The 57,671-nt window shown below is 42.0% G+C and carries 51 protein-coding genes (2 of these 51 only partly in view); 43 read left to right on the plus strand and 8 right to left on the minus strand.

What is annotated here, in order from left to right:
- The 3 genes from arcC to O3602_RS03620 form a co-directional block, all read left to right on the plus strand.
- Positions 1-401: the final stretch of a carbamate kinase gene (gene arcC, locus O3602_RS03610; protein WP_003011576.1), read on the plus strand. It extends 544 nt beyond the left edge of the window; the window shows 401 of its 945 coding nt (coding positions 545-945); its start codon lies off the left edge, out of view; its stop codon occupies positions 399-401.
- Between the two features lie 124 nt (positions 402-525).
- A complete protein-coding gene (locus O3602_RS03615) occupies positions 526-2,037 on the plus strand; it encodes a YfcC family protein (protein WP_003012149.1) in 1,512 nt (503 codons plus the stop codon).
- A 17-nt stretch (positions 2,038-2,054) separates the two neighbouring features.
- Positions 2,055-3,389 carry a dipeptidase gene (locus O3602_RS03620; RefSeq protein WP_151378887.1) on the plus strand — a complete coding sequence of 445 codons (1,335 nt, stop codon included), beginning with the start codon at positions 2,055-2,057 and terminating at the stop codon, positions 3,387-3,389.
- Positions 3,390-3,418: 29 nt separating this feature from the next.
- On the opposite strand, the gene O3602_RS03625 is transcribed toward O3602_RS03620, so the two are convergent.
- Both O3602_RS03625 and queA read right to left on the minus strand, forming a co-directional pair.
- The gene (locus O3602_RS03625; protein ID WP_003006364.1) at positions 3,419-3,889 is read right to left on the minus strand and encodes an arginine repressor; all 471 of its coding nucleotides are present in this window, start codon (positions 3,887-3,889) and stop codon (positions 3,419-3,421) included.
- A gap of 11 nt (positions 3,890-3,900) precedes the next feature.
- Positions 3,901-4,929: a tRNA preQ1(34) S-adenosylmethionine ribosyltransferase-isomerase QueA gene (queA, locus tag O3602_RS03630; protein ID WP_371611163.1), complete on the minus strand. Its 1,029-nt coding sequence runs from the start codon at positions 4,927-4,929 to the stop codon at positions 3,901-3,903.
- A gap of 307 nt (positions 4,930-5,236) precedes the next feature.
- Between queA and O3602_RS03635 the strand changes: the two genes are divergently transcribed.
- From O3602_RS03635 to alaS, 10 genes are all read left to right on the plus strand, one after another.
- A complete protein-coding gene (locus O3602_RS03635) occupies positions 5,237-5,944 on the plus strand; it encodes a glucosamine-6-phosphate deaminase (protein ID WP_151378885.1) in 708 nt (235 codons plus the stop codon).
- 187 nt (positions 5,945-6,131) lie between these two features.
- On the plus strand, positions 6,132-7,478 hold the full coding sequence (locus tag O3602_RS03640) for a DUF1958 domain-containing protein (RefSeq protein ID WP_151378884.1): 1,347 nt from the start codon (positions 6,132-6,134) through the stop codon (positions 7,476-7,478).
- A 71-nt stretch (positions 7,479-7,549) separates the two neighbouring features.
- The gene (locus O3602_RS03645) at positions 7,550-8,722 is read left to right on the plus strand and encodes an MFS transporter (protein ID WP_003012272.1); all 1,173 of its coding nucleotides are present in this window, start codon (positions 7,550-7,552) and stop codon (positions 8,720-8,722) included.
- 167 nt (positions 8,723-8,889) lie between these two features.
- Positions 8,890-9,471, plus strand: a complete 582-nt coding sequence (locus O3602_RS03650; RefSeq protein WP_151378882.1) for a lipoprotein — start codon at positions 8,890-8,892, stop codon at positions 9,469-9,471.
- A 73-nt stretch (positions 9,472-9,544) separates the two neighbouring features.
- Positions 9,545-10,495: a competence protein CoiA gene (locus O3602_RS03655; RefSeq protein ID WP_155171528.1), complete on the plus strand. Its 951-nt coding sequence runs from the start codon at positions 9,545-9,547 to the stop codon at positions 10,493-10,495.
- A 71-nt stretch (positions 10,496-10,566) separates the two neighbouring features.
- A complete protein-coding gene (pepF, locus tag O3602_RS03660; RefSeq protein ID WP_371611164.1) occupies positions 10,567-12,369 on the plus strand; it encodes an oligoendopeptidase F in 1,803 nt (600 codons plus the stop codon).
- Position 12,370: 1 nt separating this feature from the next.
- Positions 12,371-13,093: an O-methyltransferase gene (locus O3602_RS03665; protein ID WP_371611165.1), complete on the plus strand. Its 723-nt coding sequence runs from the start codon at positions 12,371-12,373 to the stop codon at positions 13,091-13,093.
- A 67-nt stretch (positions 13,094-13,160) separates the two neighbouring features.
- The gene (gene prsA / locus O3602_RS03670; RefSeq protein WP_270298726.1) at positions 13,161-14,105 is read left to right on the plus strand and encodes a peptidylprolyl isomerase PrsA; all 945 of its coding nucleotides are present in this window, start codon (positions 13,161-13,163) and stop codon (positions 14,103-14,105) included.
- A 253-nt stretch (positions 14,106-14,358) separates the two neighbouring features.
- The gene (locus O3602_RS03675; protein WP_270298723.1) at positions 14,359-14,844 is read left to right on the plus strand and encodes an LURP-one-related/scramblase family protein; all 486 of its coding nucleotides are present in this window, start codon (positions 14,359-14,361) and stop codon (positions 14,842-14,844) included.
- Between the two features lie 24 nt (positions 14,845-14,868).
- Positions 14,869-17,487 (plus strand): alanine--tRNA ligase, encoded by a 2,619-nt coding sequence (alaS, locus tag O3602_RS03680; RefSeq protein WP_371611166.1) that lies wholly within the window; start codon positions 14,869-14,871, stop codon positions 17,485-17,487.
- A 345-nt stretch (positions 17,488-17,832) separates the two neighbouring features.
- On the opposite strand, the gene nrdF is transcribed toward alaS, so the two are convergent.
- From nrdF to nrdH, 3 genes are all read right to left on the minus strand, one after another.
- Positions 17,833-18,792 carry a class 1b ribonucleoside-diphosphate reductase subunit beta gene (gene nrdF, locus O3602_RS03685; protein ID WP_003011591.1) on the minus strand — a complete coding sequence of 320 codons (960 nt, stop codon included), beginning with the start codon at positions 18,790-18,792 and terminating at the stop codon, positions 17,833-17,835.
- A 113-nt stretch (positions 18,793-18,905) separates the two neighbouring features.
- The gene (nrdE, locus tag O3602_RS03690) at positions 18,906-21,065 is read right to left on the minus strand and encodes a class 1b ribonucleoside-diphosphate reductase subunit alpha (protein ID WP_049472150.1); all 2,160 of its coding nucleotides are present in this window, start codon (positions 21,063-21,065) and stop codon (positions 18,906-18,908) included.
- Positions 21,066-21,179: 114 nt separating this feature from the next.
- Entirely contained in the window at positions 21,180-21,398 is a 219-nt protein-coding gene (gene nrdH, locus O3602_RS03695) for a glutaredoxin-like protein NrdH (RefSeq protein WP_003006408.1), read from the minus strand.
- 475 nt (positions 21,399-21,873) lie between these two features.
- Here nrdH and O3602_RS03700 point away from each other — a divergent pair, with 475 nt between their 5' ends.
- The 23 genes from O3602_RS03700 to O3602_RS03810 all read left to right on the plus strand — a co-directional run bounded on the left by O3602_RS03700 (position 21,874) and on the right by O3602_RS03810 (position 49,769).
- A complete protein-coding gene (locus O3602_RS03700) occupies positions 21,874-22,137 on the plus strand; it encodes a phosphocarrier protein HPr (RefSeq protein ID WP_003006411.1) in 264 nt (87 codons plus the stop codon).
- Positions 22,138-22,139: 2 nt separating this feature from the next.
- Positions 22,140-23,873, plus strand: a complete 1,734-nt coding sequence (ptsP, locus tag O3602_RS03705; RefSeq protein ID WP_003006414.1) for a phosphoenolpyruvate--protein phosphotransferase — start codon at positions 22,140-22,142, stop codon at positions 23,871-23,873.
- A 328-nt stretch (positions 23,874-24,201) separates the two neighbouring features.
- On the plus strand, positions 24,202-26,109 hold the full coding sequence (glgB, locus tag O3602_RS03710) for a 1,4-alpha-glucan branching protein GlgB (protein ID WP_371611167.1): 1,908 nt from the start codon (positions 24,202-24,204) through the stop codon (positions 26,107-26,109).
- Between the two features lie 50 nt (positions 26,110-26,159).
- Positions 26,160-27,302, plus strand: a complete 1,143-nt coding sequence (locus tag O3602_RS03715) for a glucose-1-phosphate adenylyltransferase (protein WP_021152896.1) — start codon at positions 26,160-26,162, stop codon at positions 27,300-27,302.
- Entirely contained in the window at positions 27,292-28,428 is a 1,137-nt protein-coding gene (gene glgD, locus O3602_RS03720) for a glucose-1-phosphate adenylyltransferase subunit GlgD (protein WP_371611168.1), read from the plus strand. Before O3602_RS03715 ends, glgD begins: the two co-directional genes overlap by 11 nt.
- On the plus strand, positions 28,428-29,855 hold the full coding sequence (gene glgA, locus O3602_RS03725) for a glycogen synthase GlgA (protein ID WP_003012102.1): 1,428 nt from the start codon (positions 28,428-28,430) through the stop codon (positions 29,853-29,855). Before glgD ends, glgA begins: the two co-directional genes overlap by 1 nt.
- 232 nt (positions 29,856-30,087) lie before the next feature.
- Positions 30,088-35,961 (plus strand): ZmpA/ZmpB/ZmpC family metallo-endopeptidase, encoded by a 5,874-nt coding sequence (locus O3602_RS03730; protein WP_371611169.1) that lies wholly within the window; start codon positions 30,088-30,090, stop codon positions 35,959-35,961.
- Between the two features lie 230 nt (positions 35,962-36,191).
- Complete coding sequence (locus tag O3602_RS03735) at positions 36,192-36,392, plus strand: F0F1 ATP synthase subunit C (RefSeq protein WP_003011669.1); 201 nt, start codon at positions 36,192-36,194, stop codon at positions 36,390-36,392.
- Between the two features lie 33 nt (positions 36,393-36,425).
- A complete protein-coding gene (gene atpB, locus O3602_RS03740) occupies positions 36,426-37,139 on the plus strand; it encodes a F0F1 ATP synthase subunit A (protein WP_003011581.1) in 714 nt (237 codons plus the stop codon).
- A 19-nt stretch (positions 37,140-37,158) separates the two neighbouring features.
- A complete protein-coding gene (atpF, locus tag O3602_RS03745; RefSeq protein ID WP_003011817.1) occupies positions 37,159-37,653 on the plus strand; it encodes a F0F1 ATP synthase subunit B in 495 nt (164 codons plus the stop codon).
- Positions 37,653-38,189 carry a F0F1 ATP synthase subunit delta gene (locus tag O3602_RS03750; RefSeq protein ID WP_003012143.1) on the plus strand — a complete coding sequence of 179 codons (537 nt, stop codon included), beginning with the start codon at positions 37,653-37,655 and terminating at the stop codon, positions 38,187-38,189. The genes atpF and O3602_RS03750 overlap by 1 nt, the downstream gene beginning before the upstream one ends.
- Before the next feature lie 15 nt (positions 38,190-38,204).
- Positions 38,205-39,710 carry a F0F1 ATP synthase subunit alpha gene (atpA, locus tag O3602_RS03755; RefSeq protein ID WP_003011619.1) on the plus strand — a complete coding sequence of 502 codons (1,506 nt, stop codon included), beginning with the start codon at positions 38,205-38,207 and terminating at the stop codon, positions 39,708-39,710.
- Between the two features lie 15 nt (positions 39,711-39,725).
- Positions 39,726-40,607 carry a F0F1 ATP synthase subunit gamma gene (locus O3602_RS03760; protein WP_003011829.1) on the plus strand — a complete coding sequence of 294 codons (882 nt, stop codon included), beginning with the start codon at positions 39,726-39,728 and terminating at the stop codon, positions 40,605-40,607.
- An 85-nt stretch (positions 40,608-40,692) separates the two neighbouring features.
- Complete coding sequence (gene atpD, locus O3602_RS03765; RefSeq protein ID WP_003011794.1) at positions 40,693-42,099, plus strand: F0F1 ATP synthase subunit beta; 1,407 nt, start codon at positions 40,693-40,695, stop codon at positions 42,097-42,099.
- A 13-nt stretch (positions 42,100-42,112) separates the two neighbouring features.
- Complete coding sequence (locus O3602_RS03770) at positions 42,113-42,532, plus strand: F0F1 ATP synthase subunit epsilon (RefSeq protein ID WP_003012328.1); 420 nt, start codon at positions 42,113-42,115, stop codon at positions 42,530-42,532.
- A gap of 96 nt (positions 42,533-42,628) precedes the next feature.
- Positions 42,629-42,859, plus strand: a complete 231-nt coding sequence (locus tag O3602_RS03775; RefSeq protein ID WP_003011760.1) for a DUF1146 family protein — start codon at positions 42,629-42,631, stop codon at positions 42,857-42,859.
- 66 nt (positions 42,860-42,925) lie between these two features.
- Positions 42,926-44,209, plus strand: a complete 1,284-nt coding sequence (gene murA, locus O3602_RS03780) for a UDP-N-acetylglucosamine 1-carboxyvinyltransferase (protein WP_003011961.1) — start codon at positions 42,926-42,928, stop codon at positions 44,207-44,209.
- Positions 44,199-44,387: a DNA-directed RNA polymerase subunit beta gene (locus O3602_RS03785; protein ID WP_003011983.1), complete on the plus strand. Its 189-nt coding sequence runs from the start codon at positions 44,199-44,201 to the stop codon at positions 44,385-44,387. The genes murA and O3602_RS03785 overlap by 11 nt, the downstream gene beginning before the upstream one ends.
- Before the next feature lie 83 nt (positions 44,388-44,470).
- The gene (locus tag O3602_RS03790; RefSeq protein WP_003012220.1) at positions 44,471-45,310 is read left to right on the plus strand and encodes a DNA/RNA non-specific endonuclease; all 840 of its coding nucleotides are present in this window, start codon (positions 44,471-44,473) and stop codon (positions 45,308-45,310) included.
- Between the two features lie 81 nt (positions 45,311-45,391).
- The gene (locus O3602_RS03795; RefSeq protein ID WP_003011972.1) at positions 45,392-46,114 is read left to right on the plus strand and encodes a M57 family metalloprotease; all 723 of its coding nucleotides are present in this window, start codon (positions 45,392-45,394) and stop codon (positions 46,112-46,114) included.
- A 102-nt stretch (positions 46,115-46,216) separates the two neighbouring features.
- Complete coding sequence (locus O3602_RS03800; protein ID WP_371611170.1) at positions 46,217-48,124, plus strand: ABC-F family ATP-binding cassette domain-containing protein; 1,908 nt, start codon at positions 46,217-46,219, stop codon at positions 48,122-48,124.
- Between the two features lie 100 nt (positions 48,125-48,224).
- A complete protein-coding gene (locus tag O3602_RS03805; protein ID WP_371611171.1) occupies positions 48,225-48,773 on the plus strand; it encodes a hypothetical protein in 549 nt (182 codons plus the stop codon).
- A gap of 15 nt (positions 48,774-48,788) precedes the next feature.
- Positions 48,789-49,769: a hypothetical protein gene (locus O3602_RS03810; RefSeq protein WP_371611172.1), complete on the plus strand. Its 981-nt coding sequence runs from the start codon at positions 48,789-48,791 to the stop codon at positions 49,767-49,769.
- Positions 49,770-50,198: 429 nt separating this feature from the next.
- Here the strand turns inward: O3602_RS03810 and O3602_RS03815 are convergent, their stop codons facing one another.
- The 3 genes from O3602_RS03815 to murT are packed head-to-tail and all read right to left on the minus strand — an operon-like array spanning position 50,199 to position 52,625.
- A complete protein-coding gene (locus O3602_RS03815; RefSeq protein ID WP_195623104.1) occupies positions 50,199-50,483 on the minus strand; it encodes a lipopolysaccharide assembly protein LapA domain-containing protein in 285 nt (94 codons plus the stop codon).
- 10 nt (positions 50,484-50,493) lie between these two features.
- Entirely contained in the window at positions 50,494-51,282 is a 789-nt protein-coding gene (gene gatD / locus O3602_RS03820) for a lipid II isoglutaminyl synthase subunit GatD (RefSeq protein ID WP_003011819.1), read from the minus strand.
- Entirely contained in the window at positions 51,282-52,625 is a 1,344-nt protein-coding gene (murT, locus tag O3602_RS03825; RefSeq protein WP_371611173.1) for a lipid II isoglutaminyl synthase subunit MurT, read from the minus strand. Before murT ends, gatD begins: the two co-directional genes overlap by 1 nt.
- Positions 52,626-52,728: 103 nt before the next feature.
- On the opposite strand from murT, the gene cdaA reads away from it, so the two are divergent.
- The 7 genes from cdaA to O3602_RS03860 all read left to right on the plus strand — a co-directional run.
- On the plus strand, positions 52,729-53,577 hold the full coding sequence (gene cdaA, locus O3602_RS03830; protein WP_371611174.1) for a diadenylate cyclase CdaA: 849 nt from the start codon (positions 52,729-52,731) through the stop codon (positions 53,575-53,577).
- Positions 53,574-54,323, plus strand: coding sequence for a YbbR-like domain-containing protein (locus O3602_RS03835; protein WP_003011645.1), 750 nt, complete (start codon positions 53,574-53,576; stop codon positions 54,321-54,323). Before cdaA ends, O3602_RS03835 begins: the two co-directional genes overlap by 4 nt.
- A gap of 22 nt (positions 54,324-54,345) precedes the next feature.
- Complete coding sequence (glmM, locus tag O3602_RS03840) at positions 54,346-55,695, plus strand: phosphoglucosamine mutase (protein WP_003012105.1); 1,350 nt, start codon at positions 54,346-54,348, stop codon at positions 55,693-55,695.
- Between the two features lie 237 nt (positions 55,696-55,932).
- Positions 55,933-56,064, plus strand: a complete 132-nt coding sequence (locus O3602_RS03845; RefSeq protein WP_003011566.1) for a DUF4044 domain-containing protein — start codon at positions 55,933-55,935, stop codon at positions 56,062-56,064.
- A 33-nt stretch (positions 56,065-56,097) separates the two neighbouring features.
- The gene (gene obgE, locus O3602_RS03850; RefSeq protein WP_003011788.1) at positions 56,098-57,411 is read left to right on the plus strand and encodes a GTPase ObgE; all 1,314 of its coding nucleotides are present in this window, start codon (positions 56,098-56,100) and stop codon (positions 57,409-57,411) included.
- Between the two features lie 11 nt (positions 57,412-57,422).
- On the plus strand, positions 57,423-57,626 hold the full coding sequence (locus O3602_RS03855; protein ID WP_061455439.1) for a hypothetical protein: 204 nt from the start codon (positions 57,423-57,425) through the stop codon (positions 57,624-57,626).
- Between the two features lie 18 nt (positions 57,627-57,644).
- Positions 57,645-57,671, plus strand: partial view of a RidA family protein gene (locus tag O3602_RS03860; RefSeq protein WP_003006514.1) — the 5' portion only. 357 nt of this gene lie beyond the right edge of the window; 27 of the gene's 384 nt are visible here — the first part of the coding sequence; it begins with the start codon at positions 57,645-57,647; its stop codon lies beyond the right edge, outside the window.

Below are 57,671 nucleotides of genomic sequence, written 5' to 3' on the forward strand. Positions count from 1 at the left end.
ACGGTCAAGTCGTTGTAGCTGCCGGTGGTGGTGGTATCCCAGTTGTGAAAGAAGCAGATGGTAGTTTATCTGGTGTTGAAGCTGTCATCGATAAAGACTTTGCATCTCAACGTTTGGCTGAATTAGTAGAAGCAGACCTCTTCATCGTCTTGACTGGTGTCGATTATGTCTTTGTGAACTACAACAAACCAGATCAAGCAAAATTGGAACATGTTAATGTGGCTCAATTGGAAGAATATATCAAACAAGACCAATTTGCACCAGGAAGCATGCTTCCTAAGGTAGAAGCTGCCATTGCCTTCGTCAATGGTCGCCCGGAAGGAAAAGCAGTTATTACATCCCTTGAAAACCTTGGAGCTTTGATTGAGTCTGAAAGTGGAACAATCATCCAAAAAGACTAATGAAAAATTAGGAAAAAACTAGTATTTTAAAGCTTATTGTGATAGAATAAGTCTATAGGTAAGCGTTTTACAAGAGACTCTTGTAAAACATCACTCACACTTTGTTGCGTTAGGAGGAAGACAAATGAGTGAAAAAACGAAAAAAGGATTTAAGATGCCTTCATCTTTTTCCGTATTGTTAATTATCATTGCCATTATGGCAGTGTTAACTTGGATCATTCCAGCTGGTCAATACAAGGTTGATAAAGCTGGTGCCATCATCGCAGGTAGTTATGAATCTGTGAAACAAAATCCTCAAGGGATTTGGGATGTCTTGATGGCTCCGATCAATGCCATGCTTGGTAAAGCACCAACTAGTGCAGCGATTGACGTAGCCTTCTTCATCTTGATGGTCGGTGGTTTCCTTGGAGTTGTGAACGAAACAGGTACCCTTGATGTAGGGATTGCTTCTATCGTTCGTAAATACAAAGGCCGCGAAAAAATGTTGATCTTGATCTTGATGCCATTGTTTGCCCTTGGTGGGACAACTTATGGTATGGGTGAAGAAACCATGGCCTTCTATCCACTTCTTGTACCTGTTATGATGTCCGTTGGTTTTGACAGCTTAACAGGGGTAGCCATTATCCTTTTAGGATCACAAATCGGATGTTTGGCGTCAACATTGAACCCATTTGCAACAGTTATCGCTTCTGACACTGCAGGTATCTCAAGTGCCTCAGGTCTCTTGCTCCGTGTAATCTTCTGGATTGTCTTGACAGCCCTTAGCACATACTATGTATATCGTTATGCAGATAAGGTTCAAAAAGACCCAACCAAATCTCTCACCTATGCAACTCGTGAAGAAGATTTGAAACACTTCAACGTTGATAGTGGCGAAGAAATTCCTTCACAAATGAACAAGAAACAAAAACGTGTCTTGCTCGTCTTCATTTCAACATTCGTTATCATGGTTGCTGGATTTATCCCATTCAAAGATTTGGGTATTACATTCTTTGAAAACTTTAACGAATCTCTCCATAAAGTTCCAGTGCTTGGTCAATTGATCGGTAACACAGATGCTCTTGGTACATGGTACTTCCCTCAAACAGCTATGCTCTTTGCCTTTATGGGAATCCTTGTTGGTATCATTTATGGCTTGAAAGAAGATAAAATCATTTCATCCTTCATGAATGGTGCAGCTGACCTCTTGAGTGTTGCTCTTATCGTAGCGGTAGCACGTGGTATCCAAGTCATCATGAACGACGGTATGATCACTGCGACAATTCTTCACTGGGGTGAAGAAGGACTTAAAGGTCTTTCATCTCAATTGTTCATTGTCTTGACTTACATTTTCTACTTGCCAATGTCATTCTTGATCCCATCATCGTCTGGTCTTGCCAGCGCAACAATGGGTATCATGGCACCTCTTGGTAAATTCGTCAATGTACCAGGTAGCTTGATTGTCACAGCTTACCAATCTGCATCTGGTGTCTTGAACTTAATCGCACCAACTTCAGGTATCGTAATGGGGGCTCTTGCTCTTGGACGTATTGACTTGAGTGCATGGTGGAAATTCATGGGTAAATTGGTCGTAGCGATTGTTGTGATCACCATTGCCCTTCTTCTACTAGGAACAATGGTTCCATTCTTGCAATAGCATAAAGTAGGTGTTTCATGAAAAATAGAATAAAGGACGATGTAAAAGAGCAGTTTTTAAACTCGCTCCAAACCATCATTTCTTACCCTTCTGTATTAAATGAAGGGGAAAATGGAACACCGTTTGGACAAGCTATCCAAGATGTCCTAGAAAAAACCTTAGAGCTTGCTCGAGAATTAGGTTTTCAAACATATATAGATCCTGAAGGATACTATGGATATGCAGAGATCGGTCAGGGGGAAGAACTCCTGGCCGTTCTTTGTCACTTGGATGTTGTTCCAGCCGGTGATTTACAAGATTGGCAAACGCCACCTTTTGAAGCGACTGTTATAGGTGACTATCTAGTAGGTCGCGGTGTGCAGGATGACAAGGGGCCGTCCCTCGCTGCCCTTTATGCAGTTAAGAGTTTGCTGGATGATGGTATCCAGTTTACCAAACGAATCCGCTTTATCTTTGGAACGGATGAAGAAACCTTGTGGCGCTGTATGAATCGCTACAACCAAATCGAAGAGCAAGCAAATCTTGGATTTGCACCGGATTCCTCTTTCCCATTAACCTATGCTGAAAAAGGCTTATTACAAGTGAAATTGCATGGTCCAGGTTGGGACGATCTTCCCTTACAGGCTGGTCAGGCCCTCAATGTTGTTCCAGACAAGGCGACTTATGCTGGTCATCGTTTGGAAGAGTTGCTTCCTGTTTTGGATCAAAGTGGGGTTCAGTATAGCCAAACAGAAGATTCTGTAACAGTTTTGGGTGTTTCCAAGCACTCTAAAGATGCAGCTGAAGGAGTGAATGCCATTGTCGGTTTAGCGGAAAGTTTATCCCTCATCCAACCCCACCCAGCCTTGCTCTTTATCGCAGATGCTGTTGGTGAGGATGCAACGGGAGAAGCTCTATTTGGCAGAATTACAGATGAACCAAGTGGCGATCTTTCCTTCAATCTTGCGACCCTTGTCATCGATCAAGAACAATCGGAAATCGGGATTGATATCCGGATCCCCGTCTTAGCAGACAAGGATGCCTTAGTAGCTCGTTTGCGAGAAATTGCAGCTAGTTATCAGTTGTCATATGAAGAGTTTGATTATTTGGCTCCTTTATATGTTCCTTTGGATAGTCCTTTAGTCAGCTCTTTGATGGCAGTCTATCAGGAAGAAACTGGTGATAAGACGCCAGCCATGTCTTCTGGTGGTGCGACATTTGCGCGGACCATGGAAAATTGTGTCGCTTTTGGGGCTCTTTTCCCAGGTGCAGAACAGACCGAGCACCAAGCCAATGAACGAGCAAAAATTGACGATCTCTATGCTGCGATGGAAATCTATCGAGAAGCCATTCAACGCTTAGCTACAACATAAAAAGTTTGGAAACTTGGTTTCCAAACTTTTTATTTACTAAAGAAGAAGGGTGGGGTGAATTCTTTTAATTTTTCGAAACAATCCAAAGCTCCTTGATTGTCTTCGCAGATAACCAAACAGACATCGTCTCCACAGATGGTGGCTACAATTTCTTGGAGTTCCAATGCATCTAAGATAGCTCCAAAGGATTGGGCAAGACCTGGAAGAGTTTTTACAACGACCTGGTTTTGAACGGGCCGCAACATGACTAAGGCATCTTCCATATACATCCGCAGTCGCTTTTCCCAACGGGAAGGAGCGATGGTGTTCATGGCATAGTAGGAACTATCCCCCTCGTTAATTTTTACTAGATTCAAGGATTTGACATCCCGTGAAAGGGTGGACTGGGTAACGAGAACGCCATTGGCCTCTAAGGCTTCTTGAAGTTCTTGTTGGGTATGAATCCTACGCTCAGAAATAATAGAGCGGATCAAGCGGTGGCGGCTTTCAATTTTATTCATGAGTGACTCCTTTACTTGATGAACAGAGCATCCCCAAAACTGAAGAACCGGTAGCGTTCCTGAATAGCATGGTGGTATGCTTCTAGGGTTAATTCACGGCCAGCAAAGGCAGAAACCAACATGACCAGAGTTGATTTTGGAAGGTGGAAGTTGGTTGAAAAGGCATCGACGACTTTCCATTCATAACCTGGTTTGATAAAAATATTAGTCCAACCTGAATCGGCCTGGATGTCTCCATCAAATTTGTTACCAATCGTTTCAAGGGTCCGAATAGAAGTCGTTCCGACGGCTACGATACGTTTTCCTGCAGCTTTTACCTGCCGAAGGGTAGCAGCAGCCTCTTCAGAAAGTTGGTAAAATTCAGAGTGCATCTCATGGTCTTCAAGATTGTCCACAGATACTGGACGGAAGGTTCCTAGGCCCACATGAAGGGTCAAATAGACCAGGTGAACCCCTTTTGCTTCAATCTTTTGGAGCAATTCTTGGGTGAAATGAAGACCTGCCGTTGGAGCTGCAGCAGAACCATTTTCTTTGGCGTAAACGGTTTGGTAGCGTTCACGGTCAGCAAGCTTTTCATGAATATAGGGAGGAAGTGGCATTTCGCCAAGGCTTTCTAGAACTTCTAAAAAGATCCCTTGGTAATGGAAGCGTACGATGCGACCTCCGTGCTCTAATTCTTCCTCAACAGTTGCGGTCAAGCGACCATCTCCGAAGCTGACTGTGGCACCTACCTTTAAGCGTTTTGCAGGTTTTGCCAAGACTTCCCAACAGTCGTCTTGTGTATTCTTAAGGAGAAGGAATTCGACGTGACCACCTGTTTCAAGTTTGACTCCATGAAGGCGGGCAGGTAGAACACGCGTATTGTTCATGACAAGAGCATCTCCTGGCTCCAATTCATCTAAAATGGCATCAAAATGACGGTCTTGGAATTGCCCTGTTTTTCGATCGAGAATCAAGAGTTTAGAGGCATCTCGTTTTTCAAGAGGGGTTTGGGCAATCAGTTCTTCGGGCAAATCAAAGTCAAAGTCGTTGGTATTCATTTGCGCTCCTTTTATAATAAATTTGTGAGTAGATAGATGGTAGTCCCGACAGCTAAGAGTATCAGGCAGATTCCCATCAAAAAGATCAGGACCTTGAGAATCTTTCTTTGATGAATCAAGAAAGATAAGAGAAAGACAAGGAGTCCGATCAAAAAAATGATGAATAATAGTGATACAATCATACCTTCCATTATATCACGAATCGACTTGAAAATGAAAAAAACGCCAGAAAAAGATAGCGGTTTCACTTGACAAAAATTGGTCTATACCATATAATAAAAGCATAGAGAAATAGGAGGACTATCCAATGAAAATTATTGAAGTAAAGGACCAAATTGAGGGTGGAAAAGTTGCCTTTGATATATTGAAAGAAACATTACAGAAAGGTGCTCAAACCTTAGGTCTTGCGACTGGAAGCAGTCCCCTTGAGTTTTATAAACAAATTCGTGAAAGTGATTTGGATCTGTCTAACCTAATTAGTGTTAACTTAGATGAATACGTAGGGTTGACGGGAGATGATCCTCAATCTTATCGTTATTTCATGGAGAAGAATCTCTTTGATGCCAAACCATTCAAAGAAAGTTTTCTCCCATCAGGTGTAGAAGAATCTGCCGATCAGGAAGTCATCCGCTATAACAAAATACTCGAAGACCATCCAGTGGACCTCCAAATCTTAGGTATTGGGCGCAATGGACATATCGGTTTTAATGAGCCAGGAACATCCTTTGACAGTCAGACCCACTTAGTTCAGTTGGATGACTCTACGATTGAAGCCAATTCTCGTTTCTTTGATAAGATCGAAGATGTACCAACTCAAGCCATTTCGATGGGGATTGCCAATATCTTAGCTGCGAAATCAATTGTTTTGTTTGCTTATGGGGAATCAAAAGCCCAAGCGATCAAAGGTACGGTAGAAGGTGAAAGGACAGAAAAAGTGCCAGCTAGTGCCCTTCAAGGACATCCAAATGTGACCATTATTGCGGATAAGGAAGCCTTGAGCTTGTTAAGTCGATAAAAAAAGGACCTATCGCCGATTTATTCGGGTCAGATAGGTTTTTTTCTGCTTTAAAGTATGGTACAATACAAGTAATTATCTGCTGGGATTAGCTCTTTTCATCTACTGGGAGACAAGAGGAAAGGGCATGAGGGCTAGAAGCTTGTTTTAGCTCCCAGCTGAATAGTCTGTTATAAAGGAAAAGTTTATGATAAAAAAATATTTGATCCATATTTGCCTCCTTCTGAGTCTCTTGTGTCAGCCAATTCTAGCGAGTGCGGATGAATTGGTGGATATGGCGCAAAAGATGTATCCAAATGACAATGTCCAAGCCATTAACCGCCCGCATTCTTCGCTCATTATTGACGGAAATACGGGAAATGTTCTTTGGAAAGACAATATCGATGAACCCAGAGATCCTGCAAGCATGAGTAAGCTCATGACGCTCTATCTCTTGTTTGAAGATATGGCAAGTGGCAAGATCGGTAAGGATACAGTGATCAAGGCGACCGCTTCAGACCAAGCAATCGGAAAGATCTATGAGATCTCCAACAATAATATTGTTGCTGGGGTAGACTATACAATTCCGGAGTTGATTACCATGACAGTGGTTCCATCCTCAAATGTGTCGACCCTCATGTTGGCTAATCTCATGTCCAACAATGATCCAGATGCCTTTATCGAGCGCATGAATGCCAAGGCTAAGGAATTAGGGATGACCAATACGGTCTGGAATAACCCGAGTGGGGCAGCCATCTCCACCTTGCAAGGCTACTATCCGGTAAACAATTATCCAAATGACGCTGCTAACCAGACAACTGCGCGTGATTTAGGAATTCTGGTCTATCATTTTATCAATAAATACCCAGATATTTTAAACTATACCAATCAAGCACAAGTTACGGTCAAAAAAGGGACTCCGTATGAGGAAACCTTTGATACCTACAATTATTCATTGCCAGGAGCCAAGTATGCTTTGAAAGGTGTGGATGGTTTAAAAACTGGATCAAGTCCTCGTGGAGCCTTCAACTATATCGCGACCATCAAACGGGGCAATCAGCGCTTAATTGCTGTCATTATGGGCGTAGGAGATTGGGCAGATCAAGATGGGGAATACTACCGTCACCCGTTTGGAAATGCTTTGATCGAAAAAGCCTATAAAGATTTTGGCTATAAAAAATTGTTGGATGCAGGTGTCCAGAAGATCGACGGCAAGACCTATAGACTCGAAAAACCCTTCTATGCAACGGTCAAAAAAGGTGCTAAAGAACCGACCCTTGCGGTAAAAGATGGGTATTTGACAGTGGATAACGATCTCTATACTTTGTCTGAAGGAATCCGAGATGACATGAAGGTGGAAGAAGGAGCCAAACCAGAACTTGTCAAAGAAACGGCAAGTGGGAAAAAGACAACGTCTAAGCACAGTAAATGGCTTTCGCTGGATCACTTCCTGATTTTAATTCCGATTCTCATTCTTGTCATCATTCTCTCGATTGAAAAACAAAGTCGAGATCGACGCAAAAGAGACGCCCAAAAGCGATATAATATAGATTAAGAATAAAACCTAACTGAATGTCGGTTGGGTTTTGTCATTGTTCCATTATGATACTTTTAGAAAGGATGTAAATGAAAAAATTCCGAAATTCTTATGCGGCTTATATGCTGCTCTATAGTTTTTATTTTATGTCCACTTCCCTCTTTACGACCCTCATTTCCGTCTATTTGATGGGAAAGCACTATAGTGCAACCCAAGTGTCGACCTTGGTATCGGTTGCCTTTTTCTTATCTATGGTAGCACAACCCTTCTTTGGGTATATCAATGAACGATTTGGGATCGTAAAAATGACGACCCTCAGTCTGAGTGTGATCATTGGTGGTGTCTTCGGTTTTCTTTGGGCACCTAATCTCTTTTGGTTGACAGTTTTTTATGGAATTGTTCTAGTCTGTTTGAATGGGACAGCTCCCATGATGGAAGTTTTTGCAACGCAAAGTCCATACGCTTTTGGGAAGATTCGCGTTTGGGGAACCATTGGCTATTCGGTCGGTGTCCAAATAGCCGGCTGGGTCTATCATCAGTTTAGCCCCCAAGCTGTCTATTATACAGTTTTGATCACCATTGTACTCAGCATTTTCTGTCTAAGTGCCGTTCGGATGAAGACAAGAGAGAAAAAAGAAGAAAAGGTTAAAGAGCCGGTTTCTATTCGCCCCCTTCTTCACAATGTGCCTTACCTCTTCTTTATCATTTTGATTGGCTTGGCTTCAGGTGTTGGAAATATTGGTCATACCTATATTCCTGAGTTGCTGATGGATAGTGGTTTACCAGTTCATATTGCCTCAACAGTTGTGGCTATCTCGGTCGTAGTGGAAGCTCCCTTGATTTTTTTCTCTGATCGATTCATGGACCACTGGCCTTTACGGGTTTTGATCGCTCTACCAATCGGGATTCTTTTCGCTCAATATGCTGTCTATGCTCTTCCAAGTCCTGTCTTCTTAAAAGTGCTAATGACTCTCTTAGCTAAGCACACGACAGGGATGGTTTTAATTATGGTTTCCTTACGGTTTATCGCCCAACAGGTGAATGGCAAAGACTTGGTTCTTGCCATGGCCATTGTCCAAGGAGCTCGTTATTTAGGAACCATTCTTTTACAACCCCTCGCAGCCCTCTGTATTGAAAAAGGTGGTTATCAAGTCATGAGTTTCTTTTTAGCAGGTGTTGTAGGGATCGTCTTTTTGCTGAGCTTTGCCTTAAAAATGCCCCAAGGAAAGGCCCACGGTCTTTTTGGTGGAAAAGTAGACTAATGAAATTGTTACAATTGTATGACTAATAATCCAGGAGTTGGACAGAAATATTGATTTCACAGTATTTTGTCCAACTTTTTTGTTATTATCAAGAACTAGTGATTAATTTGATAATCAAAGTATTCGATGGTAGAATCAGGTAAAATAAATATAAAGGAGACCATTTTATGAAAAAAATGATCTTATCGACAGCTGCTCTTTTAACGATTGTTTCACTAGCTGCTTGTTCAAACAAACAAGACACAAAGAAGGACACTTCAAATAGTCAATCAACTACTAAAGTGACGAGCAAATCTGCCACTACTTCAAAAAGTAAGGATACTTCAACAGATTTAGAAGATACATCCACTTCCAGTCTTTTAACAGATGATGAAATCAGTAAAGCAAAAACAGTCGGAGACTTCAAAAAGTTATTTGCAAAAGTAATGGACCAATCTGTTTCTCATACTGAAGAAGCAGGTGCTTCTGTAACAGGTTCTGCAAAAGAGCAATACGATGCAACGATTAGCGCCTTGAAGGAAAAATTAGAAAGCCAAAAAGAAATCTTTTATAAAGGCTTGGACAGCATCGGTTTAAACGGCGATGTCGTTCCTAAAGAAGACCGTGAAGCTCTGATCGAAAGATTAAAAGATGCTCGAGACGAGTTGGAAAGTACTCGTAAAGAATTGAAAGATATGCAGAAAGAATTGGGTAAATCTCCTGTTGCAGATGACGACAGTGATGATTCAAATTCAGATTCTGAAGAATAAGATGAAGAAAAGGTTGGAAATTTCCAGCCTTTTTCTTATTTTTTTCGAATGATATAGATGAGGAGGTAGGACTATGTTTATTGCCATGGATAACAATCAAAAGCGGTGGAACTGCATGGAAGAGATCCCAGCTGTGACAGAAGGTCCCTTCTATTGCCTAGCATGTCACAATCCAGTGCGTCTTAAAAATGGCACGGTTCTGCGGGCTCATTTTGCCCATGTAGAGTTACAGCATTGTCCCTATCATCACGAAGCTGAGAGTTTTGAACACCTGGAATTAAAAGCCAGCCTTTATAACTGGGCCTCAAAGGAGTCTAGAACAGAAGTAGAAAGTTATTTAGCAGATTTTCAACAAATTGCGGATCTTTTAATAGTGGACAAGAACTTAGCCTTGGAAGTGCAGTGTAGCTCCCTATCTTTAGAACGTTTGAAGGAGAGAAGCGATGCTTATCGATCTAACGGTTATCAGGTCTATTGGTTACTCGGTAAAAAGTTGTGGCTTAAGAAAAGACTAACCAAGCTACAAGCAGGTTTTCTTTATTTTAGTCAGAATCGGGGGTTTCATCTTTGGGAATTGGATCTGACAAAGAAAGAGCTACGTTTGCAATACCTCATCCATGAGGATTTACGAGGGCGATTGCATTATCAAACAGAAATTTTCCCTTTTGGCCAAAGGTCTTTACTAGAAGTCTTACGGACCCCTTATCTTTCACAACCCATGCAGCATATGGCAGTTGAGCTCGATCGTACATTTTTAACTTATATACAGCAGCAGCTCTTTTATCGTCACCCAAAGTGGCTGAAGCTTCAGGAAGAACTCTATTTGCAGGGACACCATCTGCTAGAACTAGGCTTGGATTTCTTTTATCCTCTTTGTCGTCCGATCCTTTCACAGAACTTGTATCAAATTGAAGAGAATGTAAAAGATTACTACCAGCAATTTATGACCTATTATCAGTCGCAAGGGATCCAACCCGTTCAGATCCTTTATCCCCCACGTTTTTATGATCAGCAGAAAAGCTAACTTTCTAAGATAGAAATCCTCCCGAAATGTTCATTTTATGCTAAAATAGTACCATTGGAGGATTAATCGAAATGGTAAAACAACGAAATGAAATTGATGAACAATACCAATGGGATTTGTCGACAATTTTTGCGACAGATCAAGCTTGGGAAGAAGAAGCAGCCAGCTTAGCTGCAGATATTAAAGCAGCAAGCCACTATGCTGGCCATTTGTTGGATTCAGCGCAAACACTATTGGATACAACCAATGCATATTTGGAATTGAGCCGTCGTTTAGAAAAGGTCTACGTCTATGCTCATATGAAAAATGACCAAGACACACGAGTGGCTAAATACCAAGAGTACCAATCAAAAGGGATGTCTCTTTATAGCTTATTGGGTGAAACCTTTGCCTTCTATGAGCCTGAATTCATGGCCATTACGGATGAGCAATACAAAGCCTTTGTGAGTGAGGTTCCAGCCTTAGAACAATATGGTCATTATTTTGATCGTTTGCTAGAGAAAAAAGAACATGTCTTGTCTCAAAAAGAAGAGGAATTACTTGCAGGAGCTGGTGAGATCTTTGCGGCTGGTGGCGAAACCTTTGAAATCTTGGACAATGCAGATATTGTTTTCCCAACTGTACATGATGACAAGGGCGAAGAAGTTCAATTAACCCATGGAAACTATATTTCTTTGGTAGAATCAAAAGATCGTTCCGTTCGTAAAGAAGCTTACGAAGGTCTCTACAAGGTCTATGAACAGTACCAACATACCTATGCTAAAACCTTGCAAACCAATGTAAAAGTTCACAACTTTAATGCCAAAGTTCGCAAATTCTCTTCTGCCCGTGAAGCGGCCCTTTCTGAAAACTTTGTACCAGAAAGTGTTTATGATAGCTTGGTAGCAGCTGTGAACAAACATTTGCCACTCTTGCAACGCTATGTGCAATTGCGTTCAAAAATTCTTGGAATCTCAGACTTGAAGATGTACGATATGTATACGCCATTATCCGATACAGACTACAAGTTTACCTACGAAGAATCATTGGCCAAAGCAGAAGAAGTCTTGGCTGTTTTGGGTGAGGACTATCTTTCTCGTGTAAAACGTGCCTTTAGCGAACGATGGATCGATGTGCATGTCAACCAAGGGAAACGCTCAGGTGCCTATTCAGGTGGTTCTTATGATACCAATGCCTTCATGTTGTTGAACTGGCAAGATACATTGGATAATCTCTTCACCTTGGTGCATGAGACAGGTCACAGTATGCATTCTAGCTATACCCGTGAAACCCAGCCTTATGTCTATGGGGACTATTCAATTTTCCTTGCTGAAATCGCCTCTACAACTAATGAAAATATCCTGACCGAACGTCTGTTAGAAGAAGTAGAAGACGATGCAACTCGCTTTGCTATTTTGAATCACTTCTTGGATGGCTTCCGTGGAACAGTCTTCCGTCAAACGCAGTTTGCTGAATTTGAGCATGCTATCCATAAAGCAGATCAAGAAGGTACTGTTTTGACTAGTGAGTTCTTGAACAACCTTTATGCAGAGCTCAATGAAAAATACTATGGTCTTTCAAAAGAAGATAACCCTGAGATCCAATATGAATGGGCTCGGATTCCTCACTTCTACTATAACTACTATGTTTTCCAATACTCAACAGGTTTTGCAGCAGCTTCAGCCTTAGCTGAAAAAATTGTTCATGGAACCCAGGAAGATCGCGACAAATATATCGACTACTTGAAAGCTGGAAACTCTGATTATCCGCTCAACGTTATCCGCAAAGCAGGTGTGGATATGGAAAAAGAAGACTACTTGGACGCAGCCTTTGCGGTCTTCGAACGTCGTTTGAATGAATTTGAAGCCCTAGTAGAAAAATTAGGACTCGCATAAGATGGTAGAGTCTTATAGTAAAAATGCTAACCACAATATGCGCCGGCCAGTCGTTAAAGACGAGATCGTTGACTTTATGCGTACGCGTCAAAAGCCGGTATCTGGTGCTCTAAAGGAATTAGAATCATTCGCCCGTAAGGAAAATATTCCCATCATTCCGCATGAAACGGTAGCCTACTTTAGACTGCTCCTGCAAGCCTTACAACCAAAGAAAATCCTTGAAATTGGGACAGCAATTGGATTTTCAGCGCTCTTAATGGCTGAAAATGCTCCCGATGCACAAATTACCACTATTGATCGGAATGAAGAGATGATTGGCTTTGCCAAGGAAAATCTGGCTAAATACGATCAGAGAAAGCAAATCACCTTGCTTGAAGGAGATGCAGTAGTTGTCTTGCAGGATTTGACAGAGACCTATGACTTTGTCTTTATGGACTCTGCTAAGTCTAAGTACATCGTCTTTTTACCACGAATTCTCGAACTCTTGGAGGTTGGGGGAGTCGTGGTATTGGATGATATTTTCCAAGGAGGAGATGTTGCCAAAGACATCATGGAAGTGCGTCGTGGGCAACGAACCATTTACCGGGGGCTTCAGAACCTCTTTAATGCGACTCTCAATCATCCAGATTTGACCGCTAGTTTGGTGCCACTTGGAGATGGTATTTTGATGATTCGGAAAAATGTAGAGACAGTAACCTTGCCAGATCCTAGCTCTTTTAGGTAAATTTAAGGTATTCTCTCTAATTTGTGGTAAAATAGAAGAAGTTTAAAAAGAACGGAGAATAATTTTCATGAAGAAAAAACTTGTAGCAGGTGCTGTGACCTTGCTATCAGTCGTAACACTAGCAGCATGTGCCAATGGTACAAACAAAGATGTCGTTACCATGAAAGGCGACGCGATTTCAGTTTCTGATTTCTATGATGAAATCAAAACCAACCAAGGAGCTCAACAAGTTCTTTTTCAAATGACCATCAATAAGGTTTTTGAAAAAGAATATGGATCAAAAGTTTCTGATAAAGAAGTTGATAAAGAATTGGCTAAACAAAAGAAACAATTAGGTAAACAATTTGATGCTTACTTGGCGCAACAAGGCTTGACGGAAGAAACAGCGAAGAAGCAAATCCGTAGCAATATGTTGTTGGAATATGCAGTTAACCAAGCTGCTAAGAAAGATATCAAAGAGTCTGACTACAAGGCGGCTTTTGAATCCTACACACCAGAAGTAACAGCACAAATTATCAAGTTGAATTCAGAAGACAAAGCAAAAGAAGTGTTGGAAGCAGCTAAAGCGGAAGGTGCAGATTTTGCCCAAATCGCCAAAGATAATTCAACAGATACTGCTACAAAAGATAAAGGTGGCGAAGTCAAGTTCGATTCAGGAACAGCAGGTATTCCATCTCAAGTCAAAGAAGCTGCCTTTAAGTTGAATGAAAATGGGATTTCAGATGTGATCACAGTTTCAGCAGGTCAAAACTATTCTGCTAGCTACTATATTGTCAAATTGAATAAGAAGACAGATAAAGGCTCTGACTGGAAGAAATACGAAAAACGTTTGAAAGAGATCATTGTCGATGGTCGTAAGCAAGATACCAACTACATCCGTAGCATTATTGCAAAAGCGATGACCAATGCCAATATCAAGGTCAAAGATGATGCTTTCAAATCAACATTTAACCAATATTTGCAAAATATCGGTGTTCAAACAAGTAATAGCAGCTCATCATCTAAAAAATAGTTGACGGTTCCTTTTGGAACTTGTATAATGAAATAGTTGAGAATAAATCATTGTTTATCAGAATCAGAGAAGTGGCGGGGGTGCGAGCCATGGAAGAGAAATGATTTTGCTACTCGGCTGAGACAATTGCATATAAAATGAAGAATGACAAGTTCATTGAATGAAGGTGGTACCGCGGTTTTTCGCCCTTCGTTTAGTGGCTTGTCTTTTGTTTATGGGCAGTTGTCTGGAGCTTTTTAAAGGAGATCAAAAGATGCGAACCTATCAAGTGAAACAAAAATTTCGATTGGGTGGCGAGCGGTTCGATATCAAAGATGAGTTGGAAAATGTTGAGTACCAGGTTGAGGGATCTTTTCTTAAGATTCCTAAGACCTTTACCATCTATGATAAGAATGGACAAGAAGTGAGCCACATTGCTAAAAAAACAATCAGCTTTCTTCCCAAGTTTGTGGTTGAGTTGAAGGATGGGGACCGCTTTTTTATCCATAAAAAGCTGACGCTCTTCAGGGATAAATACGATATCGAAGATTTGGGACTGCGGGTACAAGGAAATATCTGGGATCTAGATTTTAAATTATTCGATGATCGGGATCAAATCGTCGCTGAGATTAGCAAGGAACTCTTTCATCTCACCTCGACTTACCAAGTATTGGTGTATGAGGATGAATACGCTGATTTAGTCATCTCACTTTGTGTCGCTATCGATTATGTCGAAATGTTAGAAGCTGGCGCAAATTAATCTTAAAAAAATTAGGAGACAAATATGAAACAATTATCTAGTGCACAAGTCCGCCAAATGTGGCTTGATTTCTGGGCAAGCAAAGGCCACTCTGTAGAACCATCTGTTAGCTTGGTTCCTGTAAACGACCCTACGCTTTTATGGATTAACTCAGGGGTTGCCACTCTTAAGAAATACTTCGATGGAACCATCAAACCTGAAAATCCACGGATTACCAATGCTCAAAAGGCTATTCGTACCAATGATATTGAAAACGTAGGGAAGACTGCCCGTCACCATACCATGTTTGAAATGTTGGGGAACTTCTCAATCGGAGATTACTTCCGTGATGAAGCCATTACGTGGGCATATGAGCTTTTGACAAGTCCGGAATGGTTTGATTTCCCCAAAGACAAACTTTACATGACCTATTACCCTGACGACAAGGATTCATACAACCGTTGGATCGCTGTTGGTGTAGATCCAAGTCACTTGATCCCAATCGAAGATAACTTCTGGGAAATCGGTGCGGGGCCTTCTGGACCAGATACAGAAATCTTCTTTGACCGTGGAGAAGCCTTTGACCCTGAAAATATCGGTCTTCGTCTGCTTGCAGAAGATATCGAAAACGACCGTTACATCGAAATTTGGAACATTGTCTTGTCACAATTTAACGCTGACCCTGCTGTTCCTCGTAGCGAATACAAGGAATTGCCACACAAGAACATTGATACGGGAGCAGGTTTGGAACGTTTGGTAGCCGTTATCCAAGGTGCCAAGACCAACTTTGAAACAGACCTCTTTATGCCGATCATCCGTGAAGTTGAAAAGATGTCTGGTAAAACCTATGATCCAGATGGCGATAACATGAGCTTCAAGGTGATTGCTGACCACATCCGTTCTCTTTCATTTGCGATTGGAGATGGAGCTCTTCCTGGTAATGAAGGACGTGGTTACGTTCTTCGTCGTCTTCTGCGTCGTGCTTCCATGCATGGTCAAAAATTGGGGATTGAAGGAACCTTCTTGTATAAATTGGTTCCAACCGTTGGGAAGATCATGGAAAGCTACTACCCAGAAGTACTTGAAAAACAAGACTTTATCGAAAAAATTATCAAGAGTGAAGAAGAGTCATTTGCTCGTACTTTGAATTCTGGTCAACACTTTGCCCAAACCATCGTTGAAGACTTGAAAGCCAAAGGTCAAACAGTGATTGCTGGTCAAGATGTCTTTAAACTTTATGATACATACGGATTCCCAGTAGAATTGACAGAAGAAATCGCTGAAGAAGCTGGAATGACAGTCGATCGTGAAGGTTTTGAAGCAGCCATGAAGGAACAACAAGAACGTGCGCGTGCATCTGCTGTCAAAGGTGGATCTATGGGGATGCAAAATGAAACCCTTCAAAACATTACAGTTGAAAGTAGCTTCAACTACAATGCTAGCCAATTGCCTTCTAAGTTGGTGGCTATCATAGCGGACAATGCAGAAGTAGAGGCTGTTTCAGAAGGAACTGCATCACTGATCTTTGCAGAAACTCCATTCTACGCTGAAATGGGTGGACAAGTTGCGGACCATGGTCAAATCTTGGATGCTCAAGGAAACGTCGTAGCGACAGTGACAGATGTTCAAAAAGCACCAAATGGACAACCACTTCATACTGTTGAAGTTCTTGCTCCTCTTGCCTTGAACCAAGAATACACCTTGGCTATCGATACCAATCGTCGTCATCGTGTTATGAAGAACCACACTGCAACTCACTTGCTCCATGCGGCTCTTCACAATATCCTTGGTAACCATGCAACCCAAGCAGGATCTCTCAACGAAGTAGAATTCCTTCGCTTTGACTTTACCCACTTCCAAGCCGTAACTCCTGAAGAATTGCGCGCTATTGAACAACAAGTCAATGAAAAGATTTGGGAAGCGATCGCAGTCGAAACGATTGAAACAGATATCGATACTGCTAAAGAAATGGGAGCCATGGCCCTCTTTGGTGAAAAATATGGTAAAGAAGTCCGTGTTGTAACGATCGGTGATTACTCTGTTGAGCTCTGTGGTGGTACTCACGTAGGCAATACTTCTGAAATTGGTCTCTTCAAGATTGTCAAAGAAGAAGGGATCGGATCAGGAACTCGTCGTATCTTGGCAGTAACTGGTAAGGAAGCCTTTGAAGCTTACCGTGAACAAGAAGATGCTCTGAAAGCTGTCGCAGCAACCTTGAAAGCCCCTCAACTTAAGGAAGTCCCTCACAAGGTGGAAGGACTTCAAGAGCAACTCCGTCAATTGCAAAAAGAAAATGCAGAATTGAAGGAAAAAGCGGCAGCAGCGGCAGCAGGCGATGTCTTCAAGAATGTTCAAGAAGCAAACGGCCACCGTTACATTGCCAGCCAAGTTTCTGTATCAGATGCAGGTGCCCTTCGTACCTTTGCGGATAACTGGAAACAAAAAGATTACTCTGATGTGCTTGTTCTTGTCGCAGCCATCGATGACAAAGTCAACGTCCTTGTTGCTAGCAAGACAAAAGAAGTCCATGCAGGTAATGTGATCAAAGAATTGGCTCCAATCGTCGATGGACGTGGTGGTGGTAAACCAGACATGGCCATGGCAGGAGGAAGCAACCAAGCGAAAATCCAAGAATTGTTGGATGCCGTAGCAGGTAAATTGTAAGAAAGAAGAGAAATACCTTAGGGTAAGTATCAGATTGAATTTAAAAGACTTCTGATAAAATTTCCTTAGGTGAGTACGGACGTCAGCGAACTTCTACGAAGTTCCATGACTAATTCTTGAGATTAAGGTCTCAAGAATTCCGAGTGCCTGAGACTATTAAGTCTCAGGCACTTTTCTCACGGCGGAAATTTCCAGAATCTATTTGAATGTTTCTGAATATTAGATGTCAATTATATTTTTGCAGGAATACTTTAATTCTTATTTTTACGCTCTTTACAAGCCCTAAGCGATCATTCCCAAAAAATATCAACAAAAAAACCTTTCCGTATGGAAAGGTTTTTCTTCTTATAAACCGTAGTTATAATCGTCATCCTGCATGGCTTCTACTTCACCGAGAAGGTAACCATTTCCGACTTGAGAGAAGAAGTCGTGGTTAGAGGTACCGGTTGAGATTCCGTTCATGACAATTGGGTTAACGTCATCTGCTGAGTCTGGGAAAAGCGGATCTTGTCCCAAGTTCATGAGGGCTTTATTGGCGTTGTAGCGAAGGAAGGTCTTGACTTCCTCTGTCCAGCCCACACCGTCATAGAGGCTCTCTGTGTAGCCTTCTTCGTTTTCATAGAGGGTGTAGAGCAGATCATACATCCACTCTTTGAGTTTTTCTTGTTCTTCTTCTGGTAATTCGTTAAATCCAAGTTGGAACTTGTAGCCGATATAGGTTCCGTGAACTGATTCGTCCCGAATGATCAACTTGATGATCTCAGCTACGTTGGCTAATTTGTTGTTTCCAAGATAGTAGAGAGGTGTGAAGAAACCAGAGTAGAAGAGGAAGGTTTCAAGGAAAACGCTGGCTACTTTCTTTTCAAGGGGAGTCCCATTGAGGTAGATTTCGTTGATGATTTCTGCCTTCTTTTGAAGGAAAGGATTGGTGTTGGTCCATTCGAAAATCTCTTCGATTTCTGACTTAGTATTCAAAGTAGAAAAGATAGAAGAGTAAGACTTAGCATGGACAGATTCCATAAATTGGATGTTGTTAAAGACAGCTTCTTCATGGGGAGTACGAATATCCGCACGAAGAGCTTGCACACCTGTTTCAGATTGCATGGTATCTAGAAGGGTTAATCCCCCAAAGACTTTACCAACTAGGTCTTTTTCTTTATTCGACAACTTTCTCCAGTCATCCAAGTCGTTTGACAAAGGGATACGTGTATCCAACCAGAATTGCTCTGTCAGTTTTTCCCAGGTCGATTTATCGATGACATCTTCGATCGCATTCCAGTTAATGGCTTTGTAGTATGTTTCCATTTGCATCACTTTCTTTTTCTATTCATTCAATCGTTACTATTCTACCATAAATTGATAGAATACCGCACAAAAAGTCGGCGAACCGACTTTTGATAGCTATCTAGGATAGCGGATTAGATGACACAGCTTTCACATTGGTTGGCGCCAACTTCTCCACCATCATCTGTAAAGGTACGGACGTAGTAGATAGACTTGATACCCTTGTTAAAGGCGTAGTTCCGAAGGATAGACAAGTCACGAGTGGTTTGTTTGTTTTCAGTTTTCCATTCGTAAAGACCCTTTGGAATATCGCTGCGCATAAAGAGAGTCAGTGAAAGACCTTGGTCTACATGCTCAGTTGCAGCAGCATAGACATCGATGACTTTTCGCATATCCATGTCGTAGGCAGAAGTGTAGTAAGGAATCGTTTCCGTTGACAATCCTGCTGCAGGGTAGTAGATCTTACCGATTTTCTTCTCTTGGCGTTCTTCAATCCGTTGTGTAATTGGGTGGATAGAAGCAGATACGTCATTGATGTAGCTGATAGATCCATTTGGTGCGACAGCTAGGCGGTTTTGGTGGTAAAGACCATCTGCTTGAACTTTAGCACGCAGTTCTGCCCAATCCTCAGCACTTGGGATAAAGATATCTTTAAAGAGTTCTTTGACGCGATCAGATTTTGGTACAAATTCTCCAGTCGTGTACTTATCAAAGTAAGTACCGTTGGCATAATCAGATTTTTCGAAGTTGTGGAAGGTAACACCACGTTCGCGCGCAATGTTATTTGATTCTACGAGAGTCCAGTAGTTCATGAGCATGAAGTAGATACTTGTAAACTCAACAGACTCAGGTGATCCGTATTCAATCAATTGTTGCGCAAGGTAGCTGTGAAGTCCCATTGCTCCAAGTCCGAACGAATGCGCCAGTTTATTTCCGTGGTCGATAGTTGGAACGGCCACGATATGAGAGCTATCTGTAACGAAGGTCAAAGCACGAACCATGGCACGAATCGAACGACCAAAATCAGGTGAAGTCATCATGTTAACCACGTTGGTTGAACCAAGGTTACATGAGACGTCTGTTCCCATTTGGACAAATTCTTGGGCATCGTTGATCAAGCTTGGTTCTTGAACCTGTAGGATCTCTGAACACAAGTTACTCATGATGATTTTCCCATCAACAGGGTTTGCCCGGTTAGCAGTATCGATGTTAACTACATATGGATAGCCAGATTCTTGTTGCAATTTAGAAATTTCAGTTTCCAAATCACGTGCCTTAATTTTTGTCTTGCGGATATTTGGATTAGCGACTAACTCATCGTATTTTTCAGTGATGTCGATGTAGTTAAATGGTACTCCGTATTCACGTTCCACAGAGTAAGGGCTGAAGAGGTACATTTCTTCATTCTTACGAGCCAATTCATAGAATTTGTCTGGCACGACTACCCCAAGTGAGAGAGTCTTAACCCGAACTTTTTCATCAGCATTTTCTTTCTTAGTTGAAAGGAAGGCGATGATGTCTGGGTGGAAGACGTTGAGGTAAACAACCCCAGCCCCTTGTCGTTGTCCCAATTGGTTAGAGTAAGAGAAGCTATCTTCAAAGAGTTTCATAACAGGTACGACCCCAGAAGCGGCTCCTTCATATCCTTTGATTGGTGCGCCAGCTTCACGAAGGTTGCTGAGGGAAATCCCAACCCCACCACCGATACGTGAAAGTTGAAGGGCAGAGTTGATGGAACGTCCGATCGCATTCATATCATCGGTAACTTGGATCAAGAAACATGAAACCAATTCTCCACGGCGGGCACGTCCAGCGTTTAAGAAAGAAGGAGTAGCTGGTTGGTAGCGTTGGTGGATAATTTCGTTTGCGATGTCTCGCGCGATAGCTTCATTTCCATCTGCAAAATAGAGAGCATTGAAGAAGACACGGTCTTCCATGCTTTCAAGATAGTATTCTCCATCATTTGTTTTCAAAGCGTATTGGTTATAGAATTTGTAGGCTGCCATGAAGGACTTGAATTGGAAGTTTTGGTCTTTGATAAATTGGGCCAATTCCTCTAAAAATTCAGGACGGTATTTCTCGATAAAAGCTCTCTCAATGTAATTGTGCTCGAGAAGGTACTGAATCTTGTCTGTAATCGAGTCAAAGGCTTTAGTATTTGGTACAACATTTTCTTTAAAGAACGCATCCAAAGCTTCTTTATCCTTATGAAGCATGATTTGGCCGTTTACTGGACGGTTGATTTCATTGTTAAGACGAAAATACGTCACATCTTCAAGAGATTTTAATCCCATAATAATCCTTTTCTAGTTCAAAAAAATGAAGAGGAGAAGTCCTCTCTTTACAAGTAAAAAGTCTAGTGTTAGGTTGCTAACGCTAGACCCTATTTAAGCAAAATACTGTGTTTATTAAGAAAGTTTCTTCAACTTAGCTGGTTGAAAACCAGAAAATACTTCATCCGGTGTTTGAATAACTGGAGCAGCATTGAAACCAAGGTTTTTAACATGCTCTACAAATTCTGGCTGTTCATCTAAGTTAATTTCGCGATATTCCACATGATTGCTATCGAGGAATCGCTTGGTCATTTTGCACTGAACACAATTATTTTTTGAATAAATGGTTACCATTTCTTTTCCATTCTCCTATCGAAATATAAATCTGTAAACAGTATAAACAAAATCCAGCAACTTGTCAACAAAATAAAACTAAATATTGTGCAAAGAAATGAAATGGAGTTTTCAAAGCACAATATATTGTGGTTGGTAAAAGATGAAAAATTTCAAAAAATGAGATAGGAAAAGGTTTTAAAGCATCTTTAATTAGTTATAATTTTTTGCTGAATCAATATCCTGTGGTTCAGTAGGTTCATTTTACTGAAAACGGAGGAAAATATTACTTATAGTATAGTAGAAAATTGAAAAGATACTTTATCTGTTCTTCAGGTGCTTCTTAGAATGTATCTAAATTGGGATTTTTCGCAGTCTTTTTCTGTAAGTCAGTGATAAAAATCTTGAAAAAAATTTCAAAAGATGATATAATACCAAATTGTAAGGGTTATCAAAAGGTAACTCAAAAACTATTTTTAAAAAGGAGAGTCCAATTATGGCTTCTAAAGATTTCCACATCGTGGCAGAAACAGGTATCCACGCACGTCCAGCAACTTTGTTGGTTCAAACTGCTAGCAAATTTGCTTCAGATATTACTCTTGAATACAAAGGTAAATCAGTTAACTTGAAATCAATCATGGGTGTTATGAGCCTTGGTGTTGGTCAAGGAGCAGACGTTGTAATCTCTGCAGAAGGTGCTGATGCTGATGATGCGATCGCAGCTATCTCAGAAACAATGACAAAAGAAGGATTGGCTTAAATATGACAAAAATGCTAAAAGGAATTGCAGCATCTGATGGTGTTGCTGTTGCTAAGGCATATTTGCTCATTCAACCAGACTTATCATTTGAGACTGTTTCAGTCGAAGATACAAGTGCAGAAGAAGCTCGTTTGGATGCAGCTCTTGAAGCTTCACAAAACGAGCTTTCTCTTATTCGGGAGAATGCAGTAGCAAGCCTTGGTGAAGAAGCAGCGCAAGTTTTTGATGCGCATATGATGGTTCTGGCTGACCCTGAAATGATTGGTCAGATCAAAGAAACGATTCGTACGAAAAAAATCAATGCAGAAGCAGGCTTAAAAGAAGTCACTGACATGTTCATTGCGATCTTTGAAGGAATGGAAGACAATCCTTACATGCAAGAACGTGCAGCAGATATTCGTGACGTTACCAAACGTGTGCTTGCCAACTTGCTTGGTAAGAAATTGCCAAACCCTGCTTCTATCAATGAAGAAGCAATCGTGGTTGCGCATGACTTGACTCCATCTGATACAGCACAGTTGAACAAAAAGTATGTAAAAGCTTTTGTTACGAATATTGGTGGACGTACTAGTCACTCAGCTATCATGGCTCGTACACTTGAAATCGCAGCTGTTCTTGGTACAAATAACATCACAGAACTTGTCAAAGATGGCGATGTTTTGGCTGTTTCAGGGATCACTGGTGAAGTGGTGATCAACCCTACTGAAGAACAAATTGCAGAGTTCAAAGCAGCTGGTGAAGCTTACGCTAAACAAAAAGCTGAATGGGCTCTCCTTAAAGATGCGAAAACAGTGACTGCTGATGGCAAACACTTCGAGTTGGCTGCCAACATTGGTACACCTAAAGACGTTGAAGGTGTAAACGATAATGGAGCAGAAGCTGTTGGTCTCTATCGTACAGAATTCTTGTACATGGATTCTCAAGACTTCCCAACGGAAGATGACCAATACGAAGCCTACAAAGCTGTTCTTGAAGGTATGAACGGTAAACCTGTGGTTGTTCGTACAATGGATATCGGTGGGGATAAAGAACTTCCTTACTTCGACCTTCCTAAAGAAATGAACCCATTCTTAGGTTTCCGTGCTTTGCGTATTTCTATCTCTGAAACTGGTAATCAAATGTTCCGTACACAATTGCGTGCCTTGCTTCGTGCATCTGTTCACGGTAAATTACGGATCATGTTCCCAATGGTTGCTTTGTTGACTGAGTTCCGTACAGCTAAAGGTATTCTTGAAGAAGAAAAGGCTAAATTGCTTGCGGAAGGTGTTGCTGTTGCAGACGATATCCAAGTAGGGATCATGATTGAAATCCCAGCTGCAGCAATGCTTGCGGATCAATTTGCTAAAGAAGTTGATTTCTTCTCAATTGGTACAAACGACTTGATCCAATACACAATGGCTGCTGACCGAATGAACGAACAAGTTTCATACCTTTACCAACCATATAACCCATCTATCCTTCGTTTGATCAACAACGTGATCAAAGCGGCTCACGCTGAAGGCAAATGGGCAGGTATGTGTGGTGAAATGGCCGGTGACCAAACTGCTGTTCCACTTCTTGTCGGAATGGGCTTGGATGAGTTCTCTATGTCAGCGACATCTGTCCTTCGTACACGTAGCTTGATGAAGAAACTCGACACTGCTAAAATGCAAGAATACGCTAACCGTGCTCTTACTGAATGTTCAACAATGGAAGAAGTTCTTGAACTTTCAAAAGAATACGTGAACGTAGACTAAGAATTCAACAAGACTAAGACAAATCTGTCTTAGTCTTTTTTTACATTGTTCATAAAAATGTTCATTTTATTCGTAATAAACTAGTTAGTAATAAAAATAGTGATTTAAATGTTCGGTTTTTTGTTTAATTTTCCTAGTATATATAGTATAATCGTAAGTATGATTAGGAGGAAAGCGAAGGAATGAAGTAAAAGGTTCGGGAAAGAAAATGGAAAAACTTTTCCTGATAATTTTACATGATTTTACAGGAATCAACTTGAAAATTAAGTGATTTTGTAGTAAAATAAGATCAAATAGAAAACGCTTTCAAAAATAAAGAGGTGAGTATATGGATAGAAGCACAGACTTATGGACATTTGGAAGAGGGGATAATTTCCATCTTCAAGAGTACTTAGGAGCTAACAAGGAAACAAGGGGAGAACAAGAAGGCTTTACCTTCCGTGTTTGGGCTCCCAATGCTCAGGCGGTGGATCTGATTGGTGATTTCACTGATTGGGAAGCCCGTAAAATTCCAATGGTTCGTAATGAAGGAGGCGTCTGGGAAGTCTTCTGTTCCGATGCAAAAGAGGGAGATATTTACAAGTATTTGGTGACTCGACAAAATGGTCATCAGGTGCAAAAAATCGATCCTCTAGCGTTATGGATGGAAAAGAGACCCAATACAGGATCTATTATTAAGACCATTCCAGAGAAAAACTGGAAAGATGGTCTCTGGAGAGCACGCCGCAAAAAACTTGGTTTTAAGGAACGACCTGTTAATATTTATGAGGTTCACGCAGGATCGTGGAAACGTAATGAGGATCACAGTTCCTATACCTTCAAACAACTAAAAGAAGAATTGATTCCATATTTGGTGGAGATGAACTACACCCACGTGGAATTTATGCCAGTGATGGCCCATCCATTGGGCTTGAGTTGGGGCTATCAGCTCATGGGATATTTTGCACTCGAGCAGACTTATGGTAGTCCAGAAGAGTTTCAAGACTTCGTGGAAGAATGCCACCTCAATAATATCGGAGTGATCGTGGATTGGGTACCAGGACATTTCATTATTAATGATGATGCCTTGGCTTATTATGATGGAACACCAACCTTTGAATACCAGGATGAACATCGAGCCCATAACTACGGATGGGGAGCTTTGAACTTCGATTTAGGAAAAAATCAAGTCCAGTCATTCTTAATTTCTAGTTTGAAGTTTTGGATTGAAACTTATCATTTAGATGGAATTCGGGTCGATGCTGTGAGCAATATGCTCTATCTGGACTACGATAGTGGTCCATGGACACCAAATATTGATGGTGGAAACCTCAACTACGAAGGCGTTCATTTCCTTAGACGTTTGAATGCGATTATCAAGAACGAACACCCAGATGTCATGATGATTGCGGAAGAAAGTTCTGCTGGTCAAAAGATCACAGGTCCTGAAGAAGAGGGTGGTCTTGGCTTTGACTATAAATGGAATATGGGTTGGATGAATGATATCCTTCGATTCTACGAAGAAGATCCCATCTACCGGAAATTTGACTTTAACCTGGTAACCTTTAGCTACATGTATGCATTTTCTGAAAACTTCTTACTACCATTTTCACACGATGAAGTGGTGCATGGTAAGAAAAGTTTGATGCATAAGATGTGGGGAGATCGTTACAATCAATTTGCTGGACTCCGTAACCTCTTGACCTATCAGATTTGCCATCCAGGTAAGAAACTACTCTTTATGGGTTCAGAATTTGGTCAGTTTTTGGAATGGAAGTCTGAAGAGCAACTGGAATGGAGCAATCTAGAGGATGAAATGAATGCTAAGATGCGTCGTTTCACTTCTCAGCTCAATCATTTCTACAAAGAACACAAAGAATTGTGGGAGATTGATGATAGCTTTGATGGCTTAGAGATTATTGATGCAGATAACCGGGATCAGAGCGTCTTGTCTATGATCCGGAAGAATCGTAAAGGCGAGCTTCTAGTATGTGTCTTCAATATGGCACCAGTAGAACGCAAGGACTTTACGATTGGTGTGCCTGTATCAGCGGTCTATGAAGAAATTTGGAATACAGAATTAGAAGAATGGGGAGGTGTCTGGAAAGAGCACAATCCGACAGTTCAGTCTCAAGAGGGACTTTGGAAGGATTATGAACAAACCTTGACCTTTACCTTGCCGGCTTTAGGAGCTAGCATTTGGAAGGTAAAACGCAAGGTGCGTAAGACAAAATCTAAAACATCAGATAAGAAATGACGATCGGTTGACTCTATGGGAGTCCAAGCTTTAAAAAGAGGAAGTAGTCAATGAAGAATGAAATGCTCGCTTTAATTCTTGCCGGTGGGCAAGGAACACGTCTTGGAAAATTAACCAAAAACATCGCAAAACCTGCGGTTCAATTTGGTGGGCGCTATCGGATTATCGATTTTGCGCTATCAAACTGCGCCAACTCAGGAATTCACAATGTTGGTGTGATCACACAGTACCAGCCACTGGCCCTCAATAGTCATATTGGAAATGGTTCCAGCTGGGGCTTGGATGGAATCAATACAGGTGTTTCTATTTTGCAACCTTATTCAGCTAGTGAAGGAAATCGTTGGTTCGAAGGAACTAGTCATGCCATCCTCCAAAACATCGACTATATCGACAGCATCAATCCTGAATATGTCTTGATTCTTTCTGGTGACCATATCTACAAGATGGACTATGATGATATGCTTCAAGCGCACAAGGATAATAATGCGAGCTTGACTGTTGCCGTCCTAGATGTACCTTTGAAGGAAGCGAGTCGTTTTGGGATCATGAATACCGATGCTAATAATCGGATTGTTGAATTTGAAGAAAAACCAGCTGAACCAAAATCTACCAAGGCTTCCATGGGGATTTACATCTTTGACTGGGCTCGTCTCCGCAATATGTTGGTCGCTGCTGAAAAGAGCGATATCGATATGTCAGACTTTGGTAAGAATGTCATTCCAACTTATCTAGAATCAGGCGAAAGTGTTTATGCTTATGAATTCAATGGTTATTGGAAAGACGTTGGTACGATTGAGTCTCTTTGGGAAGCCAATATGGAATATATCGATCCGAATAATGCCTTGGATAGTCGCGATCGTCACTGGAAAATCTATTCACGCAACCTCATTTCTCCACCGAACTTCTTTGGGGAACATGGCCACATCGAAGATTCTCTTGTCGTCGATGGTTGTTCGGTAGACGGTACAGTCAAACACTCCATCTTATCAACAGAAGCTCAAGTTCGTGAAGGAGCAGTTGTTGAAGATGCTGTCGTGATGAGCAATGCCATTATCGGTAAAGGAGCTGTCGTAAAACGCGCGATTATCGGAGAAGGTGCAGTCATTGCAGAAGGTGTCGTGATTGATGGAACAGAGGAAGTGCAAGTTGTCGGTTACAATGAAAAAGTGGGGGTAGCAACAGATGAAGATTGATAAATATTCAGCCATTTTAGGAAATACAGTTGGGTATCATGATATGTCCACTTTGACCAGCCATCGTCCGGTAGCATCCCTACCGTTTGATGGGAAATACCGCTTGATTGACTTCCCGTTGTCTAGTCTTGCGAATGCTGGCATTCGTAGTGTTTTTGGGATTTTCCAACAAGAAAATATTAGTTCGGTCTTTGACCATATTCGTTCAGGTCGTGAGTGGGGCTTGTCTACTTTATTGAGCCACTATTACCTCGGAATCTATAATACTCCAGTTGAAAATACAACGGTAGGGCCAGAATATTACCAACAATTGTTGACCTATTTGAAACGGTCTGGTTCCAACCAAACAGTTGCTTTAAACTGTGATGTTTTGATGAATATTGACCTCAATCAGATTTTCCACCTTCATAATACCATTGATCGTCCGATTACAGTGGTTTATAAGAAGTTGCATCTTCAAAATATCTCTGAAGTCAATGCTGTCTTGGAAATTGATGAAACAGACCATGTTACAGATCAAAAACTTTTTGATGGCAAGGATCCTGATGAAGTCTACAAAATGTCAACAGATGTCTTTATTGTGGACACTCCTTGGTTGATTGAAAAAATTGAAGAAGAAGCCAAGAAAGAATATCCACAAAAATTACGCTATATCTTGCGTGATTTGGCGGTGGAATACAATGCTTTTGCCTTTGAATATACAGGCTACCTAGCCAATATTCATTCAGTGGAATCCTACTATCATGCAAACTTGGATATGTTGGAAAACCAAAAATTCATGAAGCTCTTTTCACCAAACCAAAAAGTATATACGAAAGTGAAGAATGAAGAACCAACGTATTATTCCAAGACTTCACATATTAAAACATCTCAATTTGCTTCGGGTAGTATTGTAGAAGGGACCGTTGAACGCTCTGTTGTTTCACGTCGGGTACACCTTCATGAAGGTTCAGAAATACGCAGTAGCCTTCTCTTCCCTGGTGTTGTGATTCATGAAAATGCAATCGTCGAACATGCCATACTGGATAAGGGTGTTGAAGTGGCTGCTGGTGTGACGATTCGTGGGACAGAAGAAGCACCTGTCGTGGTTAAAAAAGGAACGATTGTTACAGAGGATATTGTCTAATGAAACTATTATTTGTTGCAGCTGAAGGAGCACCGTTTTCTAAAACAGGTGGTTTGGGAGACGTTATTGGCGCTCTTCCTAAATCCTTAGCGAAAAGTGGTCATGATGTGCGCGTGATCCTCCCTTACTATGATATGGTAGAGGCCAAGTTTGGAGATCAAATCGAAGATGTCTTGCATTTTGAGACCAAGGTTGGCTGGAGAAGTCAATATGTGGGTGTGAAACGCATTGTGCGCGATGGAGTCACCTTTTACTTTATTGATAACCAACACTATTTCTTTAGAGGACATGTGTATGGTGACTTTGATGATGGCGAACGCTTTGCCTTCTTCCAGCTCGCGGCCTTAGAAACGATGGAACGAGTTGATTTCATTCCAGATGTTCTTCATGCCCATGATTACCATACAGCGATGATTCCTTTCTTGCTGAAGGAAAAATATCGTTGGATTCAAGCTTATCATGGAATTAAGACAGTATTGACCATCCATAATTTGGAATTCCAAGGTCAGTTCGACCCAGGAATGTTGTGGGATCTATTCGGAGTTGGATTTGAACGCTATGCAGATGGAACGCTTCGGTGGAATGATTGCCTGAACTGGATGAAAGCCGGCATTCTATATGCTGACCGTGTGACAACTGTTTCTCCTAGCTATGCGCATGAGATTATGACTGCTGAATATGGTTGTGGCTTGGATCAGATCCTTCGGATGGAGTCTGGTAAGGTGACCGGAATTGTTAACGGGATTGATGCAGATCTGTATAATCCTGAAACGGATCCGCTCTTAACGTATCACTTCAGTCTCTCAGATCTTTCAGGTAAAGCAGCTAGTAAACGAGCTCTTCAAGAACGTGTTGGTCTACCTGTTCGCGATGATGTTCCTTTGTTTGGGATCGTCTCTCGTTTGACACGTCAAAAAGGTTTTGATGTGGTGGTAGAAGAGTTGCATCAACTTTTGCAAAAGGATATTCAGATTGTCTTGCTCGGTACAGGAGATCCTGGATTTGAAAATGCCTTTGCTTGGTTTGGTCAAGCCTACCCAGACAAACTTTCAGCGAATATCACATTTGATGTCCAATTGGCACAAGAAATCTATGCAGCGTCAGATGTCTTCTTGATGCCAAGCCGTTTTGAACCGTGTGGCCTTTCTCAAATGATGGCCATGCGTTATGGAACTCTTCCTTTAGTGCATGAAGTCGGCGGACTTCGTGATACGGTTCAACCGTTTAATGCTGTTGATGGAAGTGGAACAGGCTTTAGCTTCAATAATTTGTCTGGTTATTGGTTTAACTGGGCAGTTGATGAAGCCTTGGCTGTCTACTACAATGACAAACAGGCTTGGTATGGTCTCCAAGAACAAGCTATGACGCGTGACTTCTCATGGGATACGGCTAGTCAACGATACAATGATTTGTACCAATCCTTATAAATAGATCGATGATACAAACGCCTTTCGAGGCGTTTTTTAGTATGCTTTCTTCCTATAAAGAGGACGGTTTATTTTTTGAGTTTTAGAGCTTGCTAAAATAGAAGAAAAAAGATAAGATAGGTAAAGGTAAAAAATCCCGGGAAGGTTCTTATTTCTAGAAAGGATCCCTGCCTCTCTAGAAATAATCAGGTCCCTGCTTGAGGGTTAAATATTACTATATAGGAATTATAGGATGAAAAAAGCGAAACAAATTTTTGAAAAAATGACCAAATATTCGATTCGAAAATTATCTGTCGGGGTTGGTCCTGTGGCCATTGGTGCCTTTTTATTAGGAGGAAGCCTGTTAGGAGCTCGTCCTGTCAAAGCTGATCAAGTGACCCTACCTGCTCATGTGCATTTAGGTTATGTGACAGAAGAAGAGCTAACTGCTGAAGAAAAAGCACAGGTGATTCATGCAATCCCTGAAGAATATCAAAATGAAGATACTTTCTATCTCGTCTATAAGAAGAAGGAAACAACTCAGCCAGTTCTTCCTCAAACAGGAAGTCAGGAAGTTGCCCTCTTTGGCCTAAGTCTAGCTACAGCTTCCTTTGCGGTCCTCTTGCTCTCTAAAAAGCGCCGGAAGAAGATCATCGGCGTCCTTTTGATTGGAGTTATGGGACAAAGTCTTCTACTACCTGTTGAAGTCGCAGCGCTACAAAATCAAGTTTTGCGCGCTTATAATCAGGATCTTGCGATCTCATCAAGCAAAGATCTTTCAAATGGCGTGATTCAAATTGACGGCTATGACTATGTGGGCTACTTGCGCTACCCGTCAGTCCAAAAGACGAGCTTACAAGAACCAAAGGCTATGCAGGAAACGAAATCTTCTGTAGAAGGGACGATCAAAACAAGTACAGGGATTCCACAAGTAGAACCACAAGCGCGTGTGACTCCAGAAGTTGCCCCAGCCTTTCCTCAAGTTGAAAAACCAAGTCTTGAAGTCTCTACTGAGCCTGTGCCATTTGAAACTGTCACCCAAGCTGATCCTACATTAGCCAAAGGGCAAACCAAGGTGCTGACTGCTGGTCAAAATGGGGAGCGGACCATATTGACGGAAGTGAGTGTGGTAGATGGACAAGAAGTTCGCAGAGTAGTTGAAAGCAAGGTCACTAAAGAACCAGTTTCACAAATTCTTGCTGTCGGGACAAAAGAAGATGCCCAACCAACCCCTCAACCCAGCCCTTCTCCAGTTGTAACGGCCAAAGGGACACAAGAAGAAGGCCATGTCGGCGAAGCTCCTGTTCAACCAGAGAATCCAGTCTATACAGGCGTAGTGGAAGCTAAGGGAACACAAGAAGAAGGCCATGTCGGCGAAGCTCCTGTTCAACCGGAGAATCCAGTCTATACAGGCGTAGTGGAAGCTAAGGGAACACAAGAAGAAGGCCATGTCGGCGAAGCTCCTGTTCAACCGGAGAATCCAGTCTATACAGGTGTGGTAGAAGCCAAAGGGACGCAGGAAGAAGGCCATGTCGGCGAAGCTCCTATTCAACCGGAGAACCCAACCTATCAAGTAACGGAAGGGACTGTAACAGAGACAGAAACGGTAATCCTTCCATATGGAACAGAGTATGCAACGGACGCCAATCGTTACACCGATGAAGAAAGCCTCCTTCAAAAAGGAGAGGCTGGTAGCCAGGAGATTCGTCGTGTTTATAAGACGGTTAATGGTGAGAAGATTGGAGAGCCTCTCAGTACGACCACTGAAACGGTCAAAGCTCCTGTGACAGAAAAAATTAGTCGTGGGACCAAGGCTATTGAAGGCCAAAAAGAGGAAGTTGCTTTTGAAGAAATTCCATTTAAGACGGTAACCGAACAAGATGCCACCTTGCTAAAAGGAACTGAAAGGGTTTCTCAAGTCGGTAAGAATGGGAAGAAGAAAATCACCAAGGTTTACAAGACCATCAAGGGAGTTAAAACGGCGGATGCCCCAACGGTTACGGAGGGAGTAGTTGAACAAGCTCAAGATCGGATCATTCAAAAAGGGACCAAAGAACTTGACAAGCCAACCTTGACTTTGACCCAGGTCGATAAGGAAGAATTGAAGCGCAGTGCTAAAGCTACTTATCGTTTGGACAAACCAGATGGTGTAACCATCAAGTCCATCCAAGCTGTATTGAAGAAGGGTGATCAAGTTGTGAAAACTTTCGCCCTTTCAGAGACGGACTTAGCAGCTGCCCTATCGGACTTAGACTACTACAAGGATTATACGCTCGCAACGACTATGGTCTATGACCGTGGAAATGGGGATGAAGAAGAAGTTCTCAAGGAAGAACCTCTGAGAATTGATCTTAAAAAAGTTGAAATCAAAAACATCAAGGAAAACAGTCTGATTAGCGTGGATGACCAAGGTCTTGAAACAGATAGCAGCCTCTTGTCTGAAACACCATTAGATGTGAAGCCTTACTACTTAAAGGTCACCACCCATGATAATAAGGTCACAAAACTGGCCGTTGATAAAATAGAAGAAGTGACGGTAGATGGCACGACCCTCTACAAAGTAACAGCCAAAGCTCCTGATCTTATCCAACGGACTGCGGACAGCCAGTTTAGTGAGGACTATATCCACTATATTGCAAAACCCAAAGCACATGAAGGTGATGTCTACTACAATTTCAACGAACTTATAAAAGCCATGCAAGCCAATCCGACTGGTACCTTTAAACTGGGTAGCAATATGAATGCGGCCAATGTCCAGCCAGCAGGAAAATCCTATGTGACCAATGCCTTCAAGGGGATTTTAGAAAGTACGGATGGAAATAAATTTGCCATTCATAATATTACCAGACCATTGTTTGGAAACATCGAAGGTGGTTCGGTTAAGAATCTCTTGCTTGAAAATGTTGCGATTGACTTACCTGGAGTTGATCGAGTTGCACCAATCGCAGGTGTCATCAAAAACAATGCAACTGTCGAGAATGTTAAAGTAACAGGAAGTGTTGTCGGGAACAATGACGTAGCAGGGATCATCAATAAAATTGATGGCAGTGGGAAGATCAGCAATGTTGCCTTTATCGGTAAATTGCACGCTGCTGGTAACAAAGGTGGCTATCTAGCGGGTGTTGTTGGCGAGAACTGGAAAGGTGTTGTTGAAAAAGCTTACGTTGATGCTGAAATCACTGGGAACAAAGCAAAAGCTGCAGGTTTAGTTTATTCCTCTCAAAATGGAGCAAATAACCATACAGTAGGTAAAGAAGGAGTCCTTAGAAATTCAGTTGCTAAAGGCTCGATTGAACTCAAAGAAGCGGTGCAATCTGGTGGATTACTAGGGACCAACTGGGCCTTGGGGACTATTGAAGACAATATCACCATGATGAAAGTCAAAACAGGTGAGATGGTCTTCGGACACTCGGATATTGATGCGGATGATTACTTCACTTACTCAAGAACCAAGCGCAATTACAGTGTGGAAGGTGTGAGTGAAGGGAAAAAATCCTTTAACAACTCCCGTAAAATCCCAAGCATCTCTCTGGCAGAAGCTGAGCAGAAAATCGAAGCAATGGGAATCACTGCTGATAAATTTACCAGCAGCAAACCGATTGAAGATACGCTCAATCACCTTGTTAACAAAGACGATCAATACAAGGCCATCACTGGTTACGATGCGACTCATGAGCTAGCTTACCGCAATATTGCTAAATTGCAACCATTCTACAACAAAGAATGGATTGTCGACCAAGGGAATAAATTGGCTGCAACGAGTCCTCTCTTGACCAAGGAAGTCTTGTCTGTGACCGCTATGAAGGGCAATGATTTTGTCACTGAACTAGCTAATGCTGATCACATTCTGATCCATTATGCCGATAAGACAAAAGATATCTTTAGCATGACGCCGAAAGACTCTAAAGTTAAACAAATCAAAGAGTACAGTGTAGCGGAGCTCGGTGAAGTGGTCTATACGCCGAATATGGTGGACAAGGACCGGAGCGATCTCATTCATGCGATCGTTGAAAAATTAAGCCCTGTAGAATTACAATCAGATCCTATCTACACACACTTAGGTCGAACAGGTCCTAACAAAGTCAATGCCATTAAGAACCTTTATCTCGAGGAGAGCTTCCAAGAAGTCAAGGACAATCTGACTCACTTTGTCAAACAACTGGTTGAAAACCAAGATCATCAATTAAATACAGATGAAGCTGCCAAACGTGCGCTCATCAAGAAAATTGAGGACAATAAGGCTGCTGTTCTTTTGGGGCTTTCTTACCTCAATCGCTATTACGGAGTGAAGTTCGATGATGTCAATCTTAAGCAGCTCATGTTGTTCAAGCCAGACTTCTATGGGAAGAATGTCGATGTTTTAGACCGCTTGATTGAAATTGGCTTAAAAGAAGACTACATCAAAGGGACTCGTACCCACGATGCTTTCCGGGAAGTCGTTGCTAAATCGACTCTTTCTGGGAACCTAAATGACTTCCTGAAGTACAATATGGAGCTCTTCACAAAAGAGACAGACTTGAATGATTGGTTCATCAAAGCAACTAAAGACAATGTCTATATTGTGGAGCCTGAGACGACCAATCCAGCGTTCGCAACTGCTAAGCATAGAGCCTATGAGGGCTTAAACAATGATGTTCACGGTAAAATGATCTTGCCACTCTTGAACTTAAAAGATGCTCATATGTTCTTGATTTCAACTTACAACACCATGGCCTATAGTTCCTTCGAGAAATATGGTAAGAACACGGAAGCAGAGCGGAATGCCTTCAAAGCTGAAATTGATAAGGTGGCGAAAGGACAACAGAATTACCTAGATTTCTGGTCACGTCTAGCAACGGATAAGGTTCGCAATCAACTCTTGAAGAGCAACAATATGGTGCCGACCCCTGTCCTTGATAACCAAAACTACAAGGGCATTAGTACAGACCGCTATGGCCATACCAACAATGGCAAAGATGTCGCTCCAATCCGTGAATTGTATGGTCCAACCGATCGTTACCATGCGACAGATTGGCGGATGGGAGCAGTGGCGCGAATTTACGGAAATCCATATAAAGATGATTCTGTCTTCTTCATGGTGACGGATATGATCAGTGACTTTGGGGTCTCTGCCTTCACGCACGAAACAACGCACGTCAATGACCGTATGGTTTACTTAGGTGGTTGGAGACACCGCGAAGGAACCGATATCGAAGCCTTTGCCCAAGGCATGCTCCAAACACCATCCGTATCCAATCCAAATGGGGAATACAAGGCCCTTGGTCTCAACATGGCCTATGAACGTCCTAATGATGGAAACCAATGGTACAATACCAATCCAAATGATCTCACTTCACGCGAGGACATTGATCGCTACATGAAGGGCTATAATGACACCCTCATGCTTCTGGATTACCTAGAAGGAGAAGCTGTCCTTAATAAAGGCAGTCAAGCATTAAACAATGCTTGGTTCAAGAAGGTTGACAAGCAATACCGAGGGGCTAACACCAAGAATCAATTTGATAAGGTGCGTCCTTTGAGTGATGAGGAAAAAGCGATTGCTTTACATACAGTCGATGACCTCATCACTAACAACTTCATGACCAATCGTGGTCCTGGAAATGGGGTCTATAATCCATCTGACTTTGGCTCAGCCTATGTGACTGTACCGATGATGACAGGGATCTATGGTGGGAACACCAGTGAAGGGGCTCCTGGAGCCATGTCCTTCAAACACAATACCTTCAGACTCTGGGGATACTATGGCTACGAAAAAGGCTTCTTAGGGTATGCTTCAAACAAGTATAAACAAGAATCCAAACAAGCAGGTCATGCGACTCTAGGAGATGATTACATCATTCAAAAGATTTCTGATGGAACATTCAGTACCCTTGAAGACTGGAAGAAAGCATACTTCAATGAAGTGGTGACCAGTGCCAAAAATGGAATGCAGGCTATTGAAGTTGATGGCACTACTTACAGCACTTATGATGACTTGAAACAAGCTTTCGCTACTGCAGTTGAAAAAGATCAGGCCAGCTTGAAGAATGGCTCTGTCAAATTTGACAATACTGTTGCTTTGAAAGAAAAACTCTTTAAGAAACTACTTCAACAAACAGATAGTTTTAAAACTTCTATCTTTAAATAATCAATTGACTCTCATCTGCTGATCAGGTGGGAGTTTTTTTGAAGAAAGAAATGAGTAGAGGTGGACAAAGTGTCTAAAAATTTAAATGAAAAAATAGTAGATAGGAAAAATTATCATATTAAAAAAATAACGTAATTTAACAAAAACGCTTTCTTTTCTAGGAAATATTTGACTATTATATCTTTTAGGAGTAAACTAAGGTAGTAAAATTTATAAAAGGAGAATTCATCATGAATTTAACATTTTTAGGTCTTTGTTTAGCCTGTTTTGGTGTGTCACTTGCGGAAGGTTTGATGATGAGCAACCTGTTCAAATCTGCATCTCGTCAACCAGAAATTATCGGTCAATTACGTAGTCTTTTGATCCTTGGTGTTGCCTTTGTCGAAGGTACTTTCTTCGTAACCTTGGTTATGGCCTTTATTATCAAATAGACGCTTCTATTTTAGAAAAGGAGGTGTCAAACCTTGGAAGAAAGTATCAATCCAACGATTACTCTTGGACCTGTATCTTTTAATTTGACCCTACTTGCTATGACCCTGATTTCTGTTTTCGCCGTTTTTGGCTTCATTTATTGGGCCAGTCGAAAAATGTCGATCCGACCAAAAGGCAAACAAAATGTGCTGGAATATGCATATGATTTTGTCGTAGGCTTCACAAAAGGAAATATTGGTGAACATTACATGAAGGATTACTCCTTGTTCTTGTTTGTTCTTTTCCTCTTTCTTTTAGTTGCCAATAACATTGGATTGATGGCAAAACTAGAAACAACCAACGGTTACAATTTATGGACTTCACCGACCGCTAACCTCGGTTATGACTTTGCCTTCTCATTTTTGATCACCCTGATCGCCCATGTTGAAGGGATTCGTCGTCGTGGTGTGAAGGAATATTTGAAGGCCTTTGTAACACCAGGGTTTATGACACCCATGAATATTTTGGAAGAATTCACGAATTTTGCCTCCTTGGCTCTTCGGATCTTCGGGAATATCTTTGCCGGTGAAGTATTAGCAAGCTTGCTCGTGAGTCTATCACATCAAGCTTTCTATTGGTATCCAGTTGCCTTTATTGGAAGCATGGCATGGACTGCATTTTCAATTTTCATTTCATGTATCCAAGCCTATGTATTTACCATGTTGTCATCTCTCTACATTGGTAAGAAAATTAATGGCGAAGAGTAAGTAGAGGAGGAGTAAAAGAATGCATGTATCAATGAGTGAAATTATTGGTAACTTTATTCTCATTGCTGGTTCCTTCCTATTATTAATCTTTTTAGTAAAGAAATTTGCTTGGAACAATATCAATGATATTTTAGAGGCGCGTGCCAAAAAGATTACAGATGATATTGATGGAGCAGAATCAGCTCGTCAAAAAGCTGAGGAACTAGCAAGTAAACGTGAAGAAGAGTTGGCAGGTAGTCGCAAAGAAGCTGCGTCTATCGTCGAAAATGCAAAGGAAACTGCAGAAAAGAATAAATCTCAGATCCTTTCAGAAGCCACTCAAGAAGCAGTACGTTTGAAAGAAAAAGCGCAACAAGAAATTGCGCATAACAAAGAAGAAGCATTGAACAGTATCAAAGGCGATGTGGCAGATCTCACTGTCAATCTTGCCAGCAAATTGTTGAGCCAACAGCTGGATGCTGAAGGTCAACGCCGACTGATCGATCGCTATCTTGATGAATTAGGAGAAGCCTAATGGACAAAAAGCAACTGATGGTGATTGAGAAATATACCCAGCCTTTTGTTCAATTGGTCTTTGAAAAAGGAGAACAAGACCTAGTCTTTGAAAAATTGACCCAAATCAAGGGGATTTTTGAAGAGACTGGACTTGCTAACTTCTTAGCTCATATCGGTGTAGAGGATGAAGAGAAAGAAAAAAGTCTAAGACTTTTTCAACCCTCTGATTCACAATTACTCGACCATTTGATTGAAGTGGTTATTCTCAATCATCGTGAAGCCTTATTTTATGACATTGTAACGATTTGTTTGGATCAGATTCAACTGTTGAGCAACGCTTTTGTCGTCACTGTTACGACGGTTGCTGGTTTGGATCCTGTTCAAGAGCAAAAGCTAATCCCCATTATCGAAAGAAAATTTGGGATTCAAGTTCGCTCGATCCAACAAAAGATCGATCCGGATTTAATTGGTGGCTTTGTCGTGACAGCCAATCATAAAACGTTGGATACCAGTCTCAAACACCAATTGCAAGTTATAAAATCTAAATTGAAATAGAAAGTGGTGTGAATTTTGGCGATTAACGCACAAGAAATCAGCGCTTTAATTAAGCAACAAATTGAAAATTTCAAGCCAAACTTTGACGTCACTGAGACAGGTGTTGTAACCTACATTGGTGACGGGATTGCCCGTGCTCATGGTCTTGAAAATGCCATGAGTGGTGAGTTGTTGATCTTTGAAAATGGCTCATACGGGATGGCCCAAAACTTAGAAACAACGGATGTCGGGATCATCATCTTGGGTGATTTCACGGATATTCGTGAAGGAGACTCTGTCCGTCGTACAGGTAAAATCATGGAAGTCCCTGCAGGGGATGCCTTGATTGGTCGGGTTGTCAACCCACTTGGCCAACCAGTGGATGGTTTGGGTGAGATTGTGACAGATAAATTCCGTCCAGTTGAAACACCAGCTCCTGGTGTTATGCAACGGAAATCTGTCTCAGAACCCCTACAAACTGGTTTGAAAGCCATTGATGCCCTCGTTCCAATCGGACGTGGTCAACGGGAATTGATTATCGGGGACCGTCAAACAGGGAAAACTTCGATTGCTATCGATACCATCTTGAATCAAAAGGGTCAAGACATGATCTGTATCTATGTGGCGATTGGTCAAAAAGAATCAACAGTTCGTACGCAAGTGGAAACTCTTCGTAAATACGGAGCCATGGATTATACGATTGTGGTAACCGCTTCGGCTTCTCAACCGTCTCCATTGCTCTACTTGGCACCTTATGCCGGGGTTGCTATGGCAGAAGAGTTCATGTATAACGGTAAACACGTTTTGATCGTCTATGATGATTTGTCAAAACAAGCCGTAGCTTACCGTGAATTGTCCCTTCTTCTTCGCCGTCCACCAGGACGTGAAGCCTTCCCAGGGGATGTCTTCTATCTCCACAGCCGTTTGTTGGAACGTTCAGCTAAAGTTTCAGATGAATTGGGTGGTGGCTCTATTACAGCTCTTCCAATCATTGAAACCCAAGCAGGAGATATTTCTGCTTATATCGCAACCAACGTGATTTCGATCACAGATGGACAAATCTTCTTGCAAGATAGTTTGTTCAATGCTGGTATTCGTCCAGCCATTGATGCAGGTTCTTCTGTATCCCGTGTAGGGGGAGCTGCCCAAATCAAAGCTATGAAGAAAGTTGCGGGTACTCTTCGTATCGACCTCGCTTCCTACCGTGAATTGGAAGCCTTCACGAAATTTGGTAGTGACTTGGATGCTGCGACTCAAGCGAAATTGAACCGTGGTCGCCGAACAGTTGAAGTATTGAAACAACCTGTTCATGAACCTTTGACAGTTGAAAAACAAGTCGTGATCTTGTATGCTTTGACACATGGTTTCTTAGATAGTGTTCCAGTAGACGACATTCTTCGTTTCCAAGAAGAGTTGTTTGATTACTTTGAAGCACATTATGATCAAATCTTTGAGACGATTCGTTCGACACATGATCTTCCAGCAGAAGAAGAACTGGATGCAGCCCTTACAGAATTTGTCAACCAGTCAAATTTCAAATAGAAATAGGAGTGGAAGATGGCAGTTTCATTAAATGATATAAAAAATAAAATTGCATCCACTAAAAATACTAGTCAAATTACCAATGCCATGCAGATGGTGTCTGCTGCTAAACTCGGGAAATCTGAGCAAGCAGCCAAGGATTTTCAGGTTTATGCCGCTAAGGTACGTAAGTTACTAACAGACTTGCTCCATGGACATGAAACAGAAAATGCCAAGTCCCATCCCATGTTGGTGAGTCGGCCGGTAAAAAAGACAGCTTATATCGTCATTACATCTGATCGTGGTTTGGTCGGAGGCTACAATGCCTCCATCCTTAAAACCATGATGGAAATGAAGGCAGAATACCATCCAACTGGAGATGACTTTGAAGTGATCTGTATTGGAAGTGTGGGTGCGGATTTCTTCCGTGCCCGTGGGATTCAGCCGGTTTATGAATTGCGTGGTTTGCCAGATCAGCCTAGCTTTAAGGAAGTTCGTAAGATCATTTCGAAAACAGTCCAAATGTATCAGGAAGGCTTGTTTGATGAGTTGTACGTCTGTTACAACCATCACGTCAACAGTTTGACTAGCCAAATGCGGGTGGAACAGATGCTTCCAATTATTGATTTGGACCCCAATGAAGCAGATGAGGATTATGTATTGAATCTAGAATTGGAATCTAGTCGAGATGCCATTTTGGATCAATTGCTCCCTCAATTTGCTGAAAGCATGATCTATGGTGCCATTATTGATGCTAAAACAGCTGAAAATGCTGCTGGGATGATGGCCATGCAAACTGCAACAGACAATGCCAAGAAAGTCATTGATGAATTAACGATTCAATACAACCGTGCTCGTCAAGCAGCGATTACACAAGAAATTACCGAAATCGTTGCAGGTGCTAGCGCCCTTGAATAGTTGTCGGATACAATTTTAAATACAAAAACAGATGCTCGAAAGAGAACTTTTGAGCAGTAGAAATTACTTAGAATAGGAGAATGACATGAGTTTAGGCAAAATTTCTCAGGTCGTAGGTCCCGTCGTAGACGTTGCCTTTTCCGTTGGAGATAAACTTCCTGAGATCAATAATGCGCTTGTAGTCTATAAAAATGACCAACAAAAATCAAAAGTCGTTCTTGAAGTAGCTTTGGAACTTGGTGATGGGGTCGTACGGACCATCGCCATGGAATCAACTGATGGTTTAACACGTGGAATGGAAGTCTTGGACACAGGTCGTCCAATCTCTGTTCCAGTCGGAAAAGAAACCTTGGGACGTGTCTTCAATGTTCTTGGAGATACCATTGACTTGGATCAACCTTTTCCTGAGGATGCTCCTCGTGACTCCATCCACAAAAAAGCTCCATCCTTTGACGAGCTCTCTACTTCAGAAGAAATTCTTGAAACAGGGATCAAGGTTATTGACCTCTTAGCCCCTTATTTGAAAGGTGGGAAGGTCGGACTCTTCGGTGGTGCCGGAGTTGGGAAGACCGTCTTGATTCAAGAATTAATCCATAATATTGCCCAAGAACATGGTGGTATTTCTGTATTTACCGGTGTTGGGGAACGGACACGTGAAGGGAATGACCTTTACTGGGAAATGAAAGAATCTGGCGTTATTGAAAAAACAGCCATGGTCTTTGGACAAATGAATGAGCCACCTGGAGCACGGATGCGTGTTGCCTTGACTGGTTTGACCATTGCGGAATACTTCCGTGATGTCGAAGGTCAGGACGTTCTCTTGTTTATCGACAATATCTTCCGTTTCACCCAAGCCGGATCTGAAGTATCAGCCCTTTTGGGACGGATGCCATCAGCCGTTGGTTACCAACCTACTTTGGCCACTGAAATGGGTCAATTGCAAGAACGGATTACGTCAACGAAGAAAGGTTCTGTTACATCCATCCAAGCCATCTATGTGCCAGCCGATGACTACACAGACCCAGCGCCAGCAACCGCTTTTGCTCACTTGGATTCAACCACCAACTTGGAACGTAAATTGGTACAATTGGGGATCTACCCTGCGGTGGACCCATTGGCATCAAGCTCACGTGCCCTTTCTCCAGAAATCGTAGGAGAAGAACACTATGCAGTAGCTTCTGAAGTCAAACGCGTCCTTCAACGTTACCATGAATTGCAAGATATCATTGCTATCTTGGGGATGGATGAATTGTCTGACGAAGAAAAGACCTTGGTGGCTCGTGCTCGTCGGATCCAATTTTTCTTATCACAAAACTTCAACGTTGCGGAACAATTTACAGGTCAACCTGGGTCTTATGTACCAGTTGGGGAAACTGTTCGTGGCTTTAAAGAAATTTTGGATGGGAAATATGACCATCTTCCTGAAGATGCCTTCCGTGGTGTTGGGTCAATCGAAGATGTGATTGCCAAAGCTGAAAAAATGGGATTCTAAGAAGAGGTGAAGGATGAGTCAAATGAACGTCCAAATCGTTACACCGGATGGACTGGTTTATGATCATCATGCCGCATTTGTATCTGTCAAGACAATTGATGGTGAATTAGGGATTTTACCTCATCATATCAATACCATTGCGGTTTTGGCTGTAGACCAAGTAAAGGTTCGTCGTGTCGACGATGACAAACATATTGATTGGATTGCAGTTAATGGGGGAATTATCGAAGTAGCTGATAATGTCATTACCATTGTTGCCGATTCTGCCGAACGTGCTCGAGATATCGACATTAGTCGTGCAGAACGTGCTAAACTGCGAGCTGAAAAAGCGATAGAAGAAGCCAAGGATCAGAATTCGGTTGATATGGAACGTCGTGCTAAAATTGCTCTTCAACGCGCCATTAACCGGATTAATGTCGGAAATCGTTTATAACATATTCAAATAAGGTGGAGGTTTTGACCTCACCTTATTTTTATTGAGTGAGAATCAAAAGAAGAAAGTAAGGACCAAATATGGTATAATAGCTGTATGATTCAAATGATTTTTAACCTTTCAAGCCATCTATTGTTTATCTTTTTTGCCTATTACCTTTTATTGAACTTGGTTCGATGGGAAAAGTTTTTAAAAATAAGTGCTGAAAATGCTGTTAAAATCCGTTTTTTGATCCTGATGATCAGTGTTGGAATCGGGTTTCTAGCTAGCTCATTTTTTATCAGTGTCTATGAGATGAGTCGGCAGCTATTTATTGGAAATTTCTAACCACATTTTATAAAAAATATGGTATGATAGAAGGCGTGACTTTAAGAAATTGGAGATCGATCTTGTATGGAAAAAATAATCATTAATGGTGGTCATAATCGACTGGTTGGAACTGTTAAAATCGAAGGTGCAAAAAATGCTGTTCTTCCTCTTCTTGCTGCAACAGTCCTAGCAAGCGAGGGCGTGACAATCTTGAAAAACGTACCTGTATTATCAGATGTTTTCACAATGAACAATGTTGTACGTGGTTTGAATGCACAAGTGACTTTTAATGAGGAAGAAAATACAATTGTTATTGATGCACAAGATGAATTATCAGAGGAGGCTCCTTATAAATATGTGAGCAAGATGCGGGCCTCTATCGTTGTCTTGGGTCCTGTCTTGGCACGCAATGGGCATGCCAAAGTTTCCATGCCTGGAGGCTGTACGATCGGTAGTCGTCCAATTGACCTCCATCTCAAAGGTCTGGAAGCCATGGGGGCTGAAATTACACAAACAGCCGGTTATATTGAAGCGAAAGCAGATCGCCTCAAGGGAGCACATATCTATATGGATTTCCCATCAGTAGGGGCGACGCAAAATATTATGATGGCCGCAACCTTGGCAGATGGAGTCACTGTGATTGAAAATGCTGCGCGGGAACCTGAAATTGTTGACCTAGCACTCTTGCTTAATAAAATGGGAGCTAATGTCAAGGGGGCAGGAACTGAGACCTTAACTATCGTCGGTGTGGAGAGCTTGCATGGGGCAGACCACAATGTTGTGCAAGACCGTATCGAAGCTGGAACCTTTATGATTGGAGCAGCTATGACTGGTGGAGATGTCTTGGTTGAAGATGCCATTTGGGAACACAACCGTCCCCTGCTTTCTAAGATGCAGGAGATGGGTGTGACGGTAACCGAAGAAGAAAATGGAATTCGGATTCAATCGGATATCAGTAAACTTCGTCCAGTGACCGTTAAAACTCTTCCCTATCCAGGATTTCCAACCGATATGCAGGCTCAATTTACAGCCTTGATGGCCATGGCTAAAGGTGAGTCTACCATGATTGAAACGGTTTTTGAGAATCGCTTCCAGCATTTGGAAGAAATGCGTCGGATGGGCGTTCACTCAGATATTATGCGGGATACAGCTCGTATCGTTGGAGGAGAAAACTTCCAAGGTGCAGAGGTCATGTCGACCGATTTACGTGCGAGTGCAACCCTGGTCTTGATGGGCTTGGTAGCAGAAGGAGAGACGAAAGTCAGCAAATTAAGTCACTTAGACCGTGGTTATTATCAATTCCATGAGAAATTGGTGGCGCTAGGTGCAGATGTGAAACGTGTAGAGGAAGCAGACGATGAAAACTAATCTTCGCTATGTAGGTAAACAGCTAGGAATTGTCCTTCTTTTGGCTGTGATCGGAATCATTATTTTTGCAATTGGTTTGGTCATTGGCTATGGAGTGATTGGAGATGGAAAGAATCCATTGTCCATTCTCTCTCCTGACACTTGGTCAGATATTATTGGAAAACTAACAGGCAAATAAGCTTTTAACTAAAATTGAGTAAAAAGGAGAGCAGCGAATCGAGTCAGTGACCCATCTAGCGCTGCTCTTTTTTGGAGAGATATATGACAAAACAAGTATTCACGAAACGAACCAAACAAACCCTAGCAGGTTTTGTGGTGGCAACGGCCCTAGCTATCGGGGGCTATTATTTTAATCAACCGACGGTAAAAGAAACGACAGATCAGGTTGTTTCGGTGGTGACTAGTAGCCAACAAGAAACACCTAGTAAAGAGTTAGCCAGCTCGGTACTAACGAAATCTGCCCGTTCGCAATTGGGGAATGACTTGGAATGGAATGGCGCTGGAGCCTTTGTAGTTAAGGGGAATCGCACAGATCTGGATGCCAGTGTGGCTAGTCAACCCTATGCGGATAACAAGACAAAAGAAGTCAATGGAAAGACCGTGCCGACGGTTGCGAACGCTATTATGACCAAGGCGACTCGCCAGTACAGAGATCGAGATGCAACAGGTAGTGGCCTAACCGATTGGAAACCAGCAGGTTGGCATCAGGTCCACAATCTGTCCGGTGAGTATGACCATGCTGTGGATCGGGGCCATTTATTGGGCTACGCCTTGATCGGCAATCTCAAAGGTTTCGATGCTTCGACTAGCAATCCCAAAAATATCGCCGTTCAGACATCGTGGTCCAATCAAGCCAATGATCCTCATTCCACTGGCCAAAACTACTACGAGACCCTGGTTCGAAAAGCACTGGATAAGAACAAGCGGATCCGCTATCGGGTGACCTTGATCTACAATCAGCCAGAAGATTTGATTCCATTAGGTTCTCAGATTGAAGCCAAATCGAGTGACGGGACGCTTGAATTCAATGTTTTTGTTCCTAATGTTCAAAGTGGGATTAGCCTGGATTACCAGACAGGCAAAGTAACCGTCCATCAATAAGCTGGAAAGCATGGCTATTTAAGTTATTTTTAAGAATGGGGTGTTACAATTGCATACCTTCTTTAAGAGAAAGGAGAATGTATGAGAACCATCTTTCGATTTTTCAAAGGAATCCTTCGCATGGCTTGGAGTCTTTTTTGGGGATTTTTCTGGACCATTGCCATCAGTTTTCTCGTTTTAGTGGGGATCATCTATTTCACAGATTCTCCTAGTTCTGGTATGGATGGGTTTGGACGAGCTGCCCAAAAGGTTGTCTATCAAGTCGGCAATTTATTTGGAGATCAGGGTTTTGCATCGCGCTTTGGGATGGCACCTAGCTCACAGACCACGCAGACAGACAATCATGAGCATAGCGGTGCTCGCTGGGAAAAAGCGGAAGCCACGGTCTACCTGGATCCCAATATCAGTCAAACTTTTGTAAAAGCTTATCGGGATGCTATTGAGGCTTGGAATCAAACAGGCGCCTTTACCTTCAAGTTGGTTACAAATGAAAAAGAGGCTAATGTGGTCTTGACGGAAATGGATAACGCATCGGTTTCTGCTGCAGGAGAGACTGCTTCTCAGACCAACCTCTTAACCAACCGCTTCACCCACATCACAGTGCGTCTCAATCGCTATTATCTTTTAAATTATGTCTATAACTATAGTTATGATCGGATTGTCAATACAGCTGAGCATGAGCTAGGCCATGCCATTGGGCTGGACCACACTGATGGAGAATCGGTCATGCAACCGGCTGGTTCCTTCTACAGTATTCAGGATACAGATGTGGAAGCAGTCCGACAATTATACAAGGAAGAATAAGTTTTAAAATACTTTCGAAAGTTCTGAGCCTCAAGGGGCTCAGGATTTTTTGATGGCTCGTCTTTCCTTGTTTAATCTGAAAAAAGATAGTAAAATAGGGACATGATTATTTTACAAGCTAACAAAATTGAACGCTCTTTTGCAGGGGAGGTTCTTTTTGATAATATCAGCCTGCAGGTGGATGAACGGGACCGGATTGCCCTGGTCGGAAAGAACGGAGCCGGCAAGTCTACGCTCTTAAAAATCTTGGTGGGAGAAGAAGAGCCAACTTCTGGAGAAATCAATAAAAAACGGGACCTTTCCCTCTCTTATCTCGCTCAAGATAGCCGTTTTGAGTCGTCCAATACCATTTACGATGAGATGCTCCATGTCTTTGACGATCTCAGAAAGACTGAGAAAACCTTGCGGCAGATGGAGCTGGAGATGGGGGAAAAAACTGGAGCTGACTTAGAAAAACTCATGCAGGACTATGACCGTCTATCGGAAGAATTCCGTCAGGCTGGTGGCTTCACCTATGAAGCAGATATCCGTGCTATTCTTAACGGCTTTAAGTTCGATGAGTCCATGTGGCAGATGAAGATTGAAGAGCTGTCTGGTGGGCAAAATACTCGTCTAGCTCTGGCCAAGATGCTCTTGGAAAAACCAAATCTCTTGGTACTGGACGAGCCGACCAACCACTTGGATATTGAGACCATTGCCTGGTTGGAAAACTACCTGGTCAATTATAGTGGGGCCCTTCTCATTGTCAGTCACGACCGCTATTTCCTAGATAAGGTCGCAACCATTACTTTGGATTTGACCAAGCATTCTTTGGACCGCTATGTCGGCAATTACTCTAGCTTTGTCGAGCAAAAAGAGCAAAAATTGTTGACCGAAGCCAAGAACTACGAGAAGCAACAAAAAGAAATAGCTGCTCTCGAAGACTTTGTTAATCGTAATTTGGTGCGGGCTTCGACTACCAAGAGAGCCCAGTCTCGGCGCAAGCAGTTGGAAAAAATGGAGCGCCTAGACAAACCGGAAGCTGGGACCAAGTCCGCCCATATGACCTTCCATTCTGATAAGACATCGGGAAATGTCGTCTTGACTGTAGAAGAGGCAGCCGTCGGCTATGACGATCAAATCCTTTCAGAGCCAATTAATTTGGATATCCGCAAGATGAATGCGGTCGCTATTGTAGGACCAAATGGGATCGGGAAATCTACTCTTATCAAGTCCATCGTCGGGCAGATTCCTTTTATCAAGGGTGAAGCTCGTTTTGGGGCCAATGTCGAGGTGGGCTACTATGACCAGACCCAAAGTAAACTAACGCCTCACAACAGTGTCTTGGATGAGCTCTGGAATGACTTTAAACTGACGCCAGAAGTGGAAATTCGCAATCGCCTGGGAGCCTTTCTTTTCTCTGGGGATGATGTCAAGAAAACCGTCGGCATGCTGTCAGGTGGAGAGCGGGCGCGTCTACTCTTGGCCAAGCTGTCCTTGGAAAACAACAATTTCTTGATTCTCGATGAGCCGACCAACCACTTGGACATCGATAGCAAGGAAGTACTAGAAAATGCCTTGATTGATTTTGATGGGACCCTGCTCTTTGTCAGCCACGACCGCTACTTTATCAATCGGGTAGCGACCCAAGTCTTAGAACTCTCAGAAGAGGGCTCGACCCTTTATCTGGGAGACTATGATTATTATCTGGAGAAAAAAGCAGAGTTAGAGGCCCTTGCTGCAGCGCAAGCAGAAGCTGAGCCTGCTTCTTCAACGGAAGAAGTCACCAGCAATGATTATCACTTGCAAAAGCAAAACCAGAAGGAACTCCGTAAAATCACCCGTCGCATTGAGCAATTGGAAGCAGAGATGGAAGAGCTGGATCAAAAAATCCAAGCCATCACCGAAACCATGCATAGCACCAATGATGCAGAGGATTTGGTCCAACTGCAAAGCGAGCTAGACCAACTGACTATTCAACAGGAAGCTGTCATGGAAGAGTGGGCAGAACTGTCAGAGCAGGTGGAATAGATTGTCTCGTTGAAAAGTTGTTTTAGAAATTTTACAACTGAGAGTATGAATTCTCTATGGTTACAGTCTTTAGGATTCCTGAATAAGGAAGAAGGAAGAAATGAATAAAAATGTATTTAGAAGATCATTAGGGATTTGGTTATTGGCGATAGGGTTACTAGTTTATAGCTATTTCCAGGCAATACCAGGGCTACATTCCCTTGAACCTCCTCAAAAATTGTATAAGCAGGGCTTGGTGTATAGGTCGCAAGATAGTGAGGATATTTTGTCAGTGAAAGTATTGGACATAGATCTAATTCCAGTTAAAACAGATGAGGCCCAATATTATTTAATTAAGCATGACTATGGTGTTACGGCTATGAAGACAACTTTTAATACTGTCTATTCAATGCTTAAAATGAAAGACAGATTTCCTAATCAAGAAAACCCATTAGAATCAAGTGGATTCTATCTAAGTGTTAAAGTGATTCCTGAGGTAGAGAACAGACGAAAAGGTGGCATGAAGATTCATTTGCGTTTTGAATATGAAAATAAGAAATACGACTCGATTCTCTTTAGAAGACATTTATTACGTCTCAAGGATCTTGTGGAATATTTAAATGAAGAATATAACTTAGGATTGAAAGTGGATTTTAGACTCCTAGGGTAATCAACGGAGAGTAAGATGAACAAAAAGATATTTGTTAGGACACTATTTGACTGGTGTGTCGTTGTTGTTTTATCGGTTGTTTGCTATTTTGATATACAGCCAGCAATTCATATGAATACGAACACGGAAGAATTGTATCAGCAAGGCTATATCTACAAGGCAGAGAATACTAAGGATGTATTAGCGATAAAAGTGCTGGATATTGACCCTAACCCGATTAAAAGAAAGAATAATACTTATTATTTAGTCAAACATGAATATGGGGTCACAGCCATGAAGGTCGTCATTAAAGGGAGCGTAAATAAACTACTTGAGGTAAAAGAAGTACTTGCTCCTCAAGAAAATCCTTTGGAATCTTCTGACTTTTATCTTCATGTACAGGTGCTTCCTGAAATTCGCAGGAGAAATAAAAGTTCAGATATCGTCATTATTAGCCAAGAATTTAAGGACATCATTCAAGAGAGATTTAACCAAAGCGACCTTTCGAAAGGAGGGGCTACTGTCGATACGACGCATCTTCTTGATTTGATGGACGACAGAGGGGTAGCTCATTTTCTCGTGGGACCTGTATTGGTGGGACTTGTGGCATTCTTTTTCTTCATCAATACAATCAGAAGAATTTTATATATACGTAGACAGTTCATGCTCTTTAATACATTGTTTCCTGCTTATACGGATCAACCGGAGAAATTAGTGAAAGATGCGGACTATAGTGACAAAAAACTGGAACTTCTTGTGCACCAGGGCGTCCTCGTTTTTTATGGCATGGATTTTGAAATACTGCCAGTAGATGACATTGAAGAAATAAAACTTTTTAGGGTCCATAGAAAAAGTTTTTATCGCTACAAGATGAAGATTATCTTTTATTCAAGTCGCCGGCCTTATGTTTTTGAAATTAATAAAAGTAATATGGAGGCCTACTATCCCTTCATCGCCTATTTAAGAAGTCTTGCACCAATCGTTGTTGAAGATGGATGGAAGATGAATTACAGGTAAAGGGATTGGGGACGATAATCTACAAATAATCCTAAAAAGTGACTCGAGGCAGGTGATGGTGCTTCGAGTCTTTTTCTCATCTAATGTTATGGTTTAGAAAAATGAGAAAGGAGTCATTGATTCTGATGATAAGTGACTATGTAGAAAACCGTTTAAGGCTAATAAAGCAAACAGGCTATATTATTGTGTCTAATAGTTATGATTTGGAATATACCTCACATAAAGCATTTGAAAATCTAACTAGTTAGGATGGAATCATGTCAATTAAACATTAGATATATAAGGCCTATTTCGTTATTATGAGGATTCTTTACAATCTAGAGTTAAAAAACTGTTGAGAAGATTCTGGAATTCTATCTATATAAAAAACACCCCAAAAGTCAGATTTTATCTATATAACTTTTGGGGTGTAGTTCATTCGGTGTTTTTTTAGTTGTTATTTTTTTCTTCTGCTTTAACTTCTTTCTTTTCTTCCTCCAGTTGCTTTTGAGTGCTCTTGAGTTCTTTTTTTAGGGAGAAGCCCTTTGAAAAATTAACCAAGGTCATGACAAATGCACCCAAGAGGACACAGAGCAAGATCAGAATGATCAAGGGCAATTTAAATTGGACCAAGAGGAAATTCACAGTGACTGATTGCATGTTTGCAAGGGAAATACCAGCAATCAATAAAATTAAAAGTAATAAAGCAATGTAGTGTAGATTATTTTTGTTCATCATTATCTCCTTATTGTTCAGTCGGTGCCTTGCTTTTCACATCAGCGTATTCTTCCGGCTGCTCTAGGCTTAGAATCTCCTCATAAGCCGGTAGGGAAAGGTCTTTGCCATATTTATTTTTTAAGGCAGTGCTCACTAGGCGATAGGCCAAATTGGCATTTCGGGACAAGATAGGACCGTGGAAGTAACTCCCAAAGACGTTTTTGTAATGAACGCCTTCGCAACCATCTTCTTTATTGTTCCCATTTCCGTAGACGACCTTGCCCAGCGGTTTTTCATCCTCCGCTAAGAAAGTCCGACCTTGGTGGTTTTCAAAACCATAATAGGTTTCGTTAAATTCTTCGTTATGAATTTTGATATCACCGATATAGCGGTTGTTGACTTGATTGAGCGTATAGTGGCCCATAATACCAAGCCCTTCAATGCGTTTGCCAGAAGCTTCAATGTAGTACTGGCCCAGAAGCTGAAAGCCACCACAGATAGCAAGGATCACACCATCGTCATCAATAAAGCGCTCGAGGTCTTCTTTTTTATCTGGTAGATCTTCTGATACAATGGTCTGTTCGTAGTCTTGACCTCCACCGAAAAAAGCGATATCGTAGGCATCTGGGTCGAACCGGTCTTTGAGAGAGACGATATCCACTGTGACATGGGCTCCAAGTTTTTCCGCAACGTACTTGAGCATGAGGATATTCCCATTGTCCCCGTAGGTATTCATTAAGTTGCCGTAGAGATGGGCAATGCGCAGGCTGTAAGGATACTGTGCCTGATCAGAAGATTCTAGAGAAGTATAAGTCATTAGTGCATCTCCTTTTCAATCAGGTGTTCTTGGGCCAAGAGTTCACGGAACTCTAGCATGGCCGTATAAGTGGCTAAAATGTATGCGTGAGGAGTTTCCTGTTGCTGGATGCGTTGGAAGACCTCTTTTAATTCAGCCATTTCTGTGATCTGATCAGCAGGATAGCCAGTGACCCGAAGTCGCCGAGCAATCTCAGAGTGGCGCACCCCGCCAGCATTGATTTCTGGAATATCCATCTGGGTGATTTGCTCAAAATCTGCATCCCAAATCCAGCTTGTGTCGATTCCATCCGCATAATTCGCATTGAGGAGGACCGACAAGCTAAAGGAATAAGGGGCTAGTTTGATCATTTCAATGGCTTGGGTCGCACCAACTGGATTCTTAATCAGAACCAAGGTACATTCCTTATCCCCAATCTTAAAGGTTTCCTGACGACCAAAGACAGCGCGACTGCGATCAAATCCTTGCTTAATCACTTCAGGTTGAACTCCAAAGAATCCAGCAACGGAAACAGCAGCTAAGGCATTGTAGATGTTGTAGAGACCGCCGATATTGATGTGGTAGTCTTGGCCTTGAATCCGGAATCGGGAAGAGCGCTGGGTTAAAGAGAGGAGGTCTGATACGGCATAAGTCAGAGGAGGCCGGTGGAAACCACAGTGCTCACAGATATAATCCCCAAGATTAGCATAGGTATTGAGCTTGTACTTGAGGATGTTGTGGCAATGCGGACAGAGGATTCCTTCCGTATTGTAATGAGCTAGTTGTGGCTCTGATTTGTCAGTATCAAATCCATAATACTGGATTGGATTGGACAAGGTTTGACTATTAAAGAGCGGACTATCACCATTTAACAAGACTGTTGCAGTTGGGACCTTGTGAATGGCATCCAAAATCATTTGGTAGGTCGTATAGATCTCTCCATAGCGGTCCATCTGGTCCCGGAAAATATTAGTGACCACAAAAAGGCTGGGCTGGATGTAATCACAAATCCGAGAGAGGCTGGCCTCGTCAATTTCAAGTACCGCGATCGGTCGATTTGATTTCGACTTGTTGGCCCGTAAGAAGGTCGTTGTAATCCCAGAGATCATATTGGCCCCACTTGGATTGGTCAAAATAGGTCCAAAAGCTTCTTGGAGAATACCTACTGTTAGCGCAGTGGTCAGGGTTTTTCCATTTGTCCCTGTAATCACAACAATCTCATAGTTTTTTGCCAGTTGACTGAGAATATCTTTATCAAATTTGAGGGCTACTTTACCTGGTAGGGTTGATCCCCGCCCCATCTTTTCTAGAATAGAGCCGGAAAGCTTTCCTGCCAGAAGGCCCAAGGTTGTATTTATCTTCATAAATCATATTTTATCATAAAAAGCATGAGAAGGTTACAGAAAAATCTGTTGAAACGTGTTATAATAGGATGATGTCTTTTAGAGAAGTGGTAGGTATGAGAATATGAATATTCAACAGTTTTCAAATCCACAATTTTGGACCAGTTTGTTCCCAAATTGGTGGAGTGTTATTATCAATATCATCGATATTGCCCTGGTGGCTTGGTTGTTGTATTTTTTGATCAAGGCTATCGTCGGGACCAAGATCATGATTTTGGTTCGTGGAGTTATTATCTTTTTCTTGGTGCAGTTTTTAGCCAATTTCTTAGGTCTCACGACTATTTCATGGCTGATCAATCAAGTGATTACCTATGGGGTTATCGCCCTGGTTGTGATTTTCTCCCCTGAGATTCGGATTGGTTTAGAACGTCTGGGTCGAGCGACAGAATTCTTTACGACGAGTGAAGTCAGTCAGGAAGAGAAGATGGTGCAGGCCTATGTCAAGGCAGTAGCTTATATGAGCCCACGTAAGATTGGTGCCTTGGTAGCCATTCAAGGAGCCAGAACCCTTCAGGAATATATTTCCACAGGGATTCCTCTAGATGCAGAAATTTCAGGAGAATTGCTGATTAATATCTTCATTCCTAATACTCCTTTACACGATGGTGCCGTCATTGTCCGCAATGATAAAATAGCTGTTTCTTGTGCCTACCTGCCCTTGACCGAAAACACTGGAATTTCAAAAGAGTTTGGAACACGTCACCGCGCAGCCATTGGTTTATCTGAAGTTTCGGATGCCTTTACCTTTGTGGTATCAGAAGAAACGGGTGGGATCTCTGTGACTTATAATGGAACCTTCCTTCACGATTTAACCTTAAAAGAGTTTGAGGCAGAATTGAGAGCCTTCTTGGTTCCTGAAGAGAATAAAACGACTAGTTGGAAAGAGCGTCTATTTGGGAGGGTCACAAAATGAGATCTAAAAAAGAATTTCTTTATGTTTTCTCTTCCGTCTTATTGTCCTTTATCTTGTTTATCAATGCGTCTTCCTTTAATTTTCAAAATAATAGTAGCGCAAGACAAGTGAGTTCAGAGACCTACACCAATACCTTGACCAATATTCCAATTGATGCCAAGTACAATGACAAGACATACTTTGTCAGTGGGTTAACATCAGAGGTAACGGTCTTTCTAAAGGGTTCAAACCGGGTCGCTCTAGCAAGCGAAATGCAACCGGGAACGCGAAAATTTCGCGTGGTAGCGGATCTTCGTAAGGCCAAGGAAGGTACCGTCGAAGTACCGTTGATTGTAGAAGATCTTCCGGCCGGTTTGACAGCAACTGTAGAGCCTCAGAAAGTTTCAGTAAAAATCGGGAAGAAAGCGAAAAAATCATTTGCTGTCAGGGCTACGATCCCGGACAATCAAATTGTGGATGGGATAACAGTAACGGATATTTCTCTTGAAACCACCAAGGTAGAAGTGACCAGCGATCAAGAAACCTTGAGTCGCATTGATCATGTCGAAGCTGTCTTCCCATCCAGTGAGATCATCAGTGGAAATTATAGTGGAACTCTTTCATTAAATCCGGTAGATGCTCAAGGAGATGGTCTACCAGGTCTGGTGAATCCGAGTGAAACACGGATTCAAGTGACCACAAAGAGTAGTTCGTCTACGTCAAGCTCAAGCAGTTCGTCGTCGACCTCCTCCAGTTCAAGTAATTAGAAAGTAAAAAAGGTAATAAAGAATGGGTAAATATTTTGGAACGGACGGTGTCCGTGGAGAAGCAAATGTAGAATTAACGCCAGAATTGGCCTTTAAATTAGGTCGCTTCGGTGGCTATGTGTTGAGCCAACATGAAGAAGAAACACCTTTGGTATTTGTTGGGCGTGATACGCGTATTTCTGGTGAAATGCTGGAGCATGCCTTAATTGCAGGGCTCCTATCTGTTGGAATTCGCGTCTACAAGTTGGGTGTGATTGCAACACCAGGTGTTGCTTATCTAGTTCGTACGGAAAAAGCCAGCGCTGGGGTTATGATTTCTGCTAGCCACAATCCAGCCTTGGACAATGGCATCAAATTCTTTGGTGGTGATGGTTTCAAATTGGATGATGATCGGGAGCTTGAAATTGAAGCTCTGCTTGATGCTGCTGAAGATACCCTTCCACGTCCAAGTGCGCAAGGTTTAGGAACGGTTATGGAATATCCAGAAGGCTTGCGTAAGTATCAAGAATTCCTTGTATCGACAGGGGTCCAACTCGAGGGCATACACGTAGTCTTAGATACAGCAAATGGTGCAGCCTCAACAAGTGCCCGTCAAATCTTTGCAGATTTGGGAGCTCAATTGACCGTCATCGGTGAAAACCCAGATGGTTTGAACATCAATGATGGGGTTGGCTCTACTCACCCAGAACATTTGCAAGAGAAAGTAAAAGAAGTTGGCGCAGCGATTGGTCTTGCCTTTGACGGAGACAGCGATCGCTTAATTGCAGTGGATGAAAATGGAGAGATCGTAGACGGCGATAAGATCATGTACATCATCGGTTCGTATCTTTCAAGCAAGGGCTTGCTCGAGAAAAATACGATCGTCACGACCGTCATGTCCAATCTCGGATTCCACAAGGCATTAGATGCGAAGGGAATTCAAAAAGAAATTACAGCTGTTGGAGACCGCTATGTCGTCGAAGAAATGCGCAAGTCTGGTTACAACCTTGGTGGTGAGCAATCTGGTCACGTAGTCATCATGGATTACAACACAACTGGTGATGGCCAATTAACAGGTGTACAATTGACAAAAATCATGCAAGAAACCGGCAAGAAATTATCTGAATTGGCTGCAGAAGTGACCATTTATCCGCAAAAACTGGTCAATATCCGGGTTGAAAATAGCATGAAAGACAAGGCGATGGAAGTGCCTGCTATTCGTGAAATCATTGAAAAAATGGAAGCGGAAATGGCAGGAAATGGACGTATTTTGGTACGTCCAAGTGGAACTGAACCCCTCCTTCGAGTGATGGCAGAAGCACCAACCAATGAAGAAGTGGACTACTATGTGGATACCATTGCTGCAGTTGTCCAAGCAGAAATTGGACTCTAAAAATGAATGTGTCTAGGTGTGAGTTTTTTGTGTTCAAAAGTCGGGTTTATAGATGGACCATACCTATTAGTCCAGTGTACGAGCTTTAATACCTTCTGTTCATGGAAAGGTACACCTCTTGGCACAAAGAGATCAGACTCATGTCTGGTCTTTTTGTGTAGGCTCGATTTGAAAAATCCTCTCATTCGTGGTAAAATAGGGCTACTAATGAATTTAATGTAATCGAGGTATTTAGAAGTGGCTTTTGGAGATAACGGAAAACGTAAAAAAACACCATTTGAAATGATTACGATGGTCGTCATTGTGATTATGTTGATTGTCACCGTTGGTGCAATCTTTGCAACTGCAATTGGTGCTCTTTCTTATTAAGATGCAAGCAGGAATAAAGGAAATCATCTATTTATGAGTATGTTTTTAGATACAGCCAAGATAAAGGTCAAGGCTGGAAATGGCGGCGATGGCATGGTGGCCTTTCGTCGTGAAAAATATGTCCCCAATGGCGGACCTTGGGGGGGTGATGGAGGACGTGGTGGCAATGTCATCTTCCTAGTAGACGAAGGCTTGCGTACTCTAATGGACTTCCGTTATAACCGGCATTTCAAAGCCCAAAATGGGGAAAAAGGAATGACCAAAGGGATGCACGGACGTGGGGCAGAAGATCTCTATGTACGAGTTCCTCAAGGAACGACCGTCCGAGATGCTGAGACTGGCAAGGTCATCACTGATCTAGTTGAAAATGGACAAGAGTACATTGTCGCACACGGTGGCCGTGGCGGACGTGGAAACATTCGTTTTGCTACTCCAAAGAATCCAGCTCCAGAGATTTCTGAGAATGGGGAACCTGGTCAGGAACGCGAACTCGAATTAGAACTCAAGGTCTTGGCAGACGTTGGTTTGGTTGGCTTCCCTTCTGTTGGGAAATCAACCCTTCTTAGTGTCATCACTTCAGCTAAACCAAAGATTGGAGCTTATCATTTCACAACCATCGTTCCAAATTTGGGCATGGTTCGGACGCCATCAGGTGAATCCTTTGCAGTCGCAGACCTTCCTGGATTGATCGAAGGAGCTAGCCAAGGTGTTGGACTAGGAACCCAGTTCCTTCGCCACATCGAGCGCACCCGGGTTATCTTGCATGTTATTGATATGTCAGCCAGTGAAGGACGGGACCCTTATGAAGATTATGTTCAAATTAATAAAGAGCTTGAAACCTATAATCTTCGTTTGATGGAACGTCCTCAAATTATCGTGGCAAATAAGATGGATATGCCAGAGAGCCAAGAAAACTTGAAAGAATTCAAGAAGAAATTGGCAGCCAATTACGATGAGTTTGATGAATTGCCACAGATCTTCCCAATCTCTAGTTTGGCGCATCAAGGTTTGGACAATTTGTTAGAAGCAACAGCAGAATTGTTAGACAAAACGCCAGAATTCCTCTTGTATTCAGAAGATGAAATGGCACAAGAAGAAGTATACTACGGCTTTGATGAAGACCAGCCAGCCTTTGACATTAGTCGGGATGACGATGCCGCTTGGGTCTTGTCTGGTGAAAAACTTGAAAAACTCTTTAATATGACGAATTTCGATCGTGATGAAGCGGTCATGAAATTTGCTCGTCAATTGCGTGGCATGGGGGTTGATGAAGCTCTCCGTGCGCGTGGGGCAAAAGATGGCGATATCGTTCGGATCGGTAAATTTGAATTTGAATTTGTAGATTAAGTGTGATCCTTGTGGATCAAGGATTCCAAATAAGAAGTGAGGCTTTTTCAGTGGGAGATAAACCAATATCTTTTCGAGATGAAAATGGAAATTTTGTTTCAGCAGCCGATGTTTGGAATGCTGAAAAACTAGAAGAACTCTTTAATACTCTAAATCCTAAGCGCAAATTGCGCTTACAAAGGGAAAAATTAGCAAAAGAAAACCAGCAGAAGTAAATAGACTTGGAGAACACTATGGCAAAAACAATTCATACAGATAAA

It is taken from the genome of Streptococcus sp. 27098_8_186 (assembly GCF_041432055.1).
Classification (GTDB): domain Bacteria; phylum Bacillota; class Bacilli; order Lactobacillales; family Streptococcaceae; genus Streptococcus; species Streptococcus dentalis.

Excerpts from the sequence above, each read along its gene's own strand:
- O3602_RS03615 (WP_003012149.1), top strand. The coding sequence starts at position 526 with ATGAGTGAAAAAACGAAAAAAGGATTTAAGATGCCTTCATCTTTTTCC.
- O3602_RS03620 (WP_151378887.1), top strand. The coding sequence starts at position 2,055 with ATGAAAAATAGAATAAAGGACGATGTAAAAGAGCAGTTTTTAAACTCG.
- O3602_RS03625 (WP_003006364.1), bottom strand. The coding sequence starts at position 3,889 with ATGAATAAAATTGAAAGCCGCCACCGCTTGATCCGCTCTATTATTTCT.
- queA (WP_371611163.1), bottom strand. The coding sequence starts at position 4,929 with ATGAATACCAACGACTTTGACTTTGATTTGCCCGAAGAACTGATTGCC.
- O3602_RS03635 (WP_151378885.1), top strand. The coding sequence starts at position 5,237 with ATGAAAATTATTGAAGTAAAGGACCAAATTGAGGGTGGAAAAGTTGCC.
- O3602_RS03640 (WP_151378884.1), top strand. The coding sequence starts at position 6,132 with ATGATAAAAAAATATTTGATCCATATTTGCCTCCTTCTGAGTCTCTTG.
- O3602_RS03645 (WP_003012272.1), top strand. The coding sequence starts at position 7,550 with ATGAAAAAATTCCGAAATTCTTATGCGGCTTATATGCTGCTCTATAGT.
- O3602_RS03650 (WP_151378882.1), top strand. The coding sequence starts at position 8,890 with ATGAAAAAAATGATCTTATCGACAGCTGCTCTTTTAACGATTGTTTCA.
- O3602_RS03655 (WP_155171528.1), top strand. The coding sequence starts at position 9,545 with ATGTTTATTGCCATGGATAACAATCAAAAGCGGTGGAACTGCATGGAA.
- pepF (WP_371611164.1), top strand. The coding sequence starts at position 10,567 with ATGGTAAAACAACGAAATGAAATTGATGAACAATACCAATGGGATTTG.
- O3602_RS03665 (WP_371611165.1), top strand. The coding sequence starts at position 12,371 with ATGGTAGAGTCTTATAGTAAAAATGCTAACCACAATATGCGCCGGCCA.
- prsA (WP_270298726.1), top strand. The coding sequence starts at position 13,161 with ATGAAGAAAAAACTTGTAGCAGGTGCTGTGACCTTGCTATCAGTCGTA.
- O3602_RS03675 (WP_270298723.1), top strand. The coding sequence starts at position 14,359 with ATGCGAACCTATCAAGTGAAACAAAAATTTCGATTGGGTGGCGAGCGG.
- alaS (WP_371611166.1), top strand. The coding sequence starts at position 14,869 with ATGAAACAATTATCTAGTGCACAAGTCCGCCAAATGTGGCTTGATTTC.
- nrdF (WP_003011591.1), bottom strand. The coding sequence starts at position 18,792 with ATGGAAACATACTACAAAGCCATTAACTGGAATGCGATCGAAGATGTC.
- nrdE (WP_049472150.1), bottom strand. The coding sequence starts at position 21,065 with ATGGGATTAAAATCTCTTGAAGATGTGACGTATTTTCGTCTTAACAAT.
- nrdH (WP_003006408.1), bottom strand. The coding sequence starts at position 21,398 with ATGGTAACCATTTATTCAAAAAATAATTGTGTTCAGTGCAAAATGACC.
- O3602_RS03700 (WP_003006411.1), top strand. The coding sequence starts at position 21,874 with ATGGCTTCTAAAGATTTCCACATCGTGGCAGAAACAGGTATCCACGCA.
- ptsP (WP_003006414.1), top strand. The coding sequence starts at position 22,140 with ATGACAAAAATGCTAAAAGGAATTGCAGCATCTGATGGTGTTGCTGTT.
- glgB (WP_371611167.1), top strand. The coding sequence starts at position 24,202 with ATGGATAGAAGCACAGACTTATGGACATTTGGAAGAGGGGATAATTTC.
- O3602_RS03715 (WP_021152896.1), top strand. The coding sequence starts at position 26,160 with ATGAAGAATGAAATGCTCGCTTTAATTCTTGCCGGTGGGCAAGGAACA.
- glgD (WP_371611168.1), top strand. The coding sequence starts at position 27,292 with ATGAAGATTGATAAATATTCAGCCATTTTAGGAAATACAGTTGGGTAT.
- glgA (WP_003012102.1), top strand. The coding sequence starts at position 28,428 with ATGAAACTATTATTTGTTGCAGCTGAAGGAGCACCGTTTTCTAAAACA.
- O3602_RS03730 (WP_371611169.1), top strand. The coding sequence starts at position 30,088 with ATGAAAAAAGCGAAACAAATTTTTGAAAAAATGACCAAATATTCGATT.
- O3602_RS03735 (WP_003011669.1), top strand. The coding sequence starts at position 36,192 with ATGAATTTAACATTTTTAGGTCTTTGTTTAGCCTGTTTTGGTGTGTCA.
- atpF (WP_003011817.1), top strand. The coding sequence starts at position 37,159 with ATGCATGTATCAATGAGTGAAATTATTGGTAACTTTATTCTCATTGCT.
- O3602_RS03750 (WP_003012143.1), top strand. The coding sequence starts at position 37,653 with ATGGACAAAAAGCAACTGATGGTGATTGAGAAATATACCCAGCCTTTT.
- O3602_RS03760 (WP_003011829.1), top strand. The coding sequence starts at position 39,726 with ATGGCAGTTTCATTAAATGATATAAAAAATAAAATTGCATCCACTAAA.
- atpD (WP_003011794.1), top strand. The coding sequence starts at position 40,693 with ATGAGTTTAGGCAAAATTTCTCAGGTCGTAGGTCCCGTCGTAGACGTT.
- O3602_RS03770 (WP_003012328.1), top strand. The coding sequence starts at position 42,113 with ATGAGTCAAATGAACGTCCAAATCGTTACACCGGATGGACTGGTTTAT.
- O3602_RS03775 (WP_003011760.1), top strand. The coding sequence starts at position 42,629 with ATGATTCAAATGATTTTTAACCTTTCAAGCCATCTATTGTTTATCTTT.
- murA (WP_003011961.1), top strand. The coding sequence starts at position 42,926 with ATGGAAAAAATAATCATTAATGGTGGTCATAATCGACTGGTTGGAACT.
- O3602_RS03785 (WP_003011983.1), top strand. The coding sequence starts at position 44,199 with ATGAAAACTAATCTTCGCTATGTAGGTAAACAGCTAGGAATTGTCCTT.
- O3602_RS03790 (WP_003012220.1), top strand. The coding sequence starts at position 44,471 with ATGACAAAACAAGTATTCACGAAACGAACCAAACAAACCCTAGCAGGT.
- O3602_RS03795 (WP_003011972.1), top strand. The coding sequence starts at position 45,392 with ATGAGAACCATCTTTCGATTTTTCAAAGGAATCCTTCGCATGGCTTGG.
- O3602_RS03800 (WP_371611170.1), top strand. The coding sequence starts at position 46,217 with ATGATTATTTTACAAGCTAACAAAATTGAACGCTCTTTTGCAGGGGAG.
- O3602_RS03805 (WP_371611171.1), top strand. The coding sequence starts at position 48,225 with ATGAATAAAAATGTATTTAGAAGATCATTAGGGATTTGGTTATTGGCG.
- O3602_RS03810 (WP_371611172.1), top strand. The coding sequence starts at position 48,789 with ATGAACAAAAAGATATTTGTTAGGACACTATTTGACTGGTGTGTCGTT.
- O3602_RS03815 (WP_195623104.1), bottom strand. The coding sequence starts at position 50,483 with ATGAACAAAAATAATCTACACTACATTGCTTTATTACTTTTAATTTTA.
- gatD (WP_003011819.1), bottom strand. The coding sequence starts at position 51,282 with ATGACTTATACTTCTCTAGAATCTTCTGATCAGGCACAGTATCCTTAC.
- murT (WP_371611173.1), bottom strand. The coding sequence starts at position 52,625 with ATGAAGATAAATACAACCTTGGGCCTTCTGGCAGGAAAGCTTTCCGGC.
- cdaA (WP_371611174.1), top strand. The coding sequence starts at position 52,729 with ATGAATATTCAACAGTTTTCAAATCCACAATTTTGGACCAGTTTGTTC.
- O3602_RS03835 (WP_003011645.1), top strand. The coding sequence starts at position 53,574 with ATGAGATCTAAAAAAGAATTTCTTTATGTTTTCTCTTCCGTCTTATTG.
- glmM (WP_003012105.1), top strand. The coding sequence starts at position 54,346 with ATGGGTAAATATTTTGGAACGGACGGTGTCCGTGGAGAAGCAAATGTA.
- obgE (WP_003011788.1), top strand. The coding sequence starts at position 56,098 with ATGAGTATGTTTTTAGATACAGCCAAGATAAAGGTCAAGGCTGGAAAT.